Here is a 57,671-nt window from a genome sequence, read left to right on the forward strand (position 1 = left end):
GCATATTCGTTTCACTCCAGCCAGGAGCAGCTTGATGATGCTTATCGGTTAATGCATGAAACATATTCTAAAATCTTCACAAGGCTTGGCCTTGATTTTCGCCCGGTTGTTGCCGATTCCGGCGCAATGGGTGGGAAGGATACAGAAGAATTCATGGCATTATCTAAAGTGGGCGAAGATACAATCGCATACTCTGACTCTTCTGATTATGCTGCAAACATCGAGATGACTGAAGTTCATGTACAGTATGAAAAAAGCGGCGAACCTGAAAAAGAACTCGAAAAAACGAACTCTGTAGCTGAAGTGGGAGCAGAGAAAATCATTAAGTTTTCGGCCTATCGGTCAGGCGAAGAACGTATTATTGTTCTTGTCCGCGGAGACCATGAGATCAATGAAGTAAAAGTTAAACATTTACTGGAAGTTGAAATGCTTGAAGAAATACATGAACTGGAAGGTCTGAATCCTGTTGGTGTTTCCGGAGTGAAAGTTGTTGCAGACAATGCCGTTAAAAGTGTGGTGAATGGAATTTGCCGGCTTGATAAGGAGTTAGTGTATCATAACGTTAACCCAGAACGTGATATTCCAGTTGATACTTATACAGATATACGTTTTATCAAGGAAGGAGACCCATCTCCTGACGGCAAGGGAACGATTAAGTTTGCTGAGGGAATCGAAGTAGGACAGGTATTTAAACTGGGAACAAAGTACAGTGAAGCGATGGGTGCGAATTATTTGGATGAAAACGGAAAAGCGCAGCCGATTATTATGGGTTGTTATGGGATAGGCGTTTCACGTGTAATGGCGTCTGTGGCAGAACAAATGCACGATGATAACGGACTTCTCTGGCCAAAAACTCTTGCACCATTCCAGGTACACTTGATTGCTGTTAATGTGAAAGACGAAGCACAAAACAAGCTTGGAGAAGAATTATACGAAAAGTTGAAAAGCGAAAAGTATGACGTTTTATATGATGACCGGAAAGAACGTGCGGGTGTTAAATTTAAAGATTCTGATTTGATCGGGATTCCTTTGCGAGTTGTAATCGGTAAAAAAGCCGGCGATGGAATTGTTGAAGTGAAAGTAAGAAAAACAGGGGAAACGTTTGAAGTGGATGCTTCTGAACTGGAATCAACGCTCAAGCGCCTGTGGGACAATTTAGATTAAGATTGAAGGTGCCTCTGGGTCGAGGGGTGCCTTTCGTGGTTTTGACCCGGATTGTTCTGAATAGAGGGGGATATACAATGGAACAAGAAGAACAGATTCGAAAAGAACGAATGCAGCTTCTTCTCCAACAGATAGCGTTTCCTGAAGCATTAGGAAAAACATATTTTCAAGAAAGCAAGATTGAAAAGTTGACAATATTTAAAGAGACAAGAAAATGGCATTTCCGTATTTCGGTTCCCTCCATTTTGCCCTTCGAAGTGTTCCAGCTTTTTACAAGCCACCTTGTTAATGGGCTCAGCCACATTGCTAAAGTCGATTTTTCAATTTCAGGCAGCGGGGATGCTGTAGAGGACAGGGTTAAAGAATACTGGAGTCATTGTGTAGAAAAACTAAGCGACCATTCGGTCTCCATGACAGAGGTGCTTAAAAACCAGGAACCTAGAATGAATGGGAATAAGCTGATAATATCTGTTCGCAATCAAACGGAAGCTACCATCGCGAAAAGAAAGCTTGCCGATCCAATCGCAGCGATCTATGAATCCTGTGGATTTCCAAAACTCTTTCTTGAAGTAGAGGTAAAAGAATCTGAACAGGATTACCAGAAGTTTATGGAACAAAAACAACAGGAAGACCAGACGAAGGTCATGCAGGCACTAATGGAGAAACAAAAAGCTGATAAAGGCGGCGACAAAGCGAAGGTGCCGGATACGTTAGTTATCGGATATAAAATCAAGGATGATCCCGTCGCGATCGAAACGATACAGGATGAAGAACGCCGTGTAACCCTGCAGGGATATGTGTTTGATGCTGAAACAAGGGAACTCCGAAGCGGACGTACGCTATTGACGTTTAAGATTACAGATTATACAGATTCTATTCTTATAAAAATGTTTTCAAGGGATAAAGAAGACGTTCCGATTCTTGAAGCCGTCAAAAAAGGCCTGTGGGTGAAAGTGAGAGGCGGAATCCAAAATGATACATTCGTACGTGATCTTGTGATGATTGCAAACGATGTGAATGAAATTCCTCCGAAGTTTCGTGAAGACAAAGCGCCTGAAGGAGAAAAACGGGTAGAACTGCACCTTCACACTCCGATGAGCCAGATGGATGCTGTATCATCCGTTTCCAGCCTGGTCTCACAAGCAAAAAAATGGGGCCACGAAGCAATAGCAATTACAGACCATAATGTGGCACAATCTTTCCCGGAAGCTTTTGCAGCTGGAAAGAAAAACGATATTAAAATTCTTTACGGGCTAGAGGCAGACCTTGTTGACGATGGAGTTCCGATTGCATACAACGAAGCAGATCGAAAGCTAGAAGATGATACTTACATTGTTTTTGACGTGGAAACAACCGGGCTATCGGCCGTCTACAATAAGATAATCGAGCTTGCGGCAGTAAAAGTCCATAATGGTGAGATCATTGACCGGTTCGAGCGTTTCGCTAATCCGCATCAGCCGTTATCTGCTACAACGATTGAGTTGACAGGAATCACGGATGACATGGTGGAAAATGCACCTGAGATCGAAGACGTTTTAAAAGATTTTCACGAGTTTATCGGAAATGATATATTAGTAGCCCACAATGCCAGCTTCGATATGGGCTTTTTGAACGTAGGCTTTAGAAATATCGGGATCGGAGAAGCAAAGAACCCGGTGATCGACACACTGGAACTCGCCCGTTTTCTCCATCCCGAGATGAGAAACCACCGTTTGAATACACTGTGTAAAAAGTATAATATCGAGCTTACTCAGCACCATAGGGCGATTTATGATGCGGAAGCAACTGGCTATTTATTGTGGGCTTTGCTAAAGGAAGCCTTTGAACAGGAAATTGTGAACCATAATCAGTTGAATGACAATATGGGTCAGGGCGGATTCCAGAGGACAAGGCCGTCTCATTGTATTCTTCTTGCTAAAAATGAGACTGGATTAAAGAACCTTTATAAACTCGTTTCATTATCCCATATCGATTATTTCTATCGAACAGCAAGAATCCCGAGATCGAAGCTTGAAAAGCACCGTGAAGGAGTTTTGATAGGCTCCGGGTGTGACAAAGGAGAAGTATTCGAAGGCATGATGCAAAAATCTCCTGAAGAAGTCGAAGAGATTGCCAAGTTCTATGACTATCTGGAGATTCAGCCGCCTTCCAACTATTATCACCTTATTGAAAGAGAACTTGTTGAGGACGAAATGGCGCTAAGAGATATTCTTTCAAAGATCGTGAAGCTTGGCGAGAAGCTTGACAAGCCAGTAGCCGCTACAGGTAATGTCCATTATTTGAACCCGGAAGATCACATTTACCGAAAAATTTTAATTAAGAGCCAGGCGGGAAATCCGCTGAATCGAATAACACAGCCGGAAGTCCACTTCAGGACAACAGATGATATGCTTTCCGCGTTCAGCTTTCTAGGTGAAGAAAAGGCAAAAGATGTCGTCGTGAAAAACACCCAGCATATCGCTTCGCTCATTGAGGATGTTAAGCCGGTCAAGGATGATCTGTATACTCCACGTATTGAAGGAGCGGATGAAGAAATAAGGGAAATGAGCTATTCGATGGCCAGGAGCATTTACGGAGAAGAACTTCCTAAGCTGGTGGAAGATCGATTGGAAAAAGAGCTGAAAAGTATTATCGGCCATGGATTCGCCGTTATCTACCTTATCTCTCATAAACTAGTGAAAAAATCTTTGATAGATGGCTATCTAGTAGGCTCGCGGGGTTCTGTTGGTTCGTCGTTCGTTGCTACGATGACCGAAATCACAGAGGTAAACCCTCTGCCGCCGCATTACGTTTGCCCGAACTGTAAGCATTCGCATTTCTTTGATGATGGAAGTGTCGGCTCTGGATTCGACCTTCCTGATGAAAACTGTCCGGAATGTGGAACGGAATATATAAAAGACGGCCATGATATACCGTTTGAAACATTCCTTGGATTTAAAGGGGACAAAGTTCCCGATATTGACTTGAACTTCTCTGGGGAGTACCAGCCGAGGGCCCATAATTATACAAAAGAGCTTTTTGGGGAAGACAATGTTTACCGTGCCGGTACAATAGGCACAGTCGCTGAAAAAACAGCTTACGGCTATGTAAAAGGCTATATGTCAGATTACGATCTTCATTACCGCGGAGCAGAAATAGACAGGCTTGTATCAGGATGTACAGGTGTCAAAAGAACATCTGGCCAGCATCCTGGCGGAATTATCGTGGTACCGGATTATATGGATATCTTTGACTTTTCACCGATTCAATATCCTGCTGATGACAAAACATCTGCATGGAAAACGACCCACTTTGATTTCCATTCGATCCATGATAACCTGCTGAAGCTCGATATACTCGGGCACGATGATCCGACCGTGATCCGCATGCTTCAGGACTTGAGCGGAATCGATCCAAAAACGATCCCTACCGACGATCCTGAAGTGATGAAACTGTTCAGCGGTACAGAGTCACTCGGTGTGGAGCAGGATCAAATCATGTGTAAGACTGGAACTTACGGGATTCCTGAATTCGGTACACGGTTTGTAAGGCAGATGTTAGAGGATACGAAACCGAGCACATTCTCAGAACTTGTCCAGATTTCAGGCCTTTCTCACGGGACAGATGTGTGGCTGGGAAATGCACAGGAGCTTATCCAGAGCGGCACATGTACACTTAGTGATGTGATCGGATGCCGTGATGATATTATGGTCTACTTGATCTATAAAGGGCTAGAGCCTTCATTAGCATTTAAAATCATGGAGTTCGTGCGTAAAGGCAAAGGGCTGCAGGATGAATGGGTAGAAGAAATGAAGAAGCACGATGTTCCGGACTGGTATATCGATTCTTGCTTGAAGATCAAATACATGTTCCCGAAAGCCCACGCTGCAGCATATGTACTAATGGCAGTACGGATCGCTTACTTTAAAGTACATCACCCGATTCTGTTTTACGCTGCTTACTTTACCGTCCGCGCGGATGACTTTGATATCGACACGATGGTAAAAGGCTCAAATGCGATCCGTTCCAGGATTGAAGAGATCAATGACAAAGGACTCGATGCATCGCCGAAAGAGAAGAACCTGCTGACAGTACTTGAAATAGCTCTTGAGATGAGCGAGAGGGGACTATCGATGCAAAAGGTTGACTTGTACCGCTCAACTGCTTCGGAATTTGTCGTGGATGGAGATTCTTTGATACCTCCGTTCAACTCCTTGCCTGGGGTCGGAACGAACGCTGCATTGAATATCGTTAAAGCGAGAGAAGAAGGGGAGTTCTTATCAAAAGAAGACCTTCAGCAGCGAAGCAAGATATCGAAAACTGTGCTGGAATACCTTGATGACCACGGATGTCTCGAAGGGCTTCCTGATGCTAATCAACTGTCTTTGTTTTAGGATTCTGGAAGCAAATTAGCTTTCATTTGATCGTAGGATAACTGTCATAGCAGTGTATTCAGTTGAATTGGACATACGGTTATGATATAGTATTTGTGGAAATACTACTGAATAAGAGTGTAGACCGAAGAGTGGGTGAAGCCCACTCTTTCGTTTTCAGCATTGAAATCGGACCTTTGGAATGCAGCTGAAAGGAGGCAACACAGTGGCAAAAACAGATGTTATTAACACTACAGAAGAATTAGTAAAACCAATCTTAGAGGATATGAAGCTGGAGCTAGTGGATATAGAGTTTACACAGGAAGGGGCAAATTGGTTTCTCCGCGTTTATATTGACTCGCCGACAGGAGTCGATATTGAAGAATGCGGCAAAGTAAGTGAGAAACTGAGTGAGAAGCTGGATAAAAAGGATCCGATTGAACAGGCGTACTTTTTAGAAGTCTCTTCTCCAGGAGCAGAACGCCCATTAAAAAAAGAAAGCGATTTTAACAGTGCGGTAGGAAAAAATGTCCATATCACTACCTATGAGAAGATCGATGGCGAAAAAGTGTTTGAGGGAGAACTTCTTTCATTTGACGGGGAAACCGTTGCCATTGAGAGGAAGGTAAAAACGAAAAAACAGAGAATTGAAATACCATATGAAAAAGTAGCAAGTGCCAGGCTTGCTGTTGTTTTTTAATAAAAGGGGAGAGAAATGATGAACAGCGATCTTTTAGATGCTCTGACGGTATTGGAAAAGGAAAAAGGGATAAGCAAGGACATTTTAGTCGAAGCCATAGAAGCCGCGCTTATCTCCGCATATAAGCGTAACTTCCATCAAGCACAGAACGTCCGGATTGACTTTAATCAGGACACAGGTGAAATTCGAGTGTTTGCAAGAAAGGATGTTGTAGAAGAAGTAGAAGATCCTCGCTTGCATATTTCTGTTGAAGAAGCAAAAACGATTAACCCGCAGTTTGATGTAGAAGATGTTGTGGAGATCGAAGTAACGCCAAGAAACTTTGGAAGAATAGCAGCTCAAACTGCTAAGCAAGTAGTTACGCAACGCGTACGAGAAGCAGAAAGAGGAATCATCTTCAGTGAGTTTATCGATAGAGAAGATGATATAATGACCGGTATTGTCCAGCGCCAGGATCATCGCTTTATTTATGTTGATCTTGGAAGAGTTGAAGCATTGCTTCCTGCAAGTGAGCAAATGCCTAACGAGACTTACCATCCTCACGATCGTATCAAAGTGTATGTCACAAAAGTTGAAAAGACGACCAAAGGTCCTCAGGTAGTGGTTTCAAGAACTCATCCTGGATTATTAAAGCGTTTATTCGAACTTGAGGTTCCTGAAATCTATGATGGAACAGTTGAAATAAAATCTATCGCCAGGGAAGCGGGAGACAGGTCTAAAATTGCTGTGCACGCAGAAAACCCGGAAGTTGACCCGGTAGGTTCTTGCGTTGGGCAAAAGGGGCAACGCGTACAGGCGATTGTGAACGAGCTGAAAGGCGAAAAGATAGACATTGTCCGCTGGTCAGAAGATATCGTGGAATATGTGGCGAACGCACTTAGCCCTTCTAAAGTTTTAAAAGTAAATGTTGATGAAGAACAAAAAATGACTCAGGTGATTGTGCCTGACTATCAGCTTTCCCTTGCGATCGGTAAAAGAGGCCAGAACGCGAGGCTCGCTGCAAAGCTAACAGGCTGGAAAATTGATATTAAAAGCCAATCCGAAGCAGAAGAATCAGGAATTTATAATTCTGATGAAACTGGTTTGAATGAAAGCGAACAAAATGAATTAAAAGAAAACACAGATAACCTGGAATAAGAAAGTAACAGGAACTATTGGCGGGAGAGGTGTCCAGAGTGAAAAACAGAAAAATTCCGATGCGAAAATGCATTGCCTGTCAGGAGCAAAAGCAAAAGAAAGACTTAATCCGTGTTGTCCGTTCTCCTGAGGGAGAAATTTCGGTAGATCCGACAGGAAAAAAATCTGGCCGGGGCGCTTATCTCTGTAATAATGAAGAATGTTTTCGCCAAGCTAAAAAGAAAAACGCCCTGTCAAGCCAGTTAAAGGCAAAGGTCGATGATGAAATGTATGACATTCTTGAAAAAGGGCGGAAATCCATAGAACGATGAAAAAACAGAGTAATTGGGAATCCATCTTAGGTCTGGCACAGCGAGCAGGAAAAATTATTTCCGGAGAAGAACTTGTGGTAAGAGAAATCCGGAGAAAGAAAGCTAGACTTGTACTTCTTGCAGGAGATGCATCGGAAAATACCAAAAAGAAAATAACGGATAAAGCACATTATTACAAAGTGCCAGTAGTATTTGTAGACAACAGGGCAAGCCTTGGGCATGCCATCGGAAAAGAACACCGAGTGACAGCAGCGGTTCTAGATGAAGGATTTGCAAACAAATTAATTGCGATTCTTGGTCAATAATTCGGGGGTGAACGTATGAGTAAAATGCGTATTTACGAGTATGCAAAAGAGCATAACACAACAAGCAAAGAAGTAATCGACAAGTTAAAGAAAATGAACGTTTCAGTTTCAAACCATATGTCGGTAATTGATGACGATACTATGAAGAAACTGACAGGCTCTGAAACGGGAAATGCGAAAGCATCTCAGAACCAATCAAAGAGCAGTGCTTCTGTTAATGAAAAGTATGAAAATGGTAAACAGGCAGACAACACAAAAAAGAAAACCAAGTTTAGAGATTCTAAGGATGACCGCAAACCTGGTAAAAAGGCCAAAGGGAACAACAACCATCATTCAAAAGGAAACCATAAAGGCGGAGGCAAGTTCCAACCGCAAAACCAGAATTCGAAAGCTACACCTGAAAAAATTACCTATTCCGGTTCTTTGACTGTAGGAGAAATTGCTAAAAAGCTAAACAAAGAATCTTCTGAGATTATAAAGAAGTTAATGCAGCTTGGCACGATGGCAACAATTAACCAGGATCTTGACCATGACACGATCGAATTGATCGCAAGTGACTATAGTGTTGAGGTCGAGGAAGAAAAAGTCTTTGATGTGACTGACCTGGAAGGTTATAAAGTGGAGGATAGCCCAGAGGAGCTTGTTGAGCGTCCAGCTGTCGTCACAATCATGGGACACGTTGACCATGGTAAAACAACACTGCTCGATAGCATCCGCAACACGAAAGTAACCGAAGGTGAAGCTGGTGGAATTACACAGCACATCGGTGCGTACCAGGTTGAAGAAAACGGCAAAAAGATCACTTTTCTCGATACACCTGGACACGCTGCTTTTACAACGATGCGTGCTAGAGGTGCGAAAGTAACAGATATCACTATCCTTGTAGTAGCTGCTGATGATGGTGTAATGCCACAAACGGTTGAGGCGATCAACCATGCGAAAGCAGCTGGCGTGCCGATTATCGTGGCAGTTAATAAAATCGACAAAGAAGGCGCTAACCCTGACCGTGTGATGCAGGAACTGACTGAGTATGAGTTGATTCCGGAAGATTGGGGCGGAGATACAATCTTTGTTAAGCTTTCTGCTATCAAAGGTGAAGGAATCGATGATCTTCTTGAGATGATCGTTCTTGTGTCAGAGATAGAAGAACTAAAAGCAAACCCTAACAAGCTTGCTAACGGAACCGTTATTGAAGCACAGCTTGATAAAGGCCGTGGCGCTGTAGCAACATTGCTTGTTCAAAGCGGCACATTGAAAGTCGGCGATCCGATAGTTGTCGGAAACACATTCGGAAGAGTGCGTGCGATGGTTAACGATCTTGGCAGAAGAGTGAAAACTGCTTCTCCGTCTACTCCGGTAGAAATCACAGGCTTGAACGATGTTCCACAGGCTGGGGACCAATTTATTGTCCTCGGAGATGAAAAATCTGCCCGCCAGGTTGGTGAAGCGCGTGCACAGCAAGAGCTTGAAGCACAGCGTAAAGAGACTTCCAAAGTAAGTCTTGATGACTTGTTTGATAAAATTAAACAAGGGGATATTAAAGATATAAACATCATAGTCAAAGCTGATGTTCAGGGATCTGTCGAGGCACTTGCAGGTTCCCTAAGAAAGATCGATGTAGAAGGCGTGAATGTAAACATCATCCATACTGGCGTAGGCGCCATCACGGAATCAGATGTTATTCTGGCTTCTGCTTCCAATGCGATCATCATCGGATTCAATGTACGCCCTGACGCTAACACGAAGAAGACTGCTGAGGCTGAAAAAGTTGATATCCGTTTACACCGTGTTATTTACAATGCGATCGAAGAAATCGAAGCTGCGATGAAAGGGATGCTGGATCCTGAATTTGAAGAAAAAGTAATCGGGCAGGCAGAAGTTCGTGAAACATTTAAAGTTTCTAAAGTAGGAACCATTGCTGGCTGCATGGTTACTGACGGAAAAATCACGAGAGATTCCGGTGTTCGCCTGATTCGTGAAGGTATCGTTGTTCTTGAAGGAGAAGTCGACACCCTTAAACGTTACAAAGATGATGCGAAAGAAGTAGCAAAAGGCTATGAGTGCGGTATTACACTTAAAAACTTTAATGATATTAAAGAAGGAGATGTAATCGAAGCATTCGTAATGGAAGAAGTTAAACGTTAATGATCGGTTTTGTCCGTTGTGAGTGTATTATTTATGATGCACATTCTTTAAAAGAAAAACGGTCAGTTTTAAAGTCGGTTATTACAAGGATCAAGCAGCAATACAACGTCTCGGTTGCGGAACTCGACCATCATGATGTCTGGCAAAGAACCGAGATCGGTATTGTTAGCCTGTCAACAAACAGAACAGGCGCAGAAAAAGAGCTGCAAAGGGCAATCGGTATGATCGAATCCAGACCGGAAATAGAGCTTGCTAACACAGTCTATGAATGGCTGTAAAATAACGGTTCTTAATCGGCTGATGGAATGCATTCTCTAAGGGAACAGCGTAGAGAAGTGAGGTGCTTAATATGAGTAATGTTCGAGCTAATCGCGTCGGTGAACAGATGAAAAAAGAACTTGGCGATATCATAAGCCGAAAAATAAAAGATCCAAGAGTTGGATTTGTTACTGTAACTGGCGTTGAGGTGACTAACGACCTTCAACAGGCCACTGTTTATATTACGGTTTTAGGCGATGAAGAGAAAAAAGAGGATACGTTGAATGGTTTAGCAAAAGCTACCGGCTTTATCCGTTCAGAAATCGGCAAAAGAATCAGGCTCCGGAAAACACCAGAGATCGTATTTGAATTTGATGAGTCGATTGAGTATGGAAACCGTATCGAAAGACTTATCTCTGACCTAAACCGTGACACAGACAGCCCTGAATAAGGAGAACGAGAGGATAGACAACAAGCCTTGTCTATCCTTTCTCTTTGTTATAAACGTGTTTAAAAGGGCAGGAGGGAATATTATTATGGCTTTACAGACTAACGGCATACTTCCATTGTTCAAACCAGCGGGCATGACATCCCATGACTGTGTATATAAAATTAGAAAGTTATTAAAAACAAAAAAGGTAGGGCATACAGGGACCCTGGACCCGGACGTCACAGGAGTGCTTCCCATCTGTATCGGTAAAGCTACAAAAGTAGCCCAATACATGTCAGATTATCCTAAAACTTATATTGCGGAAGTTACCCTTGGTACTGCAACATACACAGAGGACGCCAGTGGAGAAACAGTAGAACGGAAAACCGTGCATACCGCTCCTTCAATAACAGAAATAAAGGAAGTGCTTTCAGAGTTTAAAGGTAAGATTACCCAGATTCCTCCGATGTATTCTGCGGTGAAGGTCAATGGCAAACGGCTTTACGAATATGCTTTTGAAGGAAAGGTTATTGATCGGCCAGAAAGACAGGTGACGATCCATGAGATCGAGCTGATTGACGGTGTAGAACATAATGGAGAAACGGCTTCTTTTTCAATATATGTTAAATGCAGCAAAGGTACATATGTGAGGACACTCGCAGTAGATATCGGCAGGAAGCTGGGTTATCCGGCTCACATGTCCTATCTTAGAAGAACTGCTTCAGGTCCATTTGAAGAAGAAGATTGTTTGACATTTGAAGAGATTACGAAGAAGATAGAAATAGGTGATTCCTTTTTGTATCCTATTGAAAAAGCACTGGGCCATTTTGAACCCTATATGGTCGATAAAGATATCATTCCTAAAATAAAAAATGGTGCGGTTTTGCCATTTCCGGAAGGTGTACTAAACGATCGATTCACGATTAAAGATGAAGCAGGAAAGGTTATCGCTATTTACCAGCGGCACCCGAACAAACCAGAATTAATGAAGCCGGTAAAAGTTTTTTAAATAAGTAGCCAGAAGATCTATAAAGGCTTTTATCGCATATTTTGTTGTTTTATAAGTTTTACACTTGAGATGAACTGGACATTGCAACCGGCTGGTCGCTACGGAAAGCAACTGCCCGGAGCGGAAATCAATGCTGGAATTGCATCGCAGTTAATCGCTCTTGTGCAATTCAACATTCTTATTGAAAACAGCCTAAAGAAATGAAAGTAAGAAGGTGACTTCCTTTGAAGACGGTTTATTTAAAGCATCCTCATGACCTTGCTAGAGTAGAAACAGAGGACAAGGCAATGGCGCTTGGCTATTTCGACGGCATCCATCTAGGGCACCAAAAAGTGATTTTGACTGCAAAAGAGATTGCTGAAAGGAAAGGGTATACATCTGCGGTAATGACCTTTCATCCGCACCCCTCCGTTGTGCTCGGAAGATCGAATCCGCATGTGAAATACATTACCCCTCTTGATGAAAAGATCAAGCAGATCGAAAAGCTTGGAATCGATAAGCTGTTTATCGTTACTTTTGATAAAACCATTGCTAATTTAACCCCACAGGAGTTTGTGGATGATTATATTATCGGACTATCTGTTAAGCATGCAGTTGCAGGCTTTGATTTTACATACGGGCGAAAAGGCAGTGGGACGATGGAGACGCTAGTGTTTCATTCAAGAAACCAGTTCGAGTATACAGTTGTCGATAAGGTAGCGAATCATAACGAAAAAGTTAGCTCTACCTTAATAAGAAGCTTAATTAACGAAGGGGCAGTCGAACAGATTCCAGAGTATCTTGGAAGGTTTTATGAGGTGAAAGGAACGGTAGTGAAAGGGGATCAGCGCGGAAGAACCATCGGTTTTCCAACAGCTAACCTTGCATTCGAAGACCCATACCTTATTCCTAAAACAGGCGTTTATGCCGTTAAAATGAAGTTGGGTTCTGATTGGCATGAAGGTGTTTGCAATATTGGTTATAAGCCTACATTTAACGAATCCCGGCCAGACGAACCAACGATGGAGGTGCACCTGTTCAACTTTTCCCAATCGATCTACAATGAACAGGTTGCAGTAAAACTCTGCAAACGACTCAGAGGAGAACGAAAATTCTCTTCCTTAGATGAACTAAAAGCACAGATCAAAAAAGACGCCGAAAACACAAAAGAATACTTCAGCCTAAAAAGTTAATCTGTAAGTGATTTTTTCTTTCAAAAGGGCCCACGAAGCGTTACATCATTTCTCCATTTGAAAAAGATTTGGTACCAGCTTGTGGCCGGACCGTCTACGATCTGTTCCGTTTGTGTCGCAGGGGGATCACAAAACTGCATTCCCGAAAATTCTGCAAACAGATAGATTATGGATTCCTCTTGCATTTCAGAACAAAAACCTGTAATCTATTACATGTACAAACAACCATTACTGGGCAAATCGATTCACCGACGTTTGCGTGGTAATCGGGGTTACAAATTAAGGAGGTGAAAAGGATGGCAATCACTCAAGATCGTAAGCAAGAATTGATTAATGAGTATAAGGTACATGATAATGACACTGGATCTCCAGAAGTTCAAATCGCTGTCCTAACAGAAGAAATCAATAACTTGAACGACCATTTACGCACTCACAAAAAAGACCATCACTCACGTCGTGGTCTATTGAAAATGGTTGGTAAGCGTCGTAACCTTTTAACATACTTGCGTAACAAAGATGTTACACGTTACCGCGAGCTTATTAAAAAGCTTGGTTTACGTCGATAATAAACAAAGAAAGCGGGATTTTTCCCGCTTTTTTGTTAGCATAAAATAATTCGAATCTTTATGCTTTTTTGGTAGATAAGATAATAAATAAAAAATCGCCTTGAGAATAACTTTATTAATAACCCGGTATATACCGATAAAAGGAATTTAACTGAAAAGGAAGAACATACATAGCTGGAATCGCCTATCTTTTTTAGATTTTATCAGGTTAGGGTATAATAGAAGAAATGATTTCTTGGACGAGAGGAGTACTTACAGTAATGGAACAAGAAAAACAAGTTTTTTCAATGGATTGGGCAGGGCGTCCGCTTACAATTGAAATTGGCCAGCTTGCAAAGCAAGCGAGCGGTGCTGCTCTGATTCGTTATGGTGATACCGCGGTACTATCCACCGCAACGGCTTCTAAAGAACCGAAAGATTTACCTTTCTTTCCTTTAACAGTCAACTATGAGGAACGTTTATATGCAGTTGGGAAAATTCCTGGAGGCTTTATTAAAAGAGAAGGCCGCCCGAGTGAAAAAGCGATACTTGCCAGCCGGCTTATTGACCGGCCGATCAGACCGCTTTTTGCAGACGGTTTCCGAAATGAAGTACAAGTAGTCAGCACTGTAATGAGTGTTGATCAGGACTGTTCATCAGAAATGGCTGCAATGTTCGGTTCTTCACTGGCGTTATGCGTTAGCGATATCCCGTTTGATGGTCCTATTGCGGGTGTGATTGTCGGCCGTATTGACGGTGAATTTGTCGTCAATCCCAGTGTAGAGCAACTGGAGCAAAGCGATATCTATTTGACTGTTGCCGGTACGAAAGATGCGATCAACATGGTTGAAGCCGGGGCCGATGAAGTTCCTGAACAAACGATGCTTGAGGCAATTATGTTCGGCCATGAAGAAATCAAGCGTTTGATAGGCTTCCAGGAAGAAATTGTTGCCCGGGTAGGAAAAGAAAAGAGAAACATTGAGCTTAAGCAGGTAGATGAAGACCTTGCTGCAGCGGTTAGAGACAATTTCTTCAATGAGATCAAAGCAGCCGTACAGGTCGAAGAAAAGCATGCCCGACAGGATGCACTGGATGAAGTAACGAAAAAAGCAGTTGAGTTTTATGAAGAACAAGAAGATATAGATACTGGTGATGTGAAAACAATCGTACAAAAGTTCATTAAGGAAGAAGTCCGCCGTTTAATTGTAGAGGAAAATGTACGGCCGGACGGAAGGCAAACAGACGAAATCAGGCCACTATCTTCTGAGGTCGGCTTATTGCCTAGAACACACGGTTCCGGGTTGTTTACAAGAGGACAAACACAGGCGTTGAGCATCTGTACGCTTGGTGCGCTTGGTGATGTTCAAATCCTGGACGGGCTGGGTATCGAAGAATCAAAACGATTTATGCACCATTATAACTTCCCATCCTTTAGTGTTGGTGAAACAGGACCGATGAGAGGGCCTGGCCGCCGTGAGATCGGACATGGAGCACTCGGTGAAAGGGCACTTGAGCCGATAATCCCTTCTGAAAAAGATTTTCCATATACCATCCGCCTTGTTTCCGAGGTGCTAGAATCAAACGGTTCAACGTCCCAGGCGAGTATTTGTGCGAGTACCCTTGCGATGATGGATGCGGGTGTACCGATAAAGTCTCCTGTAGCTGGAATCGCGATGGGTCTCGTGAGTGACGGAGAAAACGTTACGGTGTTGACCGATATACAGGGTATGGAAGACGCGTTAGGAGACATGGATTTTAAAGTTGCCGGAACGAAGGAAGGCGTAACAGCCCTTCAAATGGATATTAAAATTTCCGGTATTAACGAAGAGATTTTGAGAGAAGCACTTGAGCAGGCTAGAAATGGCCGTTTAGTTATTCTTGATAACATGATGCAGGCGATAGATGAACCGCGCAAAGAGCTGTCTGAATACGCTCCTAAGATTTTAACGATGAAAATTAATCCTGATAAAATTCGCGATGTGATCGGGCCAAGCGGAAAAGTGATCAATAAGATCATTGAAGATACTGGCGTGAAAATCGATATCGAGCAGGATGGCTCCGTCTTTATTTCTTCTACTGATGAAGGAATGAACCAGAAAGCCAAAAAGATCATCGAAGATATTGTTCGCGAAGTTGAGGCCGGACAGATCTATAACGGAAAAGTTAAGCGCATCGAAAAATTTGGGGCATTTGTAGAATTGTTCCAGGGGAAGGAAGGGCTTGTCCACATTTCTGAAATGGCACCTGAAAGAATTAACAAAGTGGAAGATGTCGTATCGATCGGGGATGAAATACTCGTTAAAGTAAAAGAGATCGATAAACAGGGCAGGATCAACCTTTCAAGAAAAGCAGTTTTAAAAGAGCAAGAAGAAAATAAAAAAGAAGACTGATGATTAGAAGCAGGCATCGCGCCTGCTTTTTGCTGTTTTCCCTTTCTTTAATAAGAGAAAGAATTGTTTTTGTTCTAGTTGTCCCAATCGCTTCATAATTTTTGTACAAAGGGAGGATGGGGGCAATGAACAAATACGCCATGCAATTCATTGCGTTTCTTTTTATACTCGGATTAACGGCCGGGTCCTTACAAAACCCGTATACGGATAATTACCTGGCGGCTATAGAAGCAACAGCAGTTCCTGTCGTAAAACAAAGTGCTGTGTACGACCAAATTGTAAAAGCGAAGCAAGAGCTTGACAAGCCGGCTATCGATGCAAGAGTGGATGAGGTGTGGAAAGGTATCCCTGGATACAACGGTCTTATCGTAGATGAAGAGAGTTCCTATAAAAAAATGAAAAAGGGAAGCTTTGATCAAAAAAAGCTTGTTTTTAGAGAGGTCTCCCCTAAAGTGAGCCTCGAAGACCTGCCGCCAGTTCCAATATATAAAGGCAATCCCGAAAAACCTATGGTGTCCTTTATGGTAAACGTGGCATGGGGAAATGAATATTTGCCAGATATGCTGAAAATATTTAAGAAATACAACATCGTTACAACCTTCTTCCTTGACGGTTCATGGGTAAAGAAAAATCCTGATCTAGTAAAAATGATCGTAGAACAGGGTCATGAAATTGGGAACCATGCATACTCACATCCTGATCTAAAGGTGATGTCGTCAGAACGAACAAGAAAGGAGTTAAGTGATACTAACGCGGTTATAAAAGCAACGATTAATAAGACACCCGCACTTTTTGCTCCTCCGAGCGGCAGCTTTAATACACAAACGATAAAGGTCGCAGATGAACTGGGCATGAAGACGATTCTCTGGTCTGTCGATACAGTAGATTGGAAAAACCCACCGCCTGCAGATATGAGCCAGAGAGTGCTCAGCAAAATGCATCCCGGCGCGCTCTTGTTGATGCATCCAACAAAATCATCACTCGCCGGGCTCGAGACTATGATCAAAGGTGTGAAGGAGCGGGGGTATGCAATCGGACCTGTATCACAACTACTAAGCGAAAAACGAATAAACGTGAAAGAGGTTCAAAAGTCATTTGATTGAGTCTCTTAAAAAGAAGTGATATAGTGAAGTTTGAGACGAAAAAGGACTTTCTGCTAGGAGGAAAAGTATTTGATTAAGCGATATACATGTTCAAACGGCTTACGGATAGTATTAGAAAATATCCCTACAGTACGGTCTGTAGCAATTGGCATATGGATTGGTACAGGGTCAAGATTTGAACCGAAAGCAGAGAATGGCATTTCCCATTTTCTAGAGCATATGTTTTTTAAAGGAACCGAAAAAAGGTCTGCGAGGGAAATCGCAGAATCATTTGACAGTATCGGAGGCCAGGTAAACGCGTTCACCTCAAAAGAGTATACTTGCTATTATGCTAAGGTACTCGACGATCATGCAGAACATGCACTGGATATCCTCTCAGACATGTTTTTTCATTCAACATTTGAAGCGGGAGAACTTGCTAAAGAAAAGAATGTTGTACTTGAAGAGATTAAAATGTACGAAGATACGCCGGATGATATCGTGCATGATCTGCTAAGCCAGGCAAGCTATGGGGACCATCCGCTTGGATATCCGATCCTGGGAACCCAGGAGACACTTGATTCTTTTAATGGAGATATGCTGCGTCAATATATGCAAAACTATTATACTCCTGACAATATTGTTATTTCAGTTGCCGGTAATGTGGACGAAGCATTCATCGAGCATGTGAAAAGTTATTTTGAGGGCTATAAGACCGGCCAGGAAAAACCTGATATCGAAAAACCAGTGTTTAAAAGTGATAAGATCGCCCGAAAAAAGGAAACAGAACAAGCCCATCTTTGCCTTGGTTATCAAGGACTTCCTTTTGGAACACCAGACATATACAGTCTGATCGTCATGAATAATATACTTGGAGGAAGTATGAGCAGTCGACTATTCCAGGAAGTACGTGAAGAAAGAGGCCTTGCATATTCTGTCTTTTCCTATCATTCCGCTTTCAAGGATAATGGTCTTTTGACAATATATGGCGGAACAGCGCCAGGCCAGCTCGAGCAGCTTTATGAAACCATATCTAACACGCTTACAGGCTTGAAGCAGGAAGGTATTTCTGAGAAAGAACTTAGTAATTGTAAGGAACAATTAAAAGGAAACCTGATGCTGAGCCTTGAGAGTACGAACAGTAGAATGAGCAGAAATGGCAAAAATGAGTTATTGCTTAATAAGCACCGTACACTCGATGATATTATTGAAAATATTGAAGGCGTAACACATGAAGATGTTAACAACATCATCCATAAACTTTTTGACCAGGACTTTTCTTGTTCATTGATCAGCCCTTCTGGCGAGTTGCCTTCAGCGATGAAATAAGATGGAAATCCCGTAGCATATCCGCTGCGGGATTTTTGCGTTCTTGAAACCTTTTGTTTGCGCCATAAGTATCTACCAGAGGAATTTCACGCTAGATAAACAGACAGAATCATAAATCCTAACGTGAGAGCTTATCTTGTTAATAGACATAAAAACTGGAGGAGGATAAAAATGAGGCTAAGCCAGCTATCTGGAAAAGAGATTGTAGATATATCCAGGGGAGAACGGTTAGGGGTACTGGGACAGACTGACCTTTTGTTTGATGAAACGACCGGGTCTTTAAAAGCATTGATCATTCCCCAAATGTCATGGCTTGGGATACGCAAAAAAAGCGAAGAATTTTCTATTCCCTGGAACCACATCGAAACAATCGGAAAAGACATTATTATTATTCAAAATCCATACACCAAACCATAGGCGTTTTTAACAAATATAACTATTCACCATCACGGCATCTTACTCATAGTATGTTGATGAAATTATTAATCCCCGATAGGTAGAGGAAAAGGAAAGGGGAGAAACGATGTTAACAGGTCAACAAGTAGCAATCGTGGGTGGAGATGCCCGTCAATTAGAAATTATTCGAAAATTAACCGAATTAGATGCAACTGTATTCCTAATCGGCTTTGACCAACTGGACCATGGATTTACAGGTGCAACAAAGTGTTCATTGGAAGAAGTAAAGCTTGACCAGTTAGATGCACTTGTTCTTCCAGTTAGCGGAACCAGTTTAAATGGCGAAGTAGAAACCATTTTTTCGAATGAAAAAGTAGTGTTGAAAGAAGAACATTTACAACAAACTCCATCCCATTGTACCGTGTTTTCAGGGATTAGCAATGACTATCTAAATCAAATCACAAATGATACTTCCCGGAAACTCGTGAAATTATTCGAACGTGATGACGTCGCGATTTATAATTCCATCCCGACTGTAGAAGGTACGGTGATGATGGTAATTCAGCATACCGATATTACAATTCATCAGTCTAATGTTGCAGTACTGGGTCTTGGAAGGGTCGGGATGTCAGTGGCAAGAACCTTTGATGCTTTAGGTGCAAATGTCGCCGTGGGGGCTAGAAGACCGGAACATCTCGCAAGGATAACTGAAATGGGCCTTAAACCTTTTTATTTATCTGAGCTTGAGAATAAAGTGTCTACTCTGGATGTGTGTATTAATACTATTCCAGCTCCGATTGTTACAGCACAGGTTATTTCGAAAATGCCGGCTCATACACTGGTGATCGATTTGGCTTCAAAGCCCGGAGGAACCGATTTTCGGTATGCAGAAAAGCGGGGCATCAAGGCGTTGCTGGCTCCAGGTTTGCCGGGAATAGTCGCTCCAAAGACGGCGGGGCAAATTATTGCGAAAGTTTTAGCACAATTGCTGTTAGAAAATGCAAAGAACGGGAAAGGAGAGTGACAGCATGACTTTAACCGGCAAGCATATTGGTTTTGGAATAACTGGATCTCATTGTACCTACGAGGAAGTGGTGCCGCAAATTGAAAAACTTGTGGAATCTGGAGCAAAAGTGACTCCATTTGTGACATATACGGTAAAAAATACAACGACTAGGTTTGGGGACGGTAAAGATTGGCTGTCTAAGATCGAAAGTATTACTGGTAACGAAGTAGTGGACTCAATCGTTAAAGCAGAACCGTTTGGTCCTAAAACACCACTCGATTGCATGGTGGTCGCGCCTTTAACAGGAAATTCGATCAGTAAGTTTGCCAACGCGATGACAGATTCTCCTGTCCTAATGGCAGCCAAAGCTACTTTAAGAAACTTGAGCCCTGTCGTACTGGGAATTTCAACCAACGATGGCCTGGGTTTAAACGGATTGAATATAATGAGGCTGCTCTCTACTAAAAATATTTTCTTCGTGCCATTTGGCCAGGATGCCCCTGATAAAAAGCCTAACTCGCTAGTAGCCAGAATGGAAGACCTTCCAGCAACAGTGGAAGCGGCATTAACCGGAAAACAGTTACAGCCCCTTTTAGTGGAAAGATATAAAGATTAAGCTCTTTAAAATATAGCAAAATGCTATTTCCTTATAGAAGTATTATGATAAAATAAAGAATAAAATCACGAACGTCTATGGGAGAAACACTTAGTTTCTCCTTCTATTGTGATTATTTGCAAATGTAATGGATATCATTTAAGCTACGTTTTGCTGGAAGGGGTAATAAAGATGGAAGCAAATAAAACATATCATGTTGCAGTAGTAGGCGCTACAGGAGCCGTTGGACAACAAATGATTAAGACGCTGGAGGAGCAAGATTTCCCTGTTAGCAAACTGACACTGCTTTCTTCTGCAAGATCTGCCGGTAGAAAAGTAACGTTTAAGGGTAAACAAATCACTGTACAGGAAGCAAAGCCTGAAAGTTTTGAAGGAGTGGATATCGCTCTGTTCAGTGCAGGAGGCTCGGTTTCGAAAGAACTCGCTCCGGAAGCAGTAAACAGGGGAGCAGTGGTTGTAGACAATACGAGTGCCTTTAGAATGACCCCGAAAGTGCCTTTAGTTGTGCCGGAAGTAAATGAGGAAGATCTAAAAAAACACAACGGGATTATCGCTAATCCAAACTGTTCGACCATTCAGATGGTGGTAGCCCTTCAACCGCTAAAAGAGAAGTATGGTTTAAAGAAAATTATTGTTTCCACGTACCAGGCAGTATCGGGAGCTGGCGCGAATGCGATCGATGAGATGAAACAACAAACAAAAGCTGTCCTGGAAGGTGAAGAATTCACTCCGGAAATTCTGCCCGTAAAAGGAGATAAAAAGCATTATCAAATCGCTTTTAACGCTGTGCCGCAAATCGATGTTTTCCAGGATAACGGCTTTACGTTCGAAGAAATGAAAATGATCAATGAAACAAAAAAGATCCTGCATGATGAACAACTGCAAGTTGCGGCTACATGTGTAAGGCTGCCTGTTGAAACAGGACACGCTGAGTCCGTGTATGTGGAATTAAACAAAGCGGGAGTGAAAGCAAAAGAGATTCAAGAATTGCTTTCTGAATCCCCTGGAATTGTATTGAAAGATAATCCTGCTGAACAGGAATACCCGATGCCGGCAGATTCTGTTGGTAAACGGGACGTATTTGTGGGGAGAATACGAAAGGACCTTGACCGTGACAATGGATTCCATTTGTGGGTAGTCTCTGATAACTTATTAAAAGGTGCTGCATGGAATTCCGTGCAAATTGCGGAGAGTCTTGTAAAATTGAACTTATTGAAATAAAAAAGAAGGTGTATGTAACATGAAAGTCATCGTCCAAAAATTCGGTGGCACGTCTCTTCGTGATGAAAACGGCCGCTTGAGAGCTGTTGGCCATATCAAGGATGCGCTGGAAAAAGGATTTAAAGTAGTTACAGTGGTTTCTGCTATGGGAAGAAGCGGCGACCCATATGCGACGGATACACTGCTTGGTTTAGTAGGGGAAAGGCAAAAGAAAATTTCCAACAGGGAATCTGATCTTTTGCTCTCCTGCGGCGAAGTTATTTCCTCTGTCGTATTTACCGACCTGCTGCTTAGCCATGATATTAAAGCAGCTGCACTTACCGGTGGCCAGGCCGGATTTATGACGACAAATGAATACGGAAATGCAAGGATTGTGGAGATGAACTGCGACAGGCTTCTTAACGAACTGAAAGAACATGATGTCGTTGTAGTCACCGGCTTTCAGGGAGTAAGTGACGCAGGGGATGTTACTACCCTGGGAAGAGGAGGAAGCGATACTTCGGCATCTGCCCTTGGTGCTGCGCTGAACGCAGAATGGGTCGATATATTTACGGATGTAGAAGGGATTATGACGGCTGATCCAAGGATTGTAGAAAATGCCAGGCCGTTATCTGTCGTTACCTATAATGAAGTATGCAACATGGCCTACCAGGGAGCAAAAGTAATCCATCCCCGTGCCGTGGAAATCGCCATGCATGCTAAGATACCGATCCGCATTCGGTCAACCTATTCGAAATCTCCCGGAACACTCGTCACTTCGATTACGAAGAAAACGAGCGGAGAGCATGTGGTCGACAGGTTGATTACAGGAATAGCACATGTTAGCAATGTGACGCAAATCAAAGTGTTTGCTAAAAAGGGACAGTATGACCTGCAGGCAAAAGTGTTTAAGGCCATGGCCAATAATCATATTAGTGTTGACTTTATAAATATTAGTCCTACAGGTGTTGTTTATACTGTCATGGATGAAATGACTGATAGGGCATATAAAACGTTGACCGAAATGGGCTATGAACCGGAGATCATCCGAAATTGTGCAAAGGTTTCTGCTGTTGGTGCAGGCATGTCAGGAGTACCCGGAGTAACTGCAAAGATTGTGGATGCACTTGCAACCCAAAACATAAATATTTTGCAATCAGCGGATTCCCACACCACGATCTGGGTACTGGTTAAACAAGAAGACCTGGTCGGTGCTGTCAACGCTTTGCATGAAACATTCAACCTTCACCTTGAATCGGAAATGGAAGAAAAGCAGCAAGCCCAAATTCTTGGTGAATGATGATGAGGAACTAAGGAACGTTAGGAGTTGAACGAGGTTGAACTTTGGAAAATTATTAACAGCAATGGTCACGCCTTTTGATAGTAAAGGAAATATTGACTTTAACAGAACAACAAAACTCATTAATTACTTGATCGATAACGGAACAGACGGCCTGGTCGTCGCTGGAACAACAGGAGAATCGCCGACTTTGACGTCAGAAGAAAAACTTGCTTTGTTTAAACATACTGCAAAGGTCTCCGATGGAAGAGTCCCGGTCATAGCCGGAACTGGAAGCAACAATACCCATGCTTCTATCGAGTTCACAAAAGCGGCAGCAGAAACAGGCGTAGATGCGGTTATGATAGTGGCCCCTTATTATAATAAACCGAGCCAAAGGGGTTTGTATGAGCATTATAAAGCAATAGCAGGCTCAACAAAACTTCCGGTCATGATTTATAATATCCCGGGTCGTTCTGTTGTTAATATGACTGCTGAAACCATCATCGAACTTTCTAAGATCGAAAACATAGTATCCGTTAAAGAAGCAAGCGGCGATCTGGATCAAATGAGTGAAATCATCTCCAAAACCGACGACAGCTTCACATTATACAGCGGGGATGACGGCATGACCCTTCCTGTGATGTCTATAGGAGGGAACGGAGTGATATCGGTTGCAGCCCATGTGATCGGAAACGAAATGGCTGAAATGATCGACGCATTTGAAACAGGGGATATCTCAAAGGCAGCAGGCATCCATCGGAAATTGCTTCCTGTTATGAGAGAACTGTTCAGAGCTCCGAGTCCTACTCCGGTAAAGACTGCTTTACAAATAAAAGGTATGGACGTAGGAAGCGTGAGGCTACCGATGATTCCGCTTTCGAAGGATGAAAGAGAGGAACTCACAAAAGTTTTATTAAGCCTATAACAGATTAGCTGGCAGCTTGAAGCTGCCAGTTTTTTGTTTAGCTGCTCGCATGAAATAGCCACAGTCGTTCATACTAACGTTAAGCATGCAGGAAGGAGCGTTAGTATGGACTTTAAAAACCAGGGGGAACCCCCTTTAAATCCAACCAATCCGTCAGATCCAAAACAACCCGGTCCTTCGAAGGACCAGGATAAAACAAAATCGAGCCTTGTGGATAAAATCCAACAGCTAGGACAAACGAATGTGCCAGCAATGGATGAGCAATCTAATATCCATTGCTTGACGATAATCGGACAAATCGAAGGGCATATGCAGTTACCGCCGCAAAATAAAACAACGAAATACGAACATCTCATTCCACAAATTGTAGCTATCGAACAAAACCCTAAAATTGAAGGGCTTCTTTTAATTTTGAATACGGTTGGAGGAGATGTTGAGGCTGGACTTGCAATATCTGAAATGATCGCTTCATTGTCCAAGCCTACCGTGTCAATCGTGCTTGGAGGAGGCCATTCAATCGGTGTTCCGATCGCTTGTTCAGCAAAGTATTCATTTATTGCAGAAACAGCAACGATGACAATACATCCTGTACGTTTGACAGGATTAGTTATAGGCGTTCCACAGACATTTGAGTATCTTGATAAAATGCAGGAACGTGTCGTCAGCTTTGTACTGAAACATTCGAATATTTCAGAAGATAAATTCAAGGAATTAATGTTTTCAAAAGGAAATTTGACAAGGGATATCGGAACAAATGTCATTGGGGACGATGCGGTAGCATATGGACTGATCAATGAAGTCGGGGGCGTAGGACAGGCAATAAAAAAATTGAATGAACTCATTGAAGGACAAAAGCAAAAAGGGGACTATGTACAATGATTTTATATACAATTATGCCCCATGACGCTGTATTCCCTGTTGAGGAGAGTGAGTACTCCAATCAGTCTGTGATTGAATGGAACGGCGTCCAGCTGCTTGTCGAGAGGCATTCTTTGACACAATGCCGAATCATTCAGGTTCTAAGCACAAACCCTGAGGATTTTATGAACGTTATGACGCAGCCCGGCCAAATGTTATCAATGGAACCTGTACCGGAAAAGCAGGAATTCTTATAGTCGATTTTCCATGCACTGTGCTATAATGAAAGAACGAACAGGAAGCAGCCGATCAACGAAATCGGCTGCTTTTTCTTCCGAATCATCTAGAGGTAATTGCTGGAGTGATTGGCTTATTAGGGAAGATATTGGATTACATCGAAGAAAAAAGAAGGTGTTACAATTGGGAAAACGGAAAAAACGGCAGGATAAACACCAAAAAGATTGGAAGTCCCAAATAAGATTTGAGATCATCGGTCTCGCCATACTCGCTTTTACGGTTTTAGGAATGGCGAAACTTGGAGTAGTAGGACGAGCCATCTATCATATGTTTCGTTTCTTTACGGGAGAATGGTATGGAGTTCTAATCGCTTCCATGATCGTTCTATCTTTCTATTTAATGTTTAAGCGTGCATGGCCACCGTTCTGGACCAGAAGGCTGGCTGGATTTTACTTGTTATTTTTAGCAGTTTTGCTATTAAGCCATGTTGGTTTATTTGAGAATCTTTCGAGGCAGGGTGAGTGGGAAAATCCTTCCGTAATTAAAAATACATACGAATTATTTATGCTCCAAGCTTCCGGTGAAATTGCCTCCAATGATCTTGGGGGCGGAATGATCGGTGCGCTTGCATTCTCATTCTGCTATGTCTTGTTTGATTCTGTCGGAACACAGCTTATTGCGATCTTTTTAATCATCATTTCCTTTATTCTTATCACTGGAAAGTCTCTTAATGACGTGCTTTACAAGCTGTTGCTGAAATTTATCGACTTTATGAAGGAAACATTCAGCGAATTGAAGGAAATGGCCTCAGAGTGGACAGAAAAGAGAAAGCAGGAAAAGAAAGCAAGGCATGAAGAGAATGAGCAATCTGAAGAAGAGGAAGGTTCTACTGAGCCTGCGTCTTTTTCGGAAAGCATGGTGGAGGATACACATGAACCAGAAATCAGGGCATTCTCTGAACATTCCTATTCAGATTCGGAAGTAGACGAAGTAAATAAAAAACGTGAACCCGACCAGGAAATAAAACAGGAAGAAAAACAAGTAATCGATCAGAGTGAGATCAAAAGCTTTACGATGCCGGAATTAGAAAATAAAGACTACAAACTGCCAAACATGGGTTTACTTCAGCGCCCTAAAAAAGTTTCACAGCAAAATGAACGGCAGCAAATATCAGCAAATGCAAAGAAACTGGAAAAAACGTTCGAAAGCTTTGGAGTAAAAGCAAAGGTAATGAAAGTACATCTCGGGCCAGCTGTAACGAAATATGAAGTGCATCCTGACGTAGGGGTAAAGGTTAGTAAAATCGTGAATTTAACAGATGACCTTGCCCTTGCACTGGCCGCGAAAGATTTAAGAATCGAAGCGCCGATCCCTGGAAAGTCTGCAATCGGGATCGAGGTGCCAAATCAGGAAGTAGCCATGGTCACATTAAGGGAAGTGCTTGAATCCCGTGAGTATCAGTATAATGATTCCAAGGTTGCCATAGGACTCGGCCGAGATATATCCGGGGATTCTGTTGTAGCAGACCTTTCCAAGATGCCCCACATGCTTGTTGCCGGAGCTACTGGGAGCGGAAAAAGTGTCTGTATCAATGGCATTATCGCCAGCATATTAATGAAAGCCAAACCCCATGAAGTAAAGATGATGATGATTGACCCAAAAATGGTCGAGTTAAATGTTTACAACGGGATCCCTCATTTACTGGCTCCAGTTGTAACCGAACCGAAAAAGGCTTCACAGGCGCTTAAAAAAGTCGTTAGCGAAATGGAACGGAGATATGAACTGTTCTCTCATAGCGGAACAAGAAACATCGAAGGGTATAATAACTATATTAAAAAGCAAAACGACAGTTCTGATGCCAAGCAGCCAACATTGCCGTATATCGTGGTAATCGTTGACGAGCTTGCAGATCTTATGATGGTTGCTTCCGGTGATGTCGAAGATGCCATTACAAGGCTAGCGCAAATGGCTAGAGCCGCTGGGATCCATTTGATCATAGCCACACAGCGTCCATCTGTAGACGTAATAACAGGTGTTATTAAGGCGAACATACCGTCGAGGATCGCGTTTAGCGTTTCATCCCAAACAGATTCCAGGACCATTCTGGATATGGGTGGTGCCGAAAAACTTCTGGGCAAAGGGGACATGCTATTTCTTCCGGTTGGCGCGAATAAACCTAAAAGGGTGCAGGGGGCATTCTTATCCGATGAAGAAGTAGAAAAGCTAGTAGACTTTGTTATTTCACAGCAAAAGGCCCAATACCAGGAAAACATGATTCCAACTGAACAAAAGGAAGAAGAACAGCCTGAAGTCGAAGATGAACTTTATGATGATGCCGTTCAACTTGTGGTGGAAATGCAGACCGCATCAGTTTCCATGCTCCAGCGACGTTTTCGAGTAGGATACACAAGGGCAGCGCGCCTAATTGATGCCATGGAAGCAAGGGGAGTCGTCGGTCCATATGAAGGAAGCAAGCCAAGAGAAGTTCTCATGGCGAAGACAGAGGAAGAAGCACACTCGGGTTAGGGTTGCGCTTCTTCCTAATGGACCGGGTCGAAAGTAACTGATAAAATTACAGCCAAAAAGGTAATTGTAATAATGTGATTGCCGGTTCACAAGGTAAACTTCAGGTGTGTTCAGGTTTTTGTGAAGTTTTTTCACAATGAAACTAATTTTTTTGTTGAAACAAAAAAATAATATTTATTTTACTTTCTAATCATGATATAGTATTGTCGAATTATGTGTTATTTCTTTCACTTCCTGGAAGGAGAGTTTTATAATTTTTATTTTTTCTATCACAAGAAAACGATTTCACACTATTTTCAGGAAGAAGAAATAATAAACTACCAATTTTAGGGGGATAACAATGAAAAAGAAATACGGTTTCTTAATGTCAGCAGTTCTTGCTGCAGGAACATTGCTTTCTGGGTGTGGTTCTGCCGATAATAACGAAGGAACACAGAATGAAGGCGGCGGAGAAGGAAACAAAAACGATTTTAAAGTTGCGATGGTTACGGATGTCGGTGGGGTAGATGACAAATCCTTTAACCAGTCTGCATGGGAAGGTCTTCAAAAGTTTGGTAAAGATAATAACCTTGAAGAAGGAAAAGACTATAAATACGTACAGTCAACCGCTGCAAGTGATTATCAACCAAACCTATCCGGTCTGATCCGTGATGGATATGACCTTGTTTATGGAATCGGGTTCTTGATGCAACAAGACATTCAGACAGTTGCACAGCAAAAGAAGGATGCACAGCTTGCGCTGGTTGACAGTGTCGCAGTAAATGAAAACGGTGAACCTCTTGAAAATGTAGCGAGCATCACGTTTAAAGAACATCAAGGTTCTTTCCTTGTAGGGTTGATCGCAGGTATGCAAACGAAATCTAACAAAGTTGGTTTCGTGGGCGGAGTAACTTCTGAACTCATCAAGAAGTTCGAAAATGGTTTTAAAGCAGGCGTTAAAACTGTAAATCCTGATGCTGAGATCTATGTTCAGTATGCAGAGGACTTTGCTTCTTCTGAAAAAGGACAGGCTATCGCAAACACTATGTACGGAAAAGGCGCTGACGTGATCTACCACGCTGCCGGAGCAACTGGAAACGGTGTGTTCACTGAAGCTAAGAACCGTGCGAAAAACGGTGAAGAAGTGTGGGTTATCGGTGTAGACCGTGACCAGCATGAAGAAGGAATGCCAGAAAACGTAACCTTAACTTCTATGGTGAAACGCGTTGATACTGCAGTATATGAAGTATCAAAACAAACGATGGAAGGAAACTTCCCTGGTGGAAAAGTCACTGAGTTCGGTCTTGAAGAAGATGGCGTAGGAATCGCCGAAACAAAAGACAATGTTTCAGAAGATGCACTTAAAAAAGTGGATGAATACAAAGAAAAAATCAAGAACGGCGAAGTGGAAGTTCCAAAAACTGATGAAGAATACGAGACTTATGTAAGCTCTCTATAAAAATGAATGCCGATCCAACAACAAAGGCTAGTAAGCTACCGTACTAGCCTTTGTTGTATGTTATAGGGTATGTAAGGAGTGACAAAGAATGGAATATGTCATTGAAATGAGAAATATCCGTAAAGAATTTCCCGGCATAGTGGCAAATGATAATGTAACCCTTCAAGTCCAACAGGGGGAGATCCATGCCCTTCTTGGTGAGAACGGGGCAGGAAAATCAACGTTGATGAATGTGTTGTTCGGCTTATATCAACCCGAACAGGGAGAAATATATGTCAAGGGCAAGAAAGTGAATATCACTGATCCGAATGTAGCGAACGATCTGGGGATCGGCATGGTCCATCAGCACTTTATGCTGGTTGAAAAATTTACGGTTACTGAAAATATCATTCTGGGGAACGAACCACGGGATAAGGGCCGCGTCAATTTAAAAAAAGCAGCAAAAGAAGTGGAAGCAATCTCAAAACAATACGGACTTAAGGTTGATCCGTATGCAAAAATTGAAGATATTTCGGTTGGTATGCAGCAGCGGGTTGAAATTTTAAAAACACTTTACCGCGGAGCGGAGATCTTAATATTCGATGAACCGACTGCAGTACTGACGCCACAGGAAATACATGAACTTATCCAAATTATGAAAAGACTTATTGAGGAAGGCAAATCAATTATATTGATTACCCATAAATTAAAAGAAATTATGGAAGTTTGCGATAGATGTACGGTTATCCGAAGGGGTAAAGGGATCGGCACAGTCGATATATCAGAAACGAACCCTGATGAGCTTGCTTCGATGATGGTTGGAAGGGAAGTTAACTTTTCAGTTGAAAAGGGACCCGCACACCCAAAAGAAGAAGTACTGCAAATTGAAAACCTTGTAGTGGAAGATGCAAGAGGAGTTCCACAGGTTAACGACCTCAGTTTATCTCTTAAAGGTGGAGAAATTGTCGGTATCGCCGGTGTCGACGGAAATGGCCAGACAGAGTTGATCGAAGCCATCACAGGTCTTAGAAAGGCTAAATCAGGGATGATCAAGCTGAGCGGGAAGGATATAACGAACCACAAGCCCCGGAAAATAACAGAGAGCGGATTGGGCCACATTCCTCAGGACCGCCATAAGCATGGGCTTGTTCTTGATTTTTCGGTTGGAGAAAACATGGTGCTTCAAACATATTACCAGAAGCCATATTCCAATAAAGGTGTATTAAAGCTACCGAAGATAATGGAAAAAGCAAAATCTTTAATCAAGGAATATGATGTAAGAACGCCGAGTGAAATGACACCTGCACGTGCTCTTTCAGGAGGAAACCAGCAAAAGGCGATTATTGCACGGGAAGTGGATCGCAGTCCAAACCTCTTGATCGCGGCACAGCCAACTAGAGGGTTGGATGTAGGTGCAATAGAGTTTATCCACTCAAAACTGGTTGAGGAAAGAGATAAAGGCAAGGCTGTTCTTATGATTTCTTTCGAGCTGGATGAAATTTTAAACGTAAGTGACCGTATAGCGGTCATCTATGAAGGGAAAATAGTCGATATCGTTAAACCAGAAGAGACGAATGAACAAGAACTTGGCCTGTTGATGGCAGGCGGCAAGCGTGAGAAAGTTGGTGACCAATAATGGAAGTCTTGAAAAATAAATTTTCTGGATTTATGATTCCTCTGGTTTCCGTCATCCTTGGATTGCTTGCTGGAGCTATCATCATGCTTTTCAGCGGATACGATCCGATTCTGGCTTATACCGCCCTGTTTAATGGAATCTTTAGCAATACTTATGTAATGGGGGAAACGATTCGCCAGTTCACACCGTTGATCCTATCTGGGCTTGCTGTTGCGTTTGCTTTCCGGACAGGCCTCTTTAATATCGGTGTAGAAGGACAATTGCTTGTCGGCTGGCTTGCTTCGGTATATGTCGGGCTGCAGTTCGATGGCCTGACGCCTTTTCTCCATATTCCGCTCGCAATTTTAGCAGCTGCGGCTGCAGGTGCTCTATGGGGAGTAGTCCCCGGTTTTTTAAAGGCCAAATACCATGTGCATGAAGTTATCACGACAATCATGATGAACTATATTGCGCTACATGTTGTAAATGCTATTATTCGAAGCTATCTATTGGCCCCAGGTGAACGAACGGAAACGATCCATCAATCCGCTTCTTTAGCATCAGCTTATTTGCAGTCTATTACCGACTTTTCAAGGCTGCATTATGGATTTCTTGTTGCGATTATCGGAGCAATAATCATGTGGTTCTTACTATGGAAAACGACGCTTGGGTATGAGCTTCGTGCAGTAGGGTTCAATACCAATGCATCACAATATGCAGGGATCAACGTTTCAAGAAACATTGTCTTATCTATGGTTATCTCAGGTGCGTTCGCTGGTGTTGCGGGAAGCATGGAAGGCCTTGGCACCTATGGATATATGTCGATCTTATCTGCGTTTACGGGGATTGGATTCGATGGAATCGCTGTCTCGTTACTGGGAGCAAACAGTGCGATAGGTGTAGTTCTTGCTGCTGCCCTGTTTGGCGGATTGAAAATCGGGGCATTGAACATGCAATCTGTTGCCCAGGTTCCAACCCAGCTTATAGAAATAGTAATTGCTTTGATCATTTTCTTTGTTGCATCCAGTTATTTGATTCGCTGGTTCTCCAATCGGTTGAATAAAAGGGGGAAAATCTAAATGGATCTTATGCAAATTTTAGAACTGATTATTCCAGCAGCCATTTTTTCAGCAGCTCCCCTGATTTTCACTGCTCTTGGCGGAGTTTTCAGTGAACGTTCTGGTGTTGTTAACATTGGTCTGGAAGGATTAATGCTTATGGGGGCCTTTACTGGAGCAGTATTTACTGTTTTTGGTGAACAATGGGGATTCGGCGCTGCATCACCATGGTTTTCATTTATTGTAGCCATTATTGTTGGAGCTTTATTTTCGTTATTGCATGCTGTAGCAAGTATTTCTTTTAGGGCAGACCAGGTAGTAAGCGGGGTAGCGCTAAACTTTCTAGCAGCTGGTCTTGCTGTGTTCCTGGTAAAGAAAATCTTTGATGCAGGGCAAACGCCGATCATTGCAGAACGAATCGATAAGTCGAATGTTCCTTTTTTAAGTGATATTCCCATTATCGGACCGTTGTTTTTCTCACATGCCTATTATACTTCTTATATTGCTATAGCACTTGCTTTTGTAGTCTGGTATGTCATTTATAAAACACCGTTCGGTTTGCGCCTTCGTTCTGTCGGGGAACACCCGATGGCAGCGGACACGATGGGGATAAATGTCATAAAAATGCGGTATATTGCGGTAATGCTCAGTGGTGCGTTTGCTGGTCTTGGCGGAGCGGTTTATGCTACATCCATTTCAGGCAGTTTCAGCCACTCCACGATTACAGGACAGGGTTTTATGGCCCTTGCAGCGATGATTTTCGGTAAATGGCATCCTCTTGGTGCACTGGGAGCGGCATTGTTTTTCGGATTAGCACAATCCTTAAGTATTACAGGACAGCAGATTCCGCTTCTGAAGGACATACCGGAAGTATACCTTCTTATCGCTCCATATGTGTTGACGATTCTTGCTCTCGCTGGGCTCGTCGGACGTGCAGATGCACCTAAAGCGATTGGACAGCCTTATGAAAAAGGAAAAGGAAGATAAGAAAATAAATAGGGGTCGACTCATAAGTGTCTCGCTCCCTCCGAAGTTGTCTAGATAAACATTGACACTAGTTTATCTAGATCAAACATTGGAGGGGCCTGGCACTTTGTTTGTGAGTCGTCCCTTTTTTGTATATTCAAAATCGTTATCGAATAATGTTAATTGGTTAAACTAATGAGCATACTATGATATAAAAGAAATAAGAAATAATGAGAAGGAATGGTTTTGTATCCAATAATCTCCATTCCAAAACAGGGAGGTAACGGAATGACGTTAATTCAACACGAAGCAACAGTGTTGGACGGAATAAAGCTACATACGATCCAGACGGATAAATACAAGACAAACACGGTTGTTTTGCAAATGAAAGCTCCTTTAAAAAAAGATACTGTCACGAAAAGGGCATTGCTGCCATATGTATTGCAAAGCGGAACGGAAAATCTTCCTTCCACCAAGCAGGTCAGAAGGAAGCTGGAAGAACTATACGGCGCTTCTTTGTATGTTGATCTTGCAAAAAAAGGAGATTTCCATGTTATCTCGATACGCATGGATATATCAAATGAAAAGTTTTTATCTGAGCAGTCGAAAATATTAAGCGATGGCCTGCAACTGTTGAGTGAAATTTTACTAAATCCTAAAACAGAGCAAGGGTCGTTCGATAGTGCAATCGTCCAGAAAGAAAAAAGAACCTTAAAGCAACGGATCCAGTCGATCTATGACGATAAAATGCGCTACTCCAACATGCGGCTTACAAAAGAAATGTTTCCGGATGAGCCATTCGGTCTTCACATTTATGGAGAATTGGATATGGTGGACAGCATCACGGGCAAGGAACTTTATGAATATTACCAAAAAGCTATCCAGGAGGACAGTATCGACCTTTACCTTGTAGGCGATTTAGAAAAGCATAACGTTTCGGAGATCGTTAAGAAAACCTTTTCACTAGGGAGACGGGGAACAGAAGAAGGTGCTGTGACGGAAAAAGCTGCTCTTGATGTTACGGAAAACGAAGTTATCGAAAGCCAGGACATCAAGCAGGGAAAATTGCATATGGGTTATCGAACAGGAATCAGCTACAAAGACGAACAATATTATGCGCTTCAAGTCTTTAACGGAATCTTTGGCGGTTTCTCTCATTCCAAACTTTTCCGAAATGTTAGAGAAAAGGAGAGCCTTGCATATTACGCTGCTTCAAGATACGAAAGCCATAAAGGCCTATTGATCGTAATGTCAGGGATCGAGACAAAAAATTACGATAAAACTGTTTCCATTATTAAAGAACAGCTTGAAGCGATGCGTTCAGGGGATTTTTCAGAAGAGGAAATGGGCCAGACGAAGACGATGATCAACAACCAGTTGTTAGAAACAATAGATGATGCCAAAGGGATGGTCGAACTTCTTTATCATGAAGAAATAGCGGGCTACTCCAGGCCGATGGAAGATTGGCTGGATGGCATTGAAAAAGTTACAAAGGAAAAAGTGGTCGACGTTGCAAAGCAAATAACGCTCGATACCGTTTATTTCTTAAAGGGAGAGGAGGCTTAATATGGAAAAAATAGTTTTTGACCAGCTCCAGGAAACGTTGTATAAATCAAAACTGCCGAATGGGTTAGAAGTGTGTATCCTGCCTAAACCAGGATTCAATAAAACCTATGCTACGTTCACAACAAAATACGGCTCTATCGACAACCATTTTGTTCCATTGAACGAAGAAGGAAAGCTGCGTGTTCCGGACGGCATCGCCCACTTTCTAGAACATAAGCTGTTTGAAAAGGAAGACAGGGACGTATTTCAGGATTTCAGCAAGCAGGGCGCCTCGTCCAATGCGTTCACTTCGTTTACAAGAACGGCTTACCTGTTCTCAGCTACAAACAATATCGAATTGAACCTTAAAACCTTGATAGACTTTGTACAGAGTCCCTGGTTTAGTGATAAAAGCGTAGAAAAGGAAAAAGGGATCATCGGCCAGGAGATAGAAATGTACAATGATAATGCCGACTGGAGAGCCTATTTCGGCGTGATAGAAAACATGTACGAACATCATCCTGTTAAAATCGATATCGCTGGAACGATTAACTCTATTTCTAAAATAACAAAAGATCTTCTTTATACGTGCTATGAAACGTTTTACCATCCGAGCAACATGCTGTTGTTCATTGTTGGTCCGGTTGAACCCGAGAAAATCATGGAACTGGTAGAGGGAAATCAGGCCGCGAAAGATTATAAAGACCAGCCTCCGATCGAGCGTTTTTTTGAAAACGAACCGCCGGAGGTCGCCAAAAAGAAAAATGTACTGAAAATGTCAGTGCAAACACCAAAATGCATGATGGGCTTTAAAGAACAGAATCCAACTCGCCAGGGGTCAGATATGCTGAAACATGAGCTCAGTATCAACCTTGCACTTGACTTGATGTTCGGGCAGAGCTCTGAAAATTATGAAAAGCTCTATGATGAAGGGCTTATCGACCAGTCGTTTTCTTTTGATTTTACAGAAGAATATGGTTTCGGTTTCTCCGTTATCGGAGGTAATACCCAGAAGCCGGATGAACTTTCGGACCGGATTTATGAAATGGTAAAAGAGTTCCGCGATAGCAAAATTAGTGCTGAACAGCTAGAACGTATACGCAAAAAGAAAATAGGCGGCTTTTTAAGATCGCTTAATTCGGTTGAATTTATCGCGAATCAATTTACTAGATACCAGTTTAACGATATGAATCTTTTCGATGTTGTTCCGACACTTGAGAGCCTGACTGTGGAAGATATACAGGAGGCTGTGCGTGATCATTTTAAAGATGAATCGTTTACTGTTTTTCAAGTGTTGCCCAAGGGATAACCGTTAGCTTATTATAAAAAGGCTGGTTCATTTGTAACTGATTCTTTCCTCTTCATATCACGAGTGTATTTCTCGGGTCTGATGCCTGGAACCATCAGTCATTGAACCAGTCTTTTCTTTTGGCTTTTTACATATGTGTTGTTGCTATTTTCACTTTCACTACGAGCTAGACTGATGGCTGCACGCTTCAAGATATCTACTGCTTGTAGAGTAAGTCAATGGAAACGTACAGTTTTAGAGGTGTTCAAAGTGTGCACAAAAGCGATAAACTGCGACATAGCAAATGGCTGGTCGCTACGGAAAGCGAACTGCCCGGAGCGGAAATCAATATTGAGATAGCGTCGCAGTTCATCTTATTGTAAAGCTGTTAAGTAACAAAATATACGAAAAGAGCCTTTCTTTTACATTGTTTAGCGGAGGGGAAACAGATGGAGAAATATGCACTGCTTACAGGAGCTAGCGGAGAAATAGGACAGGCTATTGCAGCTCAACTTGCCGATAATGGGTATAATTTGATACTGCATTACAACAAAAACAAAGAAGCGATAGAGCGTATAAAAGTATCTTTTCCTGAAAGAGAGATCATATCTGTCCAGGCAGATCTATCAGTTAGCAAGGATGTGCAAAAGATCGTACAGCATTGCAATGTTCCGATCGATCTTGTTGTACATAATGCCGGAATAGGCCATGTTGGCCTTTTAACAGATATGGCGGATGAGGAAATCCAGAAGATGAACAATCTCCATCTTACAAATCCGATTCTGCTGATCAAAAGATTGCTTCCTTCGATGGTGACGAGAAAATCGGGCAATATTGTAGTTATTTCTTCGATCTGGGGATTAACAGGTGCCTCCTGTGAAGTTGTCTATTCCACTGTTAAAGGGGGCCTCAACACGTTTGTTAAAGCACTGGCAAAAGAAATGGCTCCAAGCGGTATTCGCGTCAATGGCGTCGCACCCGGAATGATCGATACAAAGATGAACGAACATTTTACAGAAGAGGACAAACAGAAGATAAAGGAAGAGATACCGATAGGCAGATTCGGTAGTTCCGGGGAAGTAGCTGACCTTGTAACCTTTCTTGCCTCAGACCGGGCATCCTATATATCCGGGCAAATTGTATCGATAAACGGTGCATGGTATTGTTGATCTGCAATATATAAAAGTTAGCGGGAAACATGAATAATTTTTGCTAACAAAAGAGAAGCTATACATGATTTAACTCATAAAGGAGGGAACATCATGTCAGTATTAGAAAACTGGGATCACTGGAAATCTTTTTTAGGAGACCGCTTGAATCAGGCTGAAGGACAGGGCTTGAACAAAGGTGTGGTTTCTGATGTCGCATACCAAATTGGAGGCTACCTTGCAGAACAGGTCGAGCCAAAGAATGAACAGGAAAGATTACTTGCTGACCTTTGGAGCGTAGCTGACGAAGAAGAACAACATGCAATTGCTAACATGATGGTTAAACTGGTTCACAATAACGGAACTAGAGAATAATTATTTTGCTGGAGGATGTGAAAACATCCTCATTTTTCATTTTATGGTTATTTTTTCTTTTATTTGGGTAAATTTTTATGAAAAACCATTCTCCGCTTTTCTCATTCCATAAAATCATATATCATTAAAATGAATCATTATTACTTGCATATTCGGAACGTTTGTTATAATTATCCTGAGGAGATGAATCATGGAAAAGAAAGAATGGTATTTAGAGTATGAAATACATAAAAACAGGCCGGGATTACTTGGGGATATCGCTTCCTTGCTGGGTATGCTCGGAATTAATATCATTACCATAAATGGTGTAGATAACCAGCGCAGGGGTATGTTATTGTTAATTGATGACATGGAACAAATAGAACGACTTGAATCTATCTTAAATACAATGGATAATATTACCGTAACCAAAATGCGCCAGCCGAAATTAAGAGACAGGCTGGCAGTCAGGCATGGAAGGTATATACAGCGGGATGCAGATGACAAGAAAACTTTTCGTTTCGTCCGTGATGAACTTGGCCTGCTTGTTGATTTTATGGCGGAATTGTATAAGAAGGATGGCCATAAGCTGATTGGTGTTAGAGGCATGCCAAGAGTTGGAAAAACAGAATCGATTGTCGCTTCAAGTGTTTGTGCAAACAAGAGATGGGTTTTTCTTTCTTCCACTTTGCTAAAACAAACGGTGAGGCAGCAAATTGCCGATGATGAACTAAACGTTGACAATATATTTTTGATAGACGGTATAGTTTCTGCAAAAAGGGCTTCAGAAAAACACTGGCAGCTACTGCGCGATATTATGAGGCTTCCTGCTACCAAGGTTGTTGAACACCCTGATATCTTCGCAAGGGAAACCGAGTATTCATTGAATGATTTTGATTACATTATTGAACTAAGAAATGACCCAGATGAAGAAATTACATATGAAGTAATTGACCGTGATTCCGGATTCTCAACATTTGATTTTAATTAATTGGTAGGTGTTCTTGATTGAGTGAATTAGGACAACGTTTAAAAAACGCCCGACAGGAAAAAGACATGTCTCTTGAAGAAGTTCAGGAAGCGACAAAAATACAAAAGCGTTATCTTGCAGCGATAGAAGCAGGCGACTTTGACCAGCTGCCAGGCAATTTTTATACAAGGGCATTCATTAAAAGCTATGCAGACGCCGTTGGATTATATGGAGAAGAACTGCTAGAAGAATATAAAGGGGAGCTTCCAAAGTCTAACTCCGAAATGCCGGAAAATTTGCCTCCCCGTAAGTCCCGGAGTTCTGTTTCAAATCGCAGTTCCAAATGGACTTCCATTCTTCCTACCTTGCTCGTAGGAGTGCTGATCATAGGTGTGATTGCGATATTCTGGTACTTTTTGCAAAACGGTTCCAGTGATACCCGTGTTGACAATCCGGAACCTGACAGCGAAGAAATCGTTAGCGATGAAAACAAGGAAAACCAGGATACATCAAAAGAAGACCAGGCGAATGAAGATGCAGATAAAACTGATAGCACGGCCGCTGATGAAAATCAGCAGCAGCAGGAAGAAAAGCCTGCGTTTACGCTTAAAAAAGTAGACAGCACGAACGATGAACAAACGTTCCAAATAAGCGGCGCAGATAAAATTGAAGTGAAGCTTGAGGCAAGCGGCAACAGCTGGACGGGCATTAAAACGAAGAGTTCAGGCAAGGGCTGGTTCAAACAGGTTTCATTGAGTGCAGGAAAGTCTTCTACTATCGATCTTACAAATGAAGAAAATATATACTTCAGGCTCGGCAGCTCGCCAAATACCTCCATATACGTTAACGGGGAGAAACTTGACATTCCGGTAAAACCTGATGTGCAAAATGTGTATTTAAAAAAAGGTGAATGAAAAGCGGAGTCATCAACATGATGGCTCCTTTTTAAAAGTGGCTTTTCTTTCAGGTGTTAGAAAAGAATGGTAAAATGGTTTGTATATCGTTCTTATCAATCAATGAGTGGTGTTATAGGAGGAACTCTAGTGAATTTGCCTAATAAAATTACAGTATCTAGAATTTGCTTAATCCCTGTTTTCATGATTTTTCTTTTAGCCCCTTTGTCTTTGGGGGAAGTAACGATAACGAATGAAGTTATCCCGGTTTCTCATTTGATTGCGACAACTATTTTTATAATCGCTTCTGTTACGGATTGGATAGACGGCCACCTTGCAAGAAAACATAATCTGGTAACGAACCTTGGGAAGTTTCTTGATCCGCTTGCAGATAAGCTGCTTGTGACCTCTGCCTTTGTTTCGCTAGTAGAGCTTGGAGGCGCGCCAGCCTGGATCGTTATTGTGATTTTAAGTAGAGAATTCGGAGTTACAGGACTTCGTCTTGTCGCTGCATCTGAAGGTGAAGTATTAGCTGCAAGCCAGCTTGGTAAATTGAAAACCTGGATTCAAATCGTTGCCATTATCGCATTGCTGCTTCACAATGTTCCATTCTCTGGTATAGGATTGCCGTTTGCTGACATTGCATTATGGGCAGCTTTGATCATCACCGTGTATTCTGGCTGGGACTATTTCTATAAAAACAGGCATATTATCCTAAAATCCCGATAGAAGAAACCGGCAAGGGCAAAGGTGTTGAAAAACATAAATAAATTATGCCGGAAAGGGAGTTAGAACATGAATGCAGAAATCATAGCGATTGGCTCAGAACTGCTCCTGGGCCAGATTGCTAACACAAATGCGCAATATTTATCCAGAAAACTTGCAGATATAGGCATCAATGTTTATTATCATACTGTTGTAGGAGATAATTCCGAACGGTTAAAGCAAGTGATCACAACAGCAAAGAGTCGGTCAGACCTTCTTATTTTTACAGGTGGCCTTGGGCCGACAAAAGATGACCTGACAAAGGAAACGATTGCTGATGCAGCAGGGAGAAACCTTGTTTACGATGAAAAAGCGATGTCGGCTATAACTGGTTATTATAAAAAGGTTAACAAAAAAATGTCAGATAATAACAAAAAGCAAGCGCTTGTCATAGAAGGAGCGACTGTTTTCAATAATGATACAGGAATGGCCCCCGGGATTGGTTTTCTTGAAGGTGAAACACATTACATCCTCCTTCCGGGTCCACCAAAAGAAATGAAACCTATGTTTTCGAACTATGTTGAACCTTATTTAAAACAAACAGTTAACCATTCAGAGCGGATCGTATCCAGAGTTTTGCGTTTCTTCGGAATCGGCGAGTCACTGCTAGAAACTAAATTAGAAGACCTGATCGAAAGGCAGAGCAATCCAACGATTGCTCCATTGGCCGGAGATTGGGAAGTGACACTAAGATTGACAGCAAAAGAGACCTCAGCTGAAAAAACAGCGGTTTTGTTAGACGAAGCGGAAACAGAAATACAACGCCGGGTCGGAGATTTCTTTTATGGATACGGTGAGACATCACTCGCCATTGAGACTGTTGAGCTGTTAAAAGAGAGAAAACTGACTGTAGCTGCTGCTGAAAGCTTGACAGGCGGTTTATTCAGTAAAGAAGTTACGGACGTTTCCGGTGTGTCATCTCTATTTAAAGGGAGCTTCGTTTGCTATACGAATGAAGCAAAAAAACAGCTTCATGTGCCGGACAAATTACTCCAAGATTTTGGAGCAGTAAGCGAGGAATGTGCAAAGGAGCTTGCTGAAAATGCCAGGAAACAGTTAAACGCAGATATTGGTATTAGTTTTACTGGAGTGGCCGGTCCTGATAAGAGCGAAGGAAAAGAGGTTGGAACGGTTTACATCGGGCTTTCGACAGAAACAGATTTGGCCGTGCATTCCTTACAGTTGGCGGGTAATCGTGAATCGATCCGCGCCAGGACCGTAAAGCATGGATTTTTTGACATTATGAAGCATTTACAGAAAGGTGAATAAATACAGATGAGTAATTTTGAAGACTTTAAAATTTCCACAGATGTAAAGCGGGCAGTTCTTGAAATGGGGTTTACAGAACCGACTCCTATACAGGAAAAAGCTATCGGCCCTATCCTGGCCGGTACAGACTTGATTGGACAGGCGCAAACAGGAACAGGAAAAACTGCAGCTTTTGGAATACCTCTGGTAGAAAAAGTTTCTAAGCGGCCTGGCCCTGAGGCGATCATCTTAACGCCTACAAGGGAATTAGCTATTCAAGTCTCTGTTGAACTTCAGAAACTTAGCCGTTATAAAGGCTTAAATGTTCTCGCTGTTTATGGCGGCGAGCCGATTTACCATCAGATCCGGGCTTTGAAAAAAGGGGTTCATATCGTCGTAGGTACTCCAGGGAGAGTGCTTGACCATTTGAACCGCAAAACATTAAGAACGGATCGAATCCATACAGCGATACTTGATGAAGCCGATGAAATGCTTGACATGGGATTCATCGAGGATATTGAATCCATATTGAAACGGTTGCCCTCAAGAAGACAGTCTTTATTGTTTTCAGCAACTATTCCGGCACCGATTAAAAAGCTGGCACATAACTATTTGAACAATCCGCAAACAATTTCTGTTTCAAACGGGGATGTTACTGCCGAAACGGTAGATCAAGTATTTTACCGTACGTTTGAACAGGATAAATTTGATACGCTTTGCCAGATCATCGAGAATGAAGACATTCGCCTGGGGATTATTTTCTGCAGAACGAAAAAAGGCGTTTCCCACTTGACGGAAGCTCTAAAGAAAAGAGGATACCGGGCTGAAGAACTTCATGGTGACCTGGTCCAGTCACAGCGTAGTAGAGTAATGCAACTGTTTCGTACATCGCGCATCGACTTTCTAGTGGCAACAGATATCGCTGCCCGTGGAATCGATGTAGCTCATGTAAGCCATGTTATCAATTACGATATTCCGGAGGATCCTGAACGCTATGTTCATAGGATCGGCCGAACCGGAAGGGCAGGGAATAAAGGGATCGCACTTACGCTTGTAACACCGAAAGATATGCGCTTTTTACAATCGATCGAGTCAAAAATCAATCTTTCTCTAACAGCTGAGCCATTGAATAACGAGTATGCCGATCTTGAACAGTCAGTCAACGACCTGAAAAAAGCAATGGCTAAGAAACATAAGCCAGACCAGGCATATAGTGATTCTGCTTCCCATCTTTTAAACGAATTCAATTCACAGGAATTGGTTGAGGCACTCTTAGAGAAGCTTGTGAAATCTAAGAATGACGGTGTTCCGAGCGAGTATCATTTCGGTGAAACCGGTGGCCAGAACGGAATGGTAAGATTCTTCTTGAACGTTGGGCGAAACATTGACCTTCACCCGAAAAAGATGCTCGAGCAGTTATCGCTTTTAGCAGGGATCCCTGAACAAATGGTAGGCCGTATCGATATTTTTGAGAAGTTCTCATTCTTCGAAGTTCCTGAAGAGGTTGCACCGTTTGTATACGAAGCACTTCGTTCAGGTGGGCTTGACGGGAAAAACATCCACCTTGAACCAGCAAAACCACAAAAGAGCAAGACATCTTAATAAAATGAACGTGAAAAAGATTAACGTGCTGGGAGCCGTTAATCTTTTTCAAAATGTAAAAAATAAATATAAAAAAAACGAATAAATGTTCGCAAAACTATTGGCAAACGACCTGAAAAAAGGTAAAATAAGGTCAGTGAAGAAAAGGAGTGATCCCATGAGTGATCGTAAAGCAGCCTTAGATATGGCGTTAAGACAAATAGAAAAGCAGTTTGGAAAAGGATCGATTATGAAGCTGGGCGAACAGGCTGAACAGCGTGTTTCTACTAATTCCAGCGGTTCTTTAGCCCTTGATATCGCACTTGGAGTAGGGGGATACCCACGCGGAAGAGTCATCGAAGTTTACGGCCCTGAATCTTCAGGTAAAACAACGGTAGCACTTCATGCCATTGCTGAAGTGCAGCAAAATGGCGGACAAGCAGCATTTATTGATGCAGAGCATGCACTGGATCCGGTTTATGCTCAAAAGCTTGGCGTTAATATCGATGAGCTTTTGCTTTCCCAGCCTGATACGGGTGAACAGGCTCTTGAAATTGCCGAAGCACTTGTTCGAAGCGGCGCTGTTGACATGATAGTTGTCGACTCTGTAGCAGCTCTTGTGCCTAAAGCTGAAATCGAAGGCGAAATGGGAGATGCTCACGTAGGATTGCAGGCAAGATTGATGTCACAGGCACTTCGTAAGCTGTCTGGAGCTATCAATAAATCCAAAACAACTGCGATTTTCATTAACCAGATCCGTGAAAAAGTAGGGGTAATGTTCGGAAACCCTGAGACAACTCCTGGCGGCCGTGCCCTTAAGTTCTACTCTTCCGTTCGATTGGAAGTTCGTCGCGCTGAAACATTAAAGCAGGGCAATGATATGGTCGGTAATAAAACAAAAATCAAAGTTGTAAAAAATAAAGTTGCACCTCCGTTTAAACAGGCGGAAGTAGATATCATGTACGGAGAAGGAATTTCTAGACAGGGTGAGATCCTTGATATCGGATCGAATCTTGACATCGTTCAAAAAAGCGGAGCATGGTTCTCGTTTGAAGGCGAACGCCTGGGACAGGGAAGAGAAAATGCAAAGCAGTTCCTTAAAGAAAATCCGGAAATCCAAAAAGAAATCTACGGCAGAATACGTGACTATTATCAGCTCGATGCTGATAAACAGGGCAGCGACGAAACTGCCGCAACACAAGAAACATTACTTGATGACGAATAAAAATAACACGCCGGTCCAATAGCCGGCGTGTTATTTTTATTGGCTTTTTTCGCATACTTTATTGCTTATTAAGCTTCACATCAGAGAGGAACTGCGACATAACGGATGGATGACCGCTGCGGAAATACACTACGCTTTCCGCGGGCTCGGTCCTCTTCGCTGTTCCGCAGGATAAGGAAGGCTACGGCATCAAGACATCGCACGAAGAAAATATGATGTACATTTTCGAGTAGTCTACGTGTATTTCCTTCGCTAGGTAGCACTTCGTCGAATTCCAACACTAAATACCTTCAAATGATTATAGCGGAGGGCAGTCGACTCCAGCGGGAAAAGCAACAGCTGAAGATCTCGCAGTGTTGAAAGGTGAGGCGACCAGGCGAACTCCCGGAGTGGAAATCAATGCTGCAATTGCGTCGCAGTTTATCGCTTTTGTGCATAAACAACAATCTTTTAGAAAAGAGCTATATCTTTCCACAAAAGTCGCCATGGAGAAAAAAAGAATCAATCGACCATGAGATTCACGCTGTATAAAATCCAGAGTCCGTCTCATTTAAAATATTCTGACAAAAAAGCCGGAAATACCGAACGGTCAAGAAACTCTCTTGACAATCCCATAACCTGGTTATAAAATATAGATTGTATAATTATAATTTTCTCTTAAAATTATACATTATTACCTTTATGATTGTGCTGGATGGAAATCTTGCAATGTAACAAAAAACAACAATTTAGTTAACCAACAAGTTGATAGCAAGAGGAGGTGAGAATTATGGATCCTATAATCATCATCTCCACTGTGCTTATCTCTGCAGTAATCTTTGCAGTTGTTGGATATCTTGTTCGCAAAACGATTGCCGAAGCGAAAATTTCCAGTGCAGAAATGGAAGCACAACGAATTATCAAAGAAGGAAAGAGTGAAGCGGAAGCATTAAAGAAAGAAGCTTTACTTGAAGCGAAGGACGAGAACCATAAGCTTCGCGTAGATGCTGAGCGTGAAATTCGTGAACGCAGAAATGAACTGCAAAAACAAGAGAATCGTTTGGTTCAGAAAGAAGAGATCCTTGATCGAAAAAGTGAAACTCTGGATAAGAAAGAGGAGTCATTAGAGAAAAGAGAGGAGTCTCTCACCAAAAAACAACGACAAATTGAAGAGATGGAAAGCAAAGTGGAGGAAATGCTTCAAGAGCAAAAGCATGAGCTTGAGCGTATTTCCGGTTTAACCCGCGAAGAAGCAAGACAGATGATTATCCAGGAAGCTGAGAAGGAAGTAGAGCATGATATGGCTCTAATGATTAAGGATAGAGAAAATCGGGCGAAAGAAGAAGCTGATAAAAAGGCGAAAAATATTCTTTCGATGGCGATTCAGCGTTGTGCGGCAGATCATGTTGCCGAAACAACAGTATCGGTTGTTAATCTTCCAAACGATGAGATGAAAGGTAGAATTATCGGGCGTGAAGGCCGTAACATCCGAACATTAGAAACGCTGACCGGTATCGACTTAATCATTGATGACACTCCTGAAGCAGTTATCCTTTCTGGATTTGATCCTATTAGACGGGAGATTGCAAGGAATGCTCTGGATAAGCTAGTTCAGGATGGACGAATTCACCCTGCCAGAATCGAAGAGATGGTGGATAAGTCCAGACGCGAAGTAGACGAGTATATCCGTGAGGTCGGTGAACAGGCCACATTTGAAGTGGGGGTTCACGCTCTGCACCCTGATTTAATTAAAATCCTAGGACGTTTGAAATTCCGTACTAGCTATGGACAAAACGTGTTAAAACATTCGATGGAAGTTGCTTATTTAACAGGCCTTATGGCTGCAGAGCTTGGTGAAGACGTACAGCTTGCCCGCCGTGCCGGACTTCTTCATGATATCGGGAAAGCGATTGACCATGAAGTCGAAGGAAGTCACGTGGAAATTGGGGTAGAACTGGCAACCAAGTATAAGGAACACCCGGTAGTGATTAATAGTATTGCTTCTCACCACGGTGATACAGAAGCAACATCTGTTATCGCGACGCTGGTAGCTGCAGCTGATGCGTTATCGGCTGCCCGTCCAGGTGCACGCCGCGAAACGCTGGAAACGTATATAAGACGCCTTGAAAAGCTTGAAGAAATATCCGAGTCATTTGAAGGTGTTGAGAAATCGTTCGCTATCCAGGCGGGAAGAGAAATTCGCATCATGGTAAAACCTGAGCTGGTCGATGATGTGTCCTCTTATCGTCTTGCTCGAGAAATCACGAAAAAAATCGAAGATGAACTCGACTACCCTGGTCATATTAAGGTAACAGTTATTCGTGAAACGAGAGCAGTCGAGTATGCAAAATAAAGTGGTGCTTGCACCGCTTTATTTTTTATGCTTTTATTTTTCATTTAAATTCGATGAATATACATGTGAATGGGTCAAAAAGCAAAAAACTGGACGGTAGCCTCCTTTGAACTTCTTACATAGAAAAGCTACAATATTAGGTGAGTAAGGAAGTCATAAGTTATAGATTATACGAAACTGTTGTAGATTGGAGTACTAACATGAATATAAAGTTAATGTTTATCGGAGATGTAGTAGGTTCACCGGGAAGAAATATGATCAAGGAATATATGCCGAAGCTTAGACGAAAGTACAATCCCCACATTACTGTCATTAATGGGGAAAATGCGGCAGGTGGGAGAGGGATTACCGAAAAGATCTACCGGGAATTTTTAGAGCGTGGGGCGCATGCGATAACAATGGGGAACCATACGTGGGATAACAAAGAAATTTTTGAATTTATAGATGATGCGCCAAAGCTTGTAAGACCTGCTAACTTTCCTAAAGGCACACCAGGACAGGGCAGTACAATAATAAATGTCAACGGAACAAAAGTCGGGGTGATTAATCTTCATGGACGAACATTCATGGCTGCTCTTGATGACCCTTTCCGAAAAGCGGATGAGCTTGTAGCAGAATTACAGAAAAAAACATCGATTATTTTTGTTGACTTCCATACAGAAACAACAAGCGAAATACAGGCAATGGGCTGGTACCTTGATGGAAAGGTTACTGCAGTTGTAGGGACACATACACACGTCCAGACAGCTGATAACAGGGTCTTGCCTGAAGGAACTGCTTTTATTTCGGATGTCGGAATGACAGGACCTTACGATGGCATCCTCGGCATGAATAGGGAAGCGGTGCTGAAAAAGTTCTTGACAAATCTTCCGGTAAGGTTTGAAGTCACTAAAGGAAGGGAACAATTAAACGGAGTAGTGATCACCATCGATCAAAAGACCGGAAAAGCTACAGGGATCGATCGAATATTAATTAATGAAGACCATCCTTTTTTTGACTAAAAATTTGAAATTTTTGAAAATTCTTTTTTCCTAAAGCAGGAATACAAGCCATGTATAAAGAATAGATATAAAGTGGCTAAGGAACACACCATTTAAGGAGGTACTTAAAAATGGAGATATTAAAAGTTTCAGCAAAATCTAATCCTAACTCTGTAGCTGGTGCACTGGCAGGCGTTTTAAGAGAACGCGGAGCTGCTGAAATACAGGCGATTGGTGCTGGTGCATTGAACCAAGCTGTGAAAGCTGTAGCGATTGCTAGAGGATTTGTAGCACCAAGTGGAGTCGACCTCATTTGTATCCCTGCTTTTACCGACATTCTGATCGATGGTGAAGAAAGAACTGCGATAAAGTTGATAGTCGAACCTCGATAAATCATTAAACCTGTTTGTGTATCCAAACAGGTTTTTTTGTATGCAATAGAACATATCTCTGGTGACAAAAGAATACTACTCTAGCGTAATCCTTAAAAATTGATTGCCGCAGAAACAGTCCAGAAAATAAAAACAACAGAATGAACAGGACAGAATATGGCATTGGAGGTAAACTGAAAACGATGAAGATATTTGATGCACACTGTGATGTTTTAAATAAAATGTGGAGTGAACCGGGATTAACCTTTTCTGATGATCAATCATTGCAGATTACATATGAACAGCTAAAAAAGACAGGGGCAAAAGTCCAATTGTTTGCCATTTTTGTTCCCGAGAATGTGCCGGAAGAAGTAAAATTCCAGGCAGCGTTAGAGATGGTTGATATTTTTTATCAGGAGATAATCGACAGGTACGATGATATGAAAGTCATTTTAACAAAAAGAGATTTGCAGGAACTAAAAGATAATGAAATCGGAGCAATACTAACGCTTGAAGGAGCGGATGCACTACAGGGCAACCGGGTGTATTGGACCACGTTATACCGTTTGGGAGTCAGATCACTCGGGCTAACATGGAATCACGGGAACGCTGTTGCCGACGGGATTTTAGAAGGCAGGGGTGCTGGTATTACTGACTTTGGCAAAAAAATAATTGGTGATAATAATCGACGGGGAATTTGGACAGATCTCTCCCATGTGTCAATAAAAGGGTTCTGGGATGCGATGGACATAGCTGAGTTCCCAATTGCTTCCCATTCCAACGCGAAAAAGCTGTGCGGCCATCCCAGGAATTTAAATGACGATCAAATAAAAGCGTTGATTCAAAAAGACGGGATTATTGGCGTGACGTTTGTTCCCAAGTTTTTACGGGATGACCGTAAAGCGGGAATAAGGGATATTCTGAACCATGTTGATTATCTTTGTTCGCTTGGAGGAGAAAAAAATATCGGAATAGGCTCTGATTTTGACGGAATCGACAGGGGGCCGGATGGCCTTGCGAGCTATGCGGGTTATGAAAGGCTGATCAATGCCATGTTACAGCAATTTCCTGAGGAGCTCGTAAAAGGATTTTGCTTTACAAATTTCGCAGATAAGTTACCGGAAAAGATGGGTCTATCAATTTAGCAAAAAAACATTGTCAAAGGTTGCCGGAATGAGTCATGACAGGAAGAAAAGTATTTTTTAAAAAATTTAATATATGCTTGCAATTCCCTGGTGATACAACTATTATTGAATCGTTTAGTACATAATCAGACCAGAAGATTTACTAAAGTTCCGGCTCTAAGATTAATAGATGGTTAATAGATTTAAAAAAGCAGGTTAACATGAAGGGTGGAATATGGATGAGAGATCAACTTTCATGGAAAGTTGGCGGCCAGCAGGGGGAAGGAATCGACAGTACCGGTGAAATCTTCGCGATCGCAATGAATCGGCTTGGTTATTACCTTTATGGTTACAGACATTTTTCTTCTAGAATTAAAGGCGGCCATACGAACAATAAGATCAGGGTGAGCACGAATGAAGTCCGTTCTGTTTCGGATGACCTCGACATTCTGATTGCCTTTGATCAGGAAACAATCGATTTGAATTCCCATGAACTGCATGACAATGGTATCATTATCGCTGATTCAAAATTCAAACCTGAAAAGGCGGATGAGACAGGTGCTTCCCTATACGTCGTTCCGTTTACAGAGATCGCAGCAGATCTTGGCACATCGTTGATGAAAAACATGGTTGCGATCGGAGCGACAACAGGCGCCTTAGGACTGGACGTGAACCAGTTTGAAGAAGTAGTTAAAGAAATTTTCGGCAGAAAAGGCGAGAAGGTTGTCGAGAAAAATATGGAAGCGATCAGGCAGGGGGCAGCTTACTTCAAAAAAGAATCCGGCGGCCAAATAGAAAATCTAAAATTGAACGAGGCAGACGGAAGACGACGTATGTTTATGATTGGAAACGATGCGATTGCTCTTGGTGCTCTATCTGCAGGTGTAAGATTTATGCCGGCCTATCCTATTACTCCAGCTTCAGAAATAATGGAGTATCTGATCAAGAAACTCCCGGATTTTGGTGGTACAGTTATTCAAACGGAAGATGAAATCGCCGCAGCTACGATGGCGATTGGTTCCAATTATGCAGGAGTTCGGGCTTTAACTGCTTCTGCGGGTCCAGGGCTTTCTTTGATGATGGAATCGATCGGATTATCCGGTATAACCGAAACACCGCTGGTTATCGTGGATACACAGCGTGGCGGTCCAAGTACCGGCCTTCCAACGAAACAGGAACAATCAGATCTTATGGCTGTCATCTATGGCACCCATGGCGATATTCCGAAGATCGTTATGGCACCGAGTACTGTTGAAGAAGCGTTCTATGATACGATTCAAGCTTTTAATCTAGCAGAGGAGTATCAGTGTCCAGTAATCCTTTTATCAGACCTTCAGCTTTCGCTTGGAAAACAGACGGTAGAGCCTCTTGACTATAACAAGATTGAAATCCGGAGAGGAAAACTAGATCTGCAGCAGGAAATTCCTGCACGAGGTGATAAGTCTTATTTTAAACGCTACGAAGTAACCGAAGATGGAATATCGCCCCGGGTAATCCCAGGAATGGTAAACGGTATCCACCATGTTACCGGTGTTGAGCATGATGAGACAGGAAAACCGTCCGAATCGCCATCCAATCGTCAGTCCCAAATGGATAAACGGCTTCGAAAACTATCAAACTTAAAGTTTGATACGCCCGTTCATAAAAAGGCCCCGCACGAAGAAGCAGATCTGTTAATTATAGGCTATGTTTCTACCCGTGGTGGAATCGAAGAGGCGATCCCACGGCTTGAAAATGAAGGATTAAAAGTTAATCATGCGCAGATCCGGTTAATCCATCCGTTCCCTTCAGAAGAATTAAGGCCTTTAGTTGAATCTGCACGTAAGGTGGCCATCGTGGAACACAACGGGACCGGACAGCTGGCTAACCTGGTTAAAATGAATGTGGGGCATGCAGAAAAAATTCATCATATTCTAAAATACAATGGGAATCCTTTCTTGCCTAAGGAGATTCACAATAAATGCAAGGAGCTGTTCTAAATGGCGACATTTAAAGATTTTCGTAATAATGTAAAGCCTAACTGGTGCCCGGGCTGCGGTGATTTTTCGGTCCAGGCAGCAATTCAGCGGGCTTCTGCCAATGTGGGGCTCGAACCAGAGCAGCTTGCTGTGATATCCGGGATCGGCTGCTCGGGAAGAATATCAGGTTATATCCAGTCCTACGGTTTCCATGGCATTCATGGACGCTCCTTGCCGATTGCCCAGGGAGTTAAGATGGCGAATCGTGATCTTACAGTAATTGCTTCGGGCGGAGACGGGGATGGATTCGCAATTGGAATGGGACATACCATCCACGCGATGAAAAGAAATATCGATATTACGTACATCGTAATGGATAATCAAATATACGGTTTAACAAAGGGCCAGACCTCTCCGACAAGTGCAGAAGGATTTACAACGAAGAGTACGCCTTCTGGTTCGGTAGAATCGCCGCTTTCGATTATGGAAATGGCTCTTGCGACAGGGTGCGGCTTCGTTGCCCAGGGATTCTCAACTGACTTAAAAGACCTTGTTTCCCTTATTGAACAGGGAATCAATCATAAAGGTTTTTCTTTCATCAATGTTTTTAGTCCATGTGTAACGTTTAACAAAGTGAATACCTACGATTGGTTTAAAGAACATCTGGTTAATTTAAATGAAATTGTTGGTTATGATACTTCAAACCGCGGCATGGCGATGCAAACGATTATCGAACATAACGGACTTGTAAAAGGGCTCATCTATAAAGACGATAAGAAAAAATCTTATCAGGAAGCTGCCCATGGCTATAGTGATAAGCCTCTTACAGGTACCGATTTGAAACTGCCGGAAGAAAAATTTAACGAACTTGTTGCCGAATTCATGTAGTGAGAATGAGCAAGCTTACGAAAACGGTGTAAAAGGAAAATCCGAACTAATTCAAATTCTGATTGAAGAATCTTGAATCATAGTTCGGATTTTCCTTTGGCTAAAATACTTTTGGCATGCCCTCTCTTAAAATTCAATATAAAACGGCAGTAATGCTGGGTTTCCGACAAGCTTATAAAAGTTTTTCCGAAACACCAGTATTACCAATAAGGAATAGTTTAAAATAACATAAGTAAAAGGAAAAAAATACAAAAAGGTGATAGCAACGATACTAGTGAACTATTTTTTTAGAAAAAATCGATTGTTCTCCTGAGGAAGACACTCCGCTTTACGGATTTATTCTAAAGTGATACTATTATCGTTGAAAACGGATTCTTTATAGGTTGATAGTAAAGGAGTGTGCACGGTGGAAGGAAAGATGAAAGCAATTGTAAAACATCATCGCGGTGTTGGCGCTGAGCTCCAAACGGTTGATATTCCGCAAATTAACGATAACGAAGTATTAATCCAGGTGAAAGCTACATCCATTTGCGGTACGGATGTCCATATTTACTCATGGGATGAATGGTCAGCGAGCAGGGTGAAGCCTCCATATACGTTCGGTCATGAATTTGCCGGTGTAGTAGTTGAAAAAGGCAAAAATGTAACGAATGTAGAAATCGGCGACCATGTTTCTGCGGAAACCCATATCGTCTGTAACGAATGTCCCCAATGTTTGACGGGCCAGTTTCACATTTGTGAAAATACGAAAATCATTGGAGTAGATACAAATGGATGTTTTGCAGAATATGTAGCATTGCCAAGTCAAAATCTCTGGAAAAACCCGGAGGAAATGCCGTTTGATGTTGCATCTGTCCAGGAACCGATGGGGAATGCTGTCCATACTGTATTGGCCGGTGATGTAGCAGGTAAGACGGTTGCTATTATAGGGTGCGGTCCGATCGGAATCATGGCTGTAGGAGTAGCTAAAGCAGCAGGGGCTTCTCAGGTGATTGCCTTCGATCTTAACGATTATCGTCTCGATCTGGCAAAGCAAATGGGTGCCACAACAGTTGTTAATTCCAAAAATGAAGATCCTCTACAAGTTGTAAAAGAACTGACTGAAGGACATGGCGTAGATGTTGTGTGTGAGATGTCCGGTCATCCGGTAGCAATGAACCAGGGCTTTAAAATGGTTACTAATGGAGGCCGAGTTTCCATTTTAAGCCTGCCTGTTCGGCCTGTTGAAATCGATGTGACAAACGATATCGTGTTTAAAGGTATTACAGTACAGGGAATCACAGGGCGTAAAATGTTTGAAACATGGCGCCAGGTTTCAGGGCTTCTAAAATCTAAGCAGGTAGACCTTGAACCGATGATTACCCACCATTTTCCGCTCGAAGATTTCGAAAAGGGTTTTGACTTGATGCTTGCTGGAAAATGCGGGAAAGTTGTCCTCCATCCGTAATAACTTTAGAATGAAAATATGCCGGCTGATGTTTAGAGACAGCCGGCATGTTGTAGAATAGAATTAGTTAAGCAGATGGATAAATACATATATCATTTATTAGGAGGCGATCCGATGAAAGGGTTTGAATACTTACAAAAAGAGCTAGACGAAATGAAAGAGCAAGGGGTCTTTCGCAATCTTATTCCGTTAGAGTCTCCACAGGGATCAAAAGTTAATATTAATGGAAAAGAAGTTATTCAACTATCTTCAAACAATTATCTTGGACTGACAGATCATCCTAAAATGAAAGAAGCTGCAATCGAAGCTGTCGAAAAATACGGAGCAGGCACTGGTTCTGTTCGTACGATTGCAGGGACATTTTCAATGCACGAAGAGTTTGAAGAGAAATTGGCAAACTTCAAGCATACTGAAGCAGCTCTTGTATTACAATCAGGATTCGCTACAAACCAGGCGGTGCTTTCGGCTATTTTAACAAAGGAAGACGTCGTTATTTCAGATGAGCTAAATCATGCATCTATTATTGATGGGATTCGTTTGACAAAAGCCGGGCGAAGAATTTACAAACACGTTGACATGCAAGATCTTGAAAATGCATTAAAAGAAACCCAGGATTATCGTACTCGTCTTATCGTTACAGATGGTGTTTTTTCAATGGACGGTAACATTGCACCACTTCCTGAGATTGTAGAGCTGGCAGAAAAATATGATGCACTTGTTATGGTGGACGATGCACATGCGAGCGGTGTTCTCGGTCGAAACGGCCGTGGTTCTGTTGATCATTTTAACTTGAACGGTAGAGTGCATATCCAGGTAGGAACGCTTAGTAAGGCCATTGGGGTGCTTGGCGGATATGTTGCGGGACCAAAAACGTTAAGGGATTACCTGATCCATAAAGGGCGCCCATTCCTATTCAGTACTTCCCATCCACCAGCAGTAACTGCTGCAAGCTCTGCAGCGATCGATGTGTTGCTTGAAGAACCAGAGTTAATTGAGAAATTATGGGACAATACAAAGTTTTTTAAAGAAGAGCTAACAAAACTCGGGTTTGATACCGGGATCAGTAAAACACCTATTACTCCTGTAATTGTAGGAGAAGAAGCATTATGCCACCGCTTCTCCGATAAGCTGTTCGATTATGGTGTATTCGCACAGGGAATTGCCTTCCCTACAGTAGCAAAAGGGAAAGCACGCGTCAGAACTATCGTCACAGCACAGCATTCCAAAGAAGAACTGCAACAAGCGCTGAACGCCTTCGAAAAAGCCGGAAAAGAACTCGGCATCATTAAATAAATGATGTAATGAGGAAAGGGTAATCGTTTTGATTATCCTTTTCTTGTTTTAGTTTGGGTATTTTCACATATTTTGTTTATTAATAAACAGTAGAAATGCACTGCGACATAACGGATGGATAGCCGCTGCGGAAAGCGAACTGCCCGGAGCGGAAATCAATGCTGCAATTACGTCGCAGAAGTAAAAACAACAATGTTTTAGAAAACAGCCTTTAACTTGCATAATTATTTCTAAAAACTGAGATTACGAAGCGATTTCAAAACGGACTTGCTTCAATAAATTTCTATTGTTTATTGCTTAATTTCCCTGATACACTTATAATATGGTATTGTGTATCCAATTAATTATCTCGCTTTACTATATAGATCGGCTTTTAGTTGGCAAGAAAGGAGTTCGCAAAATGAACGAAGAACAGCGCTTGCAGTCTTCGCAGGTTGTTTCTAAACCTAAAAAGGAAAAGACAACAGAAGACTATGCAAAGTACTTCCAGACAACGTACCAGGCGCCTTCATTGAAAGATGCAAAGCGACGTGGTAAAGAAAACGTAAAAGTCCACTATGACTTTGATATTCCGGAAAACATCAAGAATCTCGGCATAAATAAAAAGTTCCTTATCCGTACCTATGGCTGCCAGATGAATGAGCATGATACAGAGGTAATGGCCGGCATTTTCGAAGGAATGGGATTTGAAGCAACAACAGAGGTCAATGAAGCAGACGTTATCCTTCTCAATACGTGTGCGATCCGTGAAAACGCGGAAAACAAAGTGTTCGGCGAGCTTGGACACTTGAAACCGTTAAAAATGGAAAGACCTGATTTGATCATCGGGGTATGCGGATGTATGTCCCAGGAAGAATCGGTCGTTAACCGCATCATGCAAAAGCACCAGTTTGTCGATTTGATTTTTGGAACCCATAATATCCACCGTCTTCCTCAGCTAATGGAACAGGCTGTATTTGGAAAAGAAATGGTTATGGAAGTCTGGTCAAAAGAAGGGGATATCATCGAGAACCTTCCAAGAACCAGAAAAGGCGAAATCAAAGCATGGGTTAATATTATGTATGGCTGCGACAAGTTCTGTACGTATTGTATTGTCCCTTATACGCGGGGCAAGGAGAGAAGCCGTCGCCCTGAAGATATAATCCAGGAAGTACGCCATCTTGCCGCAAATGGGTATAAAGAAGTTACTTTATTAGGACAAAACGTAAATGCATACGGCAAGGACCTTGAGGATATCGAGTATGGACTTGGTGACCTGATGGATGAGATACGCAAGATCGATATTCCACGTGTCCGCTTTACAACAAGCCATCCACGTGACTTCGATGATCGTTTGATCGAGGTTTTAGCAAAGGGCGGAAACCTTCTGGATCATATCCACCTTCCAGTTCAAAGCGGCAGCAGTTCCGTGTTAAAATTGATGAACCGGAGATATACGCGTGAAAGCTATATGGAGCTTGTTCGAAAAATAAAAGCAGCGATGCCTGAAGCTACTTTTACGACAGATATTATCGTAGGTTTTCCTAATGAAACGGAAGAACAGTTTGAAGAAACTCTGTCGTTAATGAAAGAAGTAGAATACGACAGTGCGTTTACATTTATTTATTCCCAGCGTGACGGTACTCCGGCAGCTAAGATGAAGGATAACGTGCCGATGGAAGTCAAAAAGGAACGCCTGCAGCGTCTAAACAGCGTTGTAAATGATATTGCGGCCAAAAAGAACGCTGCCTATAAAGATAAAATTGTTGAAGTGCTCGTTGAAGGGGAAAGCAAGAAAAATCCTGATGTTCTTTCAGGATATACCCGCCGTAACAAGCTGGTAAATTTCCGCGGGTCAAAATCGTTGGTTGGCAAGCTTGTGAAAGTGAAAATTGTCGATCCGAAAACATGGTCCCTCAATGGAGAACTTGTAGAAGAAACTGCAGAGGTGAATGCGTAATGATTACAAGACAGGAAGTTATCTCAAGAGCAAAAGATCTGGCTACAATGATGGCTGATACGGAAGAAGTAGACTTTTTCAAACGTGCTGAAGAACAGATTAACAAAAATGAAAAAGTGCAGGAACTGATTTCACAGATTAAGAAACTTCAAAAGGAAGCTGTTAACCTTCAACACTTCCAGAAGCATGAAGCATTAAAGCAAACAGAAACAAAGCTTGATGAATTAATGGAGCAGCTTGACCAGATTCCTATCGTACAAGAGTTCAAGCGTTCTCAGAGAGAAGTGAACGATCTGTTGCAATTGATCGCCAACACGATTTCTAACAAAGTAACAGATGAGATCATCGAGTCAACAGGCGGAGATTTGTTGCAGGGGACAACTGGTTCCCATCAAAGAAAAGCTTGTGAATAAAAGGTAAACCGGGACATCTCAGTCCTGGTTTTTTTTTATCCCCTAATAAAACTTTTAACCAAAGGAGAATGCCCGACACCGTTAAAAAGTTTAAGATTATAGATAAGCGCAACTGCGCCTCCATCTTTCCATAAAGCCTTGAAGATCGTGCGAGTTTTCTTTTTCTATTGTTAATTTCAATTACCGTACTTAAAGGAAAAATATAAAATTAAAAAAGAGTAGGAAATCCAAAAGGAGATCAAACATAGACTGATATAAGAACAAACCACCGTAAAATTTTTCGCACACTAGTCATTTGCCATGCATAGGATGAGATTGAAGATTGGAAGAGGAGGTATGATCGATGTCAGGTAAAGAAGATTATAAATACAGAGAAATAATCACCAAAGCTGTATGCGGAAAAGGCCGAAAATTTTCACAGGCCACACATACTGTTACTCCCTCACATCGTCCGACGAGCATTTTAGGCTGCTGGATCATCAATCATAGTTTTTCAGCGAAGAACAAAAAGGATTTTGTTGATGTAGATGGTGTTTATGATATCAATATCTGGTACTCATACAATAACAACACAAAAACCGAAGTTGTTACAGAAACTGTCAAGTACAAAGATGAAGTCCCTTTAAGAAAAAAAGACGAAAACGTAGTCTCCGATGACTTTGAAGTGCTTGCAAAAGCAGTTCAAGAACCAAACGCCCAGGAAGCGACAATTGCACCAAATGGAAACAAAATTGTTGTGCATGTAGAAAGAGACTTTATTGTGGAAGCAATCGGTGAAACAAAAGTCTATGTTGCTATTAATCCTGATGGCACCATCGATACATGGGATGATGAAGACTGGGAAGATTTAGAAGTTGAAGATGAAGAGTTTGAAGACCTTGATCCGAACTTTTTAATTGGTGATTTAGAGGAGTAACAGAACCAGGAAGAAGAAAACCTTCTTCCTGGTCTTTATTTGCATTTTATAAAAAAAGTGTTTTGCAAACTTTGGTCCTTTTATCTCTCATAAACAATATAAACGGTGGCCAACCGTTACGGCAATCTACGCTTTCCGCAGGTTCGCGCTGAGCCTCCAGCCTGACAGGCAACAAAGTATCTCTTTGAAAAGAGCCTTATCAAAAACGGACAGGATTAATGAGCCGGACAATTAAATCTGGTGAAGGGCTAAATGTAAATATGGTATACTGAAGAACGTAAAGTAGATAGAAACCTTATAAATGGTGGAGGAAAAAAATGACTCAGTATACACCAATGATCCAACAATATCTCCGAATTAAGGCAGAGCATCAGGATGCCTTTTTATTTTTTCGCCTTGGGGATTTTTATGAAATGTTTTTTGAAGATGCGATTCAGGCATCTAAAGAGCTGGAAATCACTTTAACGAGCAGGGACGGCGGAAACGAACGCATCCCCATGTGCGGGGTGCCATACCATTCTGCAGATAATTATATAACTCAGTTAGTAAACAGAGGATTTAA

Annotated in this window: 51 protein-coding genes (2 of these 51 cut by a window edge); all 51 read left to right on the forward strand. The window is 42.1% G+C overall.

All coding sequences use genetic code 11. The features are described 5' to 3' along the window. Nucleotides 1-1,164, forward strand: partial view of a proline--tRNA ligase gene (locus FCL54_RS09435; protein WP_138125728.1) — the 3' portion only. It extends 477 nt beyond the left edge of the window; 1,164 of the gene's 1,641 nt are visible here — the last part of the coding sequence; its start codon lies beyond the left edge, outside the window; its stop codon occupies nt 1,162-1,164. 77 nt (nt 1,165-1,241) lie between these two features. After that, nucleotides 1,242-5,537, forward strand: coding sequence for a PolC-type DNA polymerase III (locus FCL54_RS09440; RefSeq protein WP_138125730.1), 4,296 nt, complete (start codon nt 1,242-1,244; stop codon nt 5,535-5,537). A gap of 205 nt (nt 5,538-5,742) precedes the next feature. Beyond that, complete coding sequence (gene rimP / locus FCL54_RS09445) at nt 5,743-6,216, forward strand: ribosome maturation factor RimP (protein ID WP_281281358.1); 474 nt, start codon at nt 5,743-5,745, stop codon at nt 6,214-6,216. A gap of 18 nt (nt 6,217-6,234) precedes the next feature. Further along, nucleotides 6,235-7,353 (forward strand): transcription termination factor NusA, encoded by a 1,119-nt coding sequence (gene nusA / locus FCL54_RS09450; protein WP_138125734.1) that lies wholly within the window; start codon nt 6,235-6,237, stop codon nt 7,351-7,353. Nucleotides 7,354-7,391: 38 nt separating this feature from the next. Next, nucleotides 7,392-7,664 carry an RNase P modulator RnpM gene (gene rnpM / locus FCL54_RS09455; RefSeq protein WP_281281359.1) on the forward strand — a complete coding sequence of 91 codons (273 nt, stop codon included), beginning with the start codon at nt 7,392-7,394 and terminating at the stop codon, nt 7,662-7,664. Further along, nucleotides 7,661-7,969 (forward strand): YlxQ family RNA-binding protein, encoded by a 309-nt coding sequence (locus FCL54_RS09460; RefSeq protein ID WP_138125736.1) that lies wholly within the window; start codon nt 7,661-7,663, stop codon nt 7,967-7,969. Before rnpM ends, FCL54_RS09460 begins: the two co-directional genes overlap by 4 nt. Nucleotides 7,970-7,984: 15 nt before the next feature. Then, nucleotides 7,985-10,114: a translation initiation factor IF-2 gene (gene infB, locus FCL54_RS09465; RefSeq protein ID WP_138125738.1), complete on the forward strand. Its 2,130-nt coding sequence runs from the start codon at nt 7,985-7,987 to the stop codon at nt 10,112-10,114. After that, nucleotides 10,114-10,392 carry a DUF503 domain-containing protein gene (locus FCL54_RS09470; RefSeq protein ID WP_138125740.1) on the forward strand — a complete coding sequence of 93 codons (279 nt, stop codon included), beginning with the start codon at nt 10,114-10,116 and terminating at the stop codon, nt 10,390-10,392. The genes infB and FCL54_RS09470 overlap by 1 nt, the downstream gene beginning before the upstream one ends. A gap of 71 nt (nt 10,393-10,463) precedes the next feature. Further along, complete coding sequence (gene rbfA / locus FCL54_RS09475) at nt 10,464-10,823, forward strand: 30S ribosome-binding factor RbfA (protein ID WP_138125742.1); 360 nt, start codon at nt 10,464-10,466, stop codon at nt 10,821-10,823. Nucleotides 10,824-10,908: 85 nt separating this feature from the next. Next, complete coding sequence (gene truB / locus FCL54_RS09480; RefSeq protein WP_138125744.1) at nt 10,909-11,811, forward strand: tRNA pseudouridine(55) synthase TruB; 903 nt, start codon at nt 10,909-10,911, stop codon at nt 11,809-11,811. 69 nt (nt 11,812-11,880) lie between these two features. Continuing rightward, on the forward strand, nt 11,881-12,015 hold the full coding sequence (locus tag FCL54_RS24590) for a hypothetical protein (protein WP_281281360.1): 135 nt from the start codon (nt 11,881-11,883) through the stop codon (nt 12,013-12,015). 20 nt (nt 12,016-12,035) lie between these two features. Next, complete coding sequence (gene ribF / locus FCL54_RS09485; RefSeq protein ID WP_138125746.1) at nt 12,036-12,983, forward strand: bifunctional riboflavin kinase/FAD synthetase; 948 nt, start codon at nt 12,036-12,038, stop codon at nt 12,981-12,983. A 296-nt stretch (nt 12,984-13,279) separates the two neighbouring features. After that, nucleotides 13,280-13,549 (forward strand): 30S ribosomal protein S15, encoded by a 270-nt coding sequence (gene rpsO / locus FCL54_RS09490; protein ID WP_138125748.1) that lies wholly within the window; start codon nt 13,280-13,282, stop codon nt 13,547-13,549. A gap of 260 nt (nt 13,550-13,809) precedes the next feature. After that, a complete protein-coding gene (gene pnp, locus FCL54_RS09495) occupies nt 13,810-15,918 on the forward strand; it encodes a polyribonucleotide nucleotidyltransferase (protein ID WP_138125751.1) in 2,109 nt (702 codons plus the stop codon). A gap of 125 nt (nt 15,919-16,043) precedes the next feature. Further along, nucleotides 16,044-17,021: a polysaccharide deacetylase family protein gene (locus tag FCL54_RS09500; RefSeq protein WP_138125753.1), complete on the forward strand. Its 978-nt coding sequence runs from the start codon at nt 16,044-16,046 to the stop codon at nt 17,019-17,021. Between the two features lie 69 nt (nt 17,022-17,090). Continuing rightward, nucleotides 17,091-18,329, forward strand: coding sequence for a M16 family metallopeptidase (locus tag FCL54_RS09505; RefSeq protein ID WP_138125755.1), 1,239 nt, complete (start codon nt 17,091-17,093; stop codon nt 18,327-18,329). A gap of 171 nt (nt 18,330-18,500) precedes the next feature. Then, complete coding sequence (locus FCL54_RS09510; RefSeq protein WP_138125757.1) at nt 18,501-18,746, forward strand: YlmC/YmxH family sporulation protein; 246 nt, start codon at nt 18,501-18,503, stop codon at nt 18,744-18,746. A 106-nt stretch (nt 18,747-18,852) separates the two neighbouring features. Continuing rightward, complete coding sequence (gene dpaA / locus FCL54_RS09515; RefSeq protein WP_138125759.1) at nt 18,853-19,749, forward strand: dipicolinic acid synthetase subunit A; 897 nt, start codon at nt 18,853-18,855, stop codon at nt 19,747-19,749. A 4-nt stretch (nt 19,750-19,753) separates the two neighbouring features. Beyond that, entirely contained in the window at nt 19,754-20,347 is a 594-nt protein-coding gene (dpaB, locus tag FCL54_RS09520) for a dipicolinate synthase subunit B (protein ID WP_138125761.1), read from the forward strand. Nucleotides 20,348-20,518: 171 nt separating this feature from the next. Further along, on the forward strand, nt 20,519-21,568 hold the full coding sequence (asd, locus tag FCL54_RS09525) for an aspartate-semialdehyde dehydrogenase (protein ID WP_138125763.1): 1,050 nt from the start codon (nt 20,519-20,521) through the stop codon (nt 21,566-21,568). 19 nt (nt 21,569-21,587) lie between these two features. Then, nucleotides 21,588-22,847, forward strand: coding sequence for an aspartate kinase (dapG, locus tag FCL54_RS09530; RefSeq protein WP_138125765.1), 1,260 nt, complete (start codon nt 21,588-21,590; stop codon nt 22,845-22,847). 37 nt (nt 22,848-22,884) lie between these two features. Beyond that, on the forward strand, nt 22,885-23,754 hold the full coding sequence (dapA, locus tag FCL54_RS09535) for a 4-hydroxy-tetrahydrodipicolinate synthase (RefSeq protein WP_281281361.1): 870 nt from the start codon (nt 22,885-22,887) through the stop codon (nt 23,752-23,754). 105 nt (nt 23,755-23,859) lie between these two features. Beyond that, on the forward strand, nt 23,860-24,633 hold the full coding sequence (locus FCL54_RS09540) for a ClpP family protease (protein ID WP_138125767.1): 774 nt from the start codon (nt 23,860-23,862) through the stop codon (nt 24,631-24,633). Then, nucleotides 24,630-24,869 (forward strand): YlzJ-like family protein, encoded by a 240-nt coding sequence (locus FCL54_RS09545; RefSeq protein ID WP_138125769.1) that lies wholly within the window; start codon nt 24,630-24,632, stop codon nt 24,867-24,869. Before FCL54_RS09540 ends, FCL54_RS09545 begins: the two co-directional genes overlap by 4 nt. A 163-nt stretch (nt 24,870-25,032) precedes the next feature. Beyond that, the gene (locus FCL54_RS09550) at nt 25,033-27,375 is read left to right on the forward strand and encodes a DNA translocase FtsK (RefSeq protein WP_138126219.1); all 2,343 of its coding nucleotides are present in this window, start codon (nt 25,033-25,035) and stop codon (nt 27,373-27,375) included. A 340-nt stretch (nt 27,376-27,715) separates the two neighbouring features. Beyond that, nucleotides 27,716-28,813 (forward strand): BMP family lipoprotein, encoded by a 1,098-nt coding sequence (locus tag FCL54_RS09555; RefSeq protein WP_138125771.1) that lies wholly within the window; start codon nt 27,716-27,718, stop codon nt 28,811-28,813. Nucleotides 28,814-28,901: 88 nt separating this feature from the next. Then, complete coding sequence (locus FCL54_RS09560; RefSeq protein WP_138125773.1) at nt 28,902-30,428, forward strand: ABC transporter ATP-binding protein; 1,527 nt, start codon at nt 28,902-28,904, stop codon at nt 30,426-30,428. Continuing rightward, nucleotides 30,428-31,486, forward strand: a complete 1,059-nt coding sequence (locus tag FCL54_RS09565) for an ABC transporter permease (protein ID WP_138125775.1) — start codon at nt 30,428-30,430, stop codon at nt 31,484-31,486. Before FCL54_RS09560 ends, FCL54_RS09565 begins: the two co-directional genes overlap by 1 nt. Then, nucleotides 31,487-32,452: an ABC transporter permease gene (locus FCL54_RS09570; RefSeq protein ID WP_138125777.1), complete on the forward strand. Its 966-nt coding sequence runs from the start codon at nt 31,487-31,489 to the stop codon at nt 32,450-32,452. Nucleotides 32,453-32,719: 267 nt separating this feature from the next. Then, a complete protein-coding gene (yfmF, locus tag FCL54_RS09575; protein ID WP_138125779.1) occupies nt 32,720-33,997 on the forward strand; it encodes an EF-P 5-aminopentanol modification-associated protein YfmF in 1,278 nt (425 codons plus the stop codon). 1 nt (nt 33,998) lies between these two features. Next, entirely contained in the window at nt 33,999-35,285 is a 1,287-nt protein-coding gene (yfmH, locus tag FCL54_RS09580) for an EF-P 5-aminopentanol modification-associated protein YfmH (RefSeq protein WP_138125781.1), read from the forward strand. 428 nt (nt 35,286-35,713) lie between these two features. Continuing rightward, complete coding sequence (gene ymfI / locus FCL54_RS09585; protein WP_138125783.1) at nt 35,714-36,433, forward strand: elongation factor P 5-aminopentanone reductase; 720 nt, start codon at nt 35,714-35,716, stop codon at nt 36,431-36,433. Nucleotides 36,434-36,526: 93 nt separating this feature from the next. After that, nucleotides 36,527-36,787 (forward strand): DUF3243 domain-containing protein, encoded by a 261-nt coding sequence (locus FCL54_RS09590; RefSeq protein WP_138125785.1) that lies wholly within the window; start codon nt 36,527-36,529, stop codon nt 36,785-36,787. A 190-nt stretch (nt 36,788-36,977) separates the two neighbouring features. Beyond that, nucleotides 36,978-37,757, forward strand: coding sequence for a DUF3388 domain-containing protein (locus FCL54_RS09595; protein WP_138125787.1), 780 nt, complete (start codon nt 36,978-36,980; stop codon nt 37,755-37,757). A 17-nt stretch (nt 37,758-37,774) separates the two neighbouring features. Then, nucleotides 37,775-38,650: a helix-turn-helix domain-containing protein gene (locus tag FCL54_RS09600; RefSeq protein WP_138125789.1), complete on the forward strand. Its 876-nt coding sequence runs from the start codon at nt 37,775-37,777 to the stop codon at nt 38,648-38,650. 129 nt (nt 38,651-38,779) lie between these two features. Beyond that, entirely contained in the window at nt 38,780-39,358 is a 579-nt protein-coding gene (gene pgsA / locus FCL54_RS09605) for a CDP-diacylglycerol--glycerol-3-phosphate 3-phosphatidyltransferase (RefSeq protein ID WP_171016768.1), read from the forward strand. Nucleotides 39,359-39,424: 66 nt separating this feature from the next. Further along, nucleotides 39,425-40,663 (forward strand): competence/damage-inducible protein A, encoded by a 1,239-nt coding sequence (locus FCL54_RS09610; RefSeq protein ID WP_138125791.1) that lies wholly within the window; start codon nt 39,425-39,427, stop codon nt 40,661-40,663. 6 nt (nt 40,664-40,669) lie between these two features. Then, nucleotides 40,670-42,244: a DEAD/DEAH box helicase gene (locus FCL54_RS09615; RefSeq protein WP_138125793.1), complete on the forward strand. Its 1,575-nt coding sequence runs from the start codon at nt 40,670-40,672 to the stop codon at nt 42,242-42,244. 157 nt (nt 42,245-42,401) lie between these two features. Further along, nucleotides 42,402-43,448 carry a recombinase RecA gene (gene recA, locus FCL54_RS09620; protein WP_138125795.1) on the forward strand — a complete coding sequence of 349 codons (1,047 nt, stop codon included), beginning with the start codon at nt 42,402-42,404 and terminating at the stop codon, nt 43,446-43,448. A gap of 769 nt (nt 43,449-44,217) precedes the next feature. Next, nucleotides 44,218-45,780 (forward strand): ribonuclease Y, encoded by a 1,563-nt coding sequence (rny, locus tag FCL54_RS09625; protein ID WP_138125797.1) that lies wholly within the window; start codon nt 44,218-44,220, stop codon nt 45,778-45,780. A gap of 200 nt (nt 45,781-45,980) precedes the next feature. Beyond that, the gene (locus FCL54_RS09630; RefSeq protein WP_425467120.1) at nt 45,981-46,781 is read left to right on the forward strand and encodes a TIGR00282 family metallophosphoesterase; all 801 of its coding nucleotides are present in this window, start codon (nt 45,981-45,983) and stop codon (nt 46,779-46,781) included. A gap of 110 nt (nt 46,782-46,891) precedes the next feature. Next, a complete protein-coding gene (gene spoVS, locus FCL54_RS09635) occupies nt 46,892-47,152 on the forward strand; it encodes a stage V sporulation protein SpoVS (RefSeq protein ID WP_003211281.1) in 261 nt (86 codons plus the stop codon). A 182-nt stretch (nt 47,153-47,334) separates the two neighbouring features. Further along, the gene (locus FCL54_RS09640; protein WP_138126225.1) at nt 47,335-48,276 is read left to right on the forward strand and encodes a dipeptidase; all 942 of its coding nucleotides are present in this window, start codon (nt 47,335-47,337) and stop codon (nt 48,274-48,276) included. Nucleotides 48,277-48,494: 218 nt separating this feature from the next. Next, nucleotides 48,495-50,234: a 2-oxoacid:acceptor oxidoreductase subunit alpha gene (locus FCL54_RS09645; protein ID WP_138125799.1), complete on the forward strand. Its 1,740-nt coding sequence runs from the start codon at nt 48,495-48,497 to the stop codon at nt 50,232-50,234. Continuing rightward, complete coding sequence (locus FCL54_RS09650; protein WP_138125801.1) at nt 50,235-51,101, forward strand: 2-oxoacid:ferredoxin oxidoreductase subunit beta; 867 nt, start codon at nt 50,235-50,237, stop codon at nt 51,099-51,101. It begins immediately after the preceding gene. A gap of 406 nt (nt 51,102-51,507) precedes the next feature. Further along, nucleotides 51,508-52,548 (forward strand): L-threonine 3-dehydrogenase, encoded by a 1,041-nt coding sequence (gene tdh, locus FCL54_RS09655; protein ID WP_171016769.1) that lies wholly within the window; start codon nt 51,508-51,510, stop codon nt 52,546-52,548. Nucleotides 52,549-52,662: 114 nt separating this feature from the next. Further along, complete coding sequence (locus tag FCL54_RS09660; protein ID WP_138125803.1) at nt 52,663-53,841, forward strand: glycine C-acetyltransferase; 1,179 nt, start codon at nt 52,663-52,665, stop codon at nt 53,839-53,841. Nucleotides 53,842-54,241: 400 nt separating this feature from the next. Next, the gene (miaB, locus tag FCL54_RS09665) at nt 54,242-55,780 is read left to right on the forward strand and encodes a tRNA (N6-isopentenyl adenosine(37)-C2)-methylthiotransferase MiaB (protein WP_138125805.1); all 1,539 of its coding nucleotides are present in this window, start codon (nt 54,242-54,244) and stop codon (nt 55,778-55,780) included. Continuing rightward, the gene (locus FCL54_RS09670) at nt 55,780-56,193 is read left to right on the forward strand and encodes a YlbF/YmcA family competence regulator (RefSeq protein ID WP_138125807.1); all 414 of its coding nucleotides are present in this window, start codon (nt 55,780-55,782) and stop codon (nt 56,191-56,193) included. Before miaB ends, FCL54_RS09670 begins: the two co-directional genes overlap by 1 nt. 343 nt (nt 56,194-56,536) lie before the next feature. Beyond that, nucleotides 56,537-57,109, forward strand: coding sequence for an outer spore coat protein CotE (locus FCL54_RS09675; protein ID WP_138125809.1), 573 nt, complete (start codon nt 56,537-56,539; stop codon nt 57,107-57,109). Between the two features lie 317 nt (nt 57,110-57,426). Continuing rightward, nucleotides 57,427-57,671, forward strand: partial view of a DNA mismatch repair protein MutS gene (gene mutS, locus FCL54_RS09680; protein WP_138125811.1) — the 5' portion only. Its footprint extends 2,380 nt past the window's final position; only the first 245 of its 2,625 coding nucleotides appear in the window; the start codon lies at nt 57,427-57,429; the stop codon falls past the right edge of the window.

The organism is Exobacillus caeni (genome assembly GCF_005747095.1).
Lineage (GTDB): Bacteria > Bacillota > Bacilli > Bacillales > Guptibacillaceae > Exobacillus > Exobacillus caeni.

Excerpts from the sequence above, each read along its gene's own strand:
- FCL54_RS09670 (WP_138125807.1), top strand. The coding sequence starts at position 55,780 with ATGATTACAAGACAGGAAGTTATCTCAAGAGCAAAAGATCTGGCTACA.
- dpaB (WP_138125761.1), top strand. The coding sequence starts at position 19,754 with ATGACTTTAACCGGCAAGCATATTGGTTTTGGAATAACTGGATCTCAT.
- rbfA (WP_138125742.1), top strand. The coding sequence starts at position 10,464 with ATGAGTAATGTTCGAGCTAATCGCGTCGGTGAACAGATGAAAAAAGAA.
- dapG (WP_138125765.1), top strand. The coding sequence starts at position 21,588 with ATGAAAGTCATCGTCCAAAAATTCGGTGGCACGTCTCTTCGTGATGAA.
- FCL54_RS09555 (WP_138125771.1), top strand. The coding sequence starts at position 27,716 with ATGAAAAAGAAATACGGTTTCTTAATGTCAGCAGTTCTTGCTGCAGGA.
- FCL54_RS24590 (WP_281281360.1), top strand. The coding sequence starts at position 11,881 with ATGAACTGGACATTGCAACCGGCTGGTCGCTACGGAAAGCAACTGCCC.
- FCL54_RS09675 (WP_138125809.1), top strand. The coding sequence starts at position 56,537 with ATGTCAGGTAAAGAAGATTATAAATACAGAGAAATAATCACCAAAGCT.
- FCL54_RS09650 (WP_138125801.1), top strand. The coding sequence starts at position 50,235 with ATGGCGACATTTAAAGATTTTCGTAATAATGTAAAGCCTAACTGGTGC.
- FCL54_RS09470 (WP_138125740.1), top strand. The coding sequence starts at position 10,114 with ATGATCGGTTTTGTCCGTTGTGAGTGTATTATTTATGATGCACATTCT.
- FCL54_RS09595 (WP_138125787.1), top strand. The coding sequence starts at position 36,978 with ATGGAAAAGAAAGAATGGTATTTAGAGTATGAAATACATAAAAACAGG.
- FCL54_RS09460 (WP_138125736.1), top strand. The coding sequence starts at position 7,661 with ATGAAAAAACAGAGTAATTGGGAATCCATCTTAGGTCTGGCACAGCGA.
- rny (WP_138125797.1), top strand. The coding sequence starts at position 44,218 with ATGGATCCTATAATCATCATCTCCACTGTGCTTATCTCTGCAGTAATC.
- yfmH (WP_138125781.1), top strand. The coding sequence starts at position 33,999 with ATGGAAAAAATAGTTTTTGACCAGCTCCAGGAAACGTTGTATAAATCA.
- rpsO (WP_138125748.1), top strand. The coding sequence starts at position 13,280 with ATGGCAATCACTCAAGATCGTAAGCAAGAATTGATTAATGAGTATAAG.
- FCL54_RS09565 (WP_138125775.1), top strand. The coding sequence starts at position 30,428 with ATGGAAGTCTTGAAAAATAAATTTTCTGGATTTATGATTCCTCTGGTT.
- asd (WP_138125763.1), top strand. The coding sequence starts at position 20,519 with ATGGAAGCAAATAAAACATATCATGTTGCAGTAGTAGGCGCTACAGGA.
- FCL54_RS09545 (WP_138125769.1), top strand. The coding sequence starts at position 24,630 with ATGATTTTATATACAATTATGCCCCATGACGCTGTATTCCCTGTTGAG.
- pnp (WP_138125751.1), top strand. The coding sequence starts at position 13,810 with ATGGAACAAGAAAAACAAGTTTTTTCAATGGATTGGGCAGGGCGTCCG.
- FCL54_RS09500 (WP_138125753.1), top strand. The coding sequence starts at position 16,044 with ATGAACAAATACGCCATGCAATTCATTGCGTTTCTTTTTATACTCGGA.
- nusA (WP_138125734.1), top strand. The coding sequence starts at position 6,235 with ATGAACAGCGATCTTTTAGATGCTCTGACGGTATTGGAAAAGGAAAAA.
- FCL54_RS09660 (WP_138125803.1), top strand. The coding sequence starts at position 52,663 with ATGAAAGGGTTTGAATACTTACAAAAAGAGCTAGACGAAATGAAAGAG.
- FCL54_RS09570 (WP_138125777.1), top strand. The coding sequence starts at position 31,487 with ATGGATCTTATGCAAATTTTAGAACTGATTATTCCAGCAGCCATTTTT.
- dpaA (WP_138125759.1), top strand. The coding sequence starts at position 18,853 with ATGTTAACAGGTCAACAAGTAGCAATCGTGGGTGGAGATGCCCGTCAA.
- FCL54_RS09440 (WP_138125730.1), top strand. The coding sequence starts at position 1,242 with ATGGAACAAGAAGAACAGATTCGAAAAGAACGAATGCAGCTTCTTCTC.
- FCL54_RS09645 (WP_138125799.1), top strand. The coding sequence starts at position 48,495 with ATGAGAGATCAACTTTCATGGAAAGTTGGCGGCCAGCAGGGGGAAGGA.
- infB (WP_138125738.1), top strand. The coding sequence starts at position 7,985 with ATGAGTAAAATGCGTATTTACGAGTATGCAAAAGAGCATAACACAACA.
- truB (WP_138125744.1), top strand. The coding sequence starts at position 10,909 with ATGGCTTTACAGACTAACGGCATACTTCCATTGTTCAAACCAGCGGGC.
- FCL54_RS09540 (WP_138125767.1), top strand. The coding sequence starts at position 23,860 with ATGGACTTTAAAAACCAGGGGGAACCCCCTTTAAATCCAACCAATCCG.
- FCL54_RS09640 (WP_138126225.1), top strand. The coding sequence starts at position 47,335 with ATGAAGATATTTGATGCACACTGTGATGTTTTAAATAAAATGTGGAGT.
- ymfI (WP_138125783.1), top strand. The coding sequence starts at position 35,714 with ATGGAGAAATATGCACTGCTTACAGGAGCTAGCGGAGAAATAGGACAG.
- FCL54_RS09630 (WP_425467120.1), top strand. The coding sequence starts at position 45,981 with ATGAATATAAAGTTAATGTTTATCGGAGATGTAGTAGGTTCACCGGGA.
- miaB (WP_138125805.1), top strand. The coding sequence starts at position 54,242 with ATGAACGAAGAACAGCGCTTGCAGTCTTCGCAGGTTGTTTCTAAACCT.
- FCL54_RS09510 (WP_138125757.1), top strand. The coding sequence starts at position 18,501 with ATGAGGCTAAGCCAGCTATCTGGAAAAGAGATTGTAGATATATCCAGG.
- FCL54_RS09590 (WP_138125785.1), top strand. The coding sequence starts at position 36,527 with ATGTCAGTATTAGAAAACTGGGATCACTGGAAATCTTTTTTAGGAGAC.
- spoVS (WP_003211281.1), top strand. The coding sequence starts at position 46,892 with ATGGAGATATTAAAAGTTTCAGCAAAATCTAATCCTAACTCTGTAGCT.
- FCL54_RS09560 (WP_138125773.1), top strand. The coding sequence starts at position 28,902 with ATGGAATATGTCATTGAAATGAGAAATATCCGTAAAGAATTTCCCGGC.
- FCL54_RS09615 (WP_138125793.1), top strand. The coding sequence starts at position 40,670 with ATGAGTAATTTTGAAGACTTTAAAATTTCCACAGATGTAAAGCGGGCA.
- FCL54_RS09610 (WP_138125791.1), top strand. The coding sequence starts at position 39,425 with ATGAATGCAGAAATCATAGCGATTGGCTCAGAACTGCTCCTGGGCCAG.
- yfmF (WP_138125779.1), top strand. The coding sequence starts at position 32,720 with ATGACGTTAATTCAACACGAAGCAACAGTGTTGGACGGAATAAAGCTA.
- recA (WP_138125795.1), top strand. The coding sequence starts at position 42,402 with ATGAGTGATCGTAAAGCAGCCTTAGATATGGCGTTAAGACAAATAGAA.